This window comes from Pseudomonas sp. NFACC24-1 (assembly GCF_900115235.1).
GTDB lineage: Bacteria > Pseudomonadota > Gammaproteobacteria > Pseudomonadales > Pseudomonadaceae > Aquipseudomonas > Aquipseudomonas fluorescens_AA.
The window spans coordinates 1-56409 of record NZ_FOVS01000019.1; the positions used below are offsets into that span (position 1 = coordinate 1).

The window sequence follows — 56409 nt, forward strand, 5'->3', positions numbered from 1 at the left end:
TGAAGCATGGACGCCAGACGCAAATACAACAGATTGATCACAGGGTCATTTAGATGGGCGAGGTTGTTTTCCAACCATTGCTTTAGGAAAACCGCTTCGTTGGTGTTCACGACACCGTCCGCCGTAATCCCCGCGGCCAGTCCCACCAAGGCATCGGCGGCGCGTCGATCGATACGGGTGTGGTGGAAGAATTTGCTGTTTTCGAACTCGTTGTGTAGGTCCATTACGGAGTTCCTTAGGATGGGTATCGGTTCTGCACTGAAGCATTACCGGTTGGGGAAATGTTGTGTTCAAACCTAGCACTCCTGCGCACAGCCCCCCATTTTTTGATCGAGGAAATAAATCCGTCCCTTTTCCGAACTCAGAGCTATAGATCATCCATTGAAATTTTAATCCGTTGTGGAGCGGCAAGCCGCTCTCGCGCCTTAAGGATCAAGGCTACATCATCCTCATTCATCAGGACTGACTTCGAGGACAATTGGCCCTTGTACGCCACCACCTGCACGTTTTTTCCCGCTGTCATTTGATGTTCAGAGTCGAACACGTCCTGCTGAAGTTGATCGCATTCATCATCCATTGAAACCTCCTCCAAATATTTGTTTTCGCGCGCGCCGATAGCTAGCGATATCGACAACGACGTAAATTATTGCCTATCCATAAAATCACCTAAACCTCACCCGCCAGCATCGCGCCACGATTGCAGCCTCCCCATCTACCCGCTACCCTCCAACCGTCGCTGCCAATTCAGCGACCGGGCCTGAGAACCCGAGTAAGATGCAGGCGCTACAGCGCCCGAACCACGTTTTGCGGCGTTTTTTTATGTCCGCATTCCGTGCAATGGCGGCTGTGCGTGGGAGACCTTCGGGTCTGCCGGGTTCCTGTATCTCCGGTTTCTCAGCCTGCGCACAGCTGCCACCCATTCGCCTGAGAACGAACGTGGCAGCTCTCATCTGATATGGGAGTTTATCGATGCATGCCATGGATCTGCTGCAGTCTCGCTTTATCGCTTTGCTAGTCATCGTCCGCCGCCAATTGGCAAATGGAGGTGCGCAATGACCCATCCCAAAGACCTCAAAACCCCAGGCCTAACCCCCTTCTGCTACCACTCCGACCGCCCTTTATTCCGCGTCAACAGCGGCATACCCATCGGCGAAGCCCTGTCCCACGCTTCCGATCTGCTCCACGTTGCCAAGGTCCTGGCCGAGGACGCGGCGATGATTCGCGGTACGGATCGGTATGCCTGGGCGTCGTGTTATTTGCAGGATATGAGCAAGGCCGTCATCGACGACGTGGTGAAGGTGCTGGAGGCGCCGGGGAGTAATCCTGCTTAAGGGCCGCAGGCCCAATGCTGCCCGCTGGGTCGAGCAGCATTGGGTTTCTTCTGTATGACGGGAACGATTGAAGAAGGGCTGCTTCGCAGCCCAGCGGGAGCAAGCTCCCTCGCCACGGATCAGGGACAGAACACAATGACTGACTGCAATGAGTTTGTGGGATTTCTGAATGGGCTGTGTTCCCTCCACCCTGCCCCTGTCCAAACAGTTTGCAACATATTCATCTAATCAAATCCCCCGCCGATAGCCTCAGATAAGCGCCTGGAATACCGCAAGGCTCCGTTCGCGCTCGACTACACTTTTCCAGAATTCTCCCGCTCCAGGAGCAGTAAGCGATGAAGATCCGCACCAAGGTCATAGGCTCGGGGTTGGTCAGTCTTTCTTTTGCGTTGCTGCTCGGCGGTATCGGGTTGTGGGGCTATCACTCCATGACCGAGGCTCTGGTGCAGAACGAGACCAGCATTTCCGCCATGCGCAAGCACATGGAGGCGGACATGATGCACGACGCCATTCGTGCCGATGTGCTCGCCGCTCTGCTGGTCAAGCCGGGGGATGCCCAGGGGACTAAGGAGGTGCTGGAGGCGTTCGATGAGCATACGCAGCGGATGCGCAAGGTCATCGCCGAAAATGCCGAGGCGAAGTTGCCGGAGGATGTGGCCAAGGCAATTGGCGAGCTCAAGCCACAGGTGGAGACCTACATTGATAAAGCCAAGCAAATAATCAGCAAGGCACTGAGCGGCGCCCAGGATGGCCAGGCGTTGCGGGCGGAGTTCGACGGGGCGTTTTCGGCGTTGGAGGAGCGCAACGAGGCAGTGAGTGAGCTGATCGAAAACCAGGCGCAGTCATCGCGCGAGCATCAGGACGGCAGCATTCAGAGCTCGGAGCGTTGGCTGATCGTGACGTTGCTGGCTACCTGCGTGGCGCTGGCGCTGTTGTCGTGGAGCCTGCTCAAGGCGGTGCTTACACCGCTGAACAAGATCATCCTCAATACCCAGGCGATTTCCCAAGGGGATCTGCAGCGCTCCATGGGCACGCAAAGCAAGGATGAGCTGGGCCAGCTGCAAGGCGTGATCGAGCAGATGCAGACCAATCTGCGGCAGATGATCGCCACGATCCGCGGCCAGAGCGATGAGTTGCACGGCACGTCCCGGAACCTGGGCGATACGGCGCGGCAGATTGTCTCCAGTGCCGACCAGCAGGCCCAGAGCGCGACCAGCATGGCGGCGAGCATGGAGCAGATGATGGCGAACATCAGCCAGATCCATCAGCACGCCGATAGCGCCCGGACGATTTCGGCGCAGTCCGAACAATTGGCGAGCAGCGGCGGCCAGGTGATTCTCGGGGTGGTGGAAGGCATGAACCGGATCGCCGAGGTGGTCAACCAGTCCTCCAGCAAGATCACCGCGCTGGATGCCTCGTCCGAGGACATCCATTCCATCATTCAGGTGATCAAGAGCATCGCCGAACAGACCAATTTGCTGGCCCTCAACGCCGCCATCGAAGCCGCTCGGGCCGGTGAAGCGGGCCGTGGTTTTGCGGTGGTGGCCGACGAAGTGCGCAACCTGGCGGCGCGCACCACCCAGTCCACCCAGGAAATCACCGCGATGATCGAACGCATCCAGTCCAGTGCACGGGATGCGGTGGCGAACATGCAGGCGTGTGTCAGCCGCGTGGACGAAGGCGTCAACCTGGCCCAGCAGGCCGGGGTGTCCATCAGCGAGATCCGCACCGGTGCCCGGCATGCGGCCGAAGTGGTGGAGGAAATTTCCCAGACCATTGCCGAGCAATCCAAAGCCAGTGATGAAATGGCTCAGCGGGTGGAGTCGATTGCCGAGCAGTCCCGCGAGAACACCCGTTCGATTCACAACCTGACGCAAACGGCGGATCAATTGAACGATGCGGCGGGATCGATGCAGGCTTCGGTGCAGCAGTTCAAGATTTGATCGGATGCCCGTGGCGAGGGAGCTTGCTCCCGCTGGGCTGCCTAGCAGCCCTTTTCAAACCTCGCTCACCTCGAACACAAACGAAATCTCCCGCTTCTGGGCACTCCAGACGTAGCGAATATGCTTGCCTTGCACCGGAATCGAAACCGCCGGCGGGCGAAACGCGGCCACGCATTCGTGGCCGGGCAGGCGGACGCTGTTGTACAGCAGCCCCCAGGACAAGGTTTCACGCAGTTGCCGGGCGAACACCTGGGATGGGCCGTAGGCCGTAGGGTCCGGGTTGTGGAGGTGGGGGTAGTCGTGGCGAATGTCGTGCAGGGGTTTGACGACCTTGTTGACGTAGGTGCGCATGGTCAACTCCAGGTCCGGCTCATTGGTCGCCCCGAGGAATCGCGCCTGGTGGTAGCAGGTCTCGGCGATGGCGGCTTCCTGGCTGCTGGCGGCGTAGTAGACACCGAAGGTGCCGTCGCTGAAGCGGCTGCTTTTGCCAATGTGGGTAAACGCCGCCATCACCGGCGAGGAGCCGGGCCCGGAAACGCGATCCTCGGGGCGGACCCGGGACAGTACGCCGGCCTGTTCCATCAGCCGATCGTTGGTCAGCGCTTCCAGGGCGTAGGCCGTGGGCAGGTCTTCCGGGTCGAGTACGTCTTCAAACAGCGAAATCGGAGGGAAGCTGCTGTTGACGATCCGATAGGCCCGTTTCCATTGCGGGTCCGCCAGGGGTGGCATCATTAACCGCGCACTCCGTCCAGGTATCGCCGCACATCGGCGATGTCCACCACCCGCCCGGTCAACATGTAGGACAGCGCCGACTGGCCATTGAACGGTGCCGCGGTATTCGGGCTGCTGACCCACTGATAGGCACGGTCCCGGCTATTGCTGAAGATAATGCTCAGCGCCTTGTGGATACCCATGAGGTAGGAAATGCGCTCCAGCGTATCGCGAGGCAGCCTCACGTTCTCCGGCAACTGTTTGTATTTGTAGAAGGTTGTGTTTCCCACCTTGCCCAACAAGGTGCGCTGCTGCTCGACGCTGCAGCCCCAGAGCGCCATGAGGTTGAAGAAAAACTTCAACGCGACTCGACCCGCATCCGGGGAGTCCAATTGCTGCTGCGCGTTGAGGGTGATGGAGGAAGTCGCCATGGCTTTAGGCTCCTTTTTAGCGGGGTGGTGTTTAGAGGATAGTACACATATGGATTATTTTTAAGTTTTTATTCGCAAACGGACTCTAGCGACACTCTATTTGAACCCATTCGGCATGGCTTTCCAGGCCAACAAACGCAACCAGGTTCCCACTAATGGGTCTTGGCCAGCATCCACTGGGCAAAAGCCCCAAATCCCGCATAAGCTCCAACCATCGCCTCCCGGCGCTTTTCGGCACAAAATCGCGACAAGCGTGGCAAGGTGCATGATGATAGCCGGCATGGCCACCTGGCCGGCCCAGGTGCACAACAATAGCGAGCCCACTTAAGCAGAGGGCATTACCTCATGGATAGCAGAACCCTACGCAACCTCATGCGTATCGTGCAGACCGGCTCGTTGTCGGCAGCGGCCGAGCATTCGTGCCTCACGGTGCAGGCGTTGGCGGCGCAGTTGAACAAGGTCGAGGAACAGTTCGGTTTCCGCTTGTTCCGACGCTCGAACAAGGGCCTGACGTTGACGAGCCAGGGCTCGGAACTGACCCCCTTCATGGATCAGGTGCTGATTGCCACCCGGCAATTGGAAGAAAAAGTCGCGGCACTCAAGACTCCGCGACAGCGCACGCTCCGGGTGGCGCTCAATACCACCCTGCCGGCGGAGTTTAACCGGCGGATGATCGATCGATTGATCGCCGTGTTTCCTCAGTATCAATTGGAATTCAGCTACGCCGAGTCGATGGAGAACCTGAGCAAGCTCAGGAACGAAGATTTTGACCTGGCGATCCTGATTGGGCAGCAACAGAGCGGTTTTACCAGCATTGCCATGCCGGACGTGCAGGTGCGGGTGGTTGGCGCCCATTGTGGCGACGAAGACGACTCCCTTGGCCTGCTCGGTGACAAGTTTCAGGTGCGTCCGGCAGAAGAGTGTCCGTATTCCCGCAGCTTCCTGCGCTTTCTCGACGCAGGCCTGGGTGAATACGGGTCGAGCCAGCGCATGGTGTATTCCTGCAGTGAGACGCTGACATTGTCGTTGATCACGCAACTCGATGGCTTGGGGCTGGTATCCCGGGAGGCGGCGCTGCGCAACGGCCTGGCGATTTTCCCGGACTTCGAGGATTTCCTTGAGGTTCGCCTGGCGGTGAACAATCCGGAGTTGTCTGGCCAGGCGCTGCACGATGTGGTGGACCTGACGCTACAGGAACGAACCGAGCGCGATGTACGCCGCCGTGCCCAGCGCCACACTGAGAAACAGGTTACGGCTGAAATACGCACATAACAGCGTCGGAATCGCGGCATAAAACTCAGGGCGGTCGAGTTGTATCTGCTGGTCCTTGATCAATAACGGGGTCAGGCTGATGGCAGCGACGATCGCCACTGGCAGGTATTCCAGGGCACGGGCGACGAAGGGCGGCCAATGCTCGGTATTGACCTGCAACGGCAGGGCACGTGGCAGGAAGGTCACGGCCATCATCAGGACCACGACCAGGATCAGGAACGTTTGGTCAGGCATACGCCCACCCCGCAGCCAACGAACGTGGCAATGAAGACATTGAACGGCGAGCTGCCCAGCAGGCTCAGCCCGCCCATGCAGACGACGGCCGCCAGGGCCGCGATCAGTTTGTTGCGGGTGTCGCACAACGAAACCAGCACATAGAGCATCATCGCGGTCAGCGCATAGTCCAGCTGGTATTTGATGAGGTGCGCCGCGTATTGCGCGCACACCGCGCCCAGCAAGCCACCGAGCACCCAGGACGTATGGCAGAACAGGTTGAAACCGACCAGGTAGCGCACGCTCACCGGCGCCCCGCTGCCGAGCTTGACGCTGTGGAAAGCGAATGACTCGTCCGTCAACCCTGCCGCGTAGCACCAGCGTTCGAAACGACTGAGCCCCAGCGCACGCAGGGCCTTGGCCATGTAGACCGACATCAGCATGTGCCGGGCATTGATCAGGAACGTGGTGAGCACGATGGTGGTCAGTGACGCACCGCTGGAAATCAACGCCAGCGCCGCGAATTGCGAAGCACCCGCGTAGACGAACAGGCACATCGCCACCGGCAACCACAGGGGCAGCCCGGCGTTGACCGCCATCAGACCGAACACAAACGAAACCGTGAAATAACCCGCTACCACCGGACTGGCTTCAGCAAAGGTACGCGAGGCTTGTGGTTCGACCGCCAGCGGCTGGCTGGAAGTCTTGTTCATAAATCCCTCTCGAAGGTGATTTCACCCCGGGGTTCACAGAACCCCTGGGCGGCCCAGAAACGCTTGCCGGCCAGATTAGCATCGTCGACGAAAAGGAACATGCGCAGCACGCCTACCCGCTTCATGTCAGCCGATGCGGCCTCCACCAGGCGCTGGCCCAGGCCTTTGGTGCGATGCTGCGGGCTGACCGCCAAGTGATTGATCGTGCCACGGGTACCGAGCATGCCGCCGATCACCGCGCCCACCACGTCACCGCTCGCATCGATGGCCAGGTACGCGGTGGTGGTGTCCTGCAACAACACACCGCGCAAGAATCGGGCGTCCTGCCATTCACAGAACGACACTTCGTCGAAACCGCGAAAGAACCGCTCCAGTCGCTCGGCGTCCCGGACCATGGCCCGGCGCAACAGGACTTGCTGCACCGGGTCGTCCATGGGTTCGAGCCGTTCAGCGAACAATGTCGAAAGCGGTCCCGGGCCGCGAGAAGGAAATGGCCAGGATCTGCCGGTACGCCATGTCATGGCTATGGATATTGCGCGCCGGGGTCACGTAGTGGCGCATGTCGCGGTCCAGGAAGAACGTGGTGTCGAGGATGTCCTCGTAGGTCGTCGCCGCCAGTTGTTCTTCCTGGGCGCTGTACAAACGGCTCTCCGCACCCGCCACATTCTGGCGCCCCCAGAAGTGCACGCCGCTGAACGGATAGCCGTCGCAGTGAATCCCTTCGGGGGTGATTTCCAGTTGTTTGCCCGGCTTGATCTCGATGCGGATCTGATGGATCTGGCACTGCCAGATTTCATCGTGCAAGTCCTGGGGCAGGACGTTCTTGTACACCTCGAAGTCTGTATCGATCAGGCTGCGCATCACCGGCGAATTGATCACTTCGTTGGAGAAGTCCTGGAAATGACGCTCCAGTCCACCGACATAGCTGTTGTTGGCCTTGGACTGAACGTAGGCCCGGTGTTCGAGCTGCTTGAGCTCTCGGGTCGTAGGGTTGTATTCGAAGTCGCTGTAGCGGCGAAAACGCATGCCTGACTCGGCCTGGCCGTAGTAACTGTCAGGCTCCATGTTTTCCCAGCTTTTGGTCAGCCGGACGAAATCGCCGAAATGACCGTAGAGGTTGAAGTCCCCACCGCGAACGTTGACGTATTTGTCACGTCTCAGCGCTTCGCCCACTTCCCTGTTCAGAACGATCATTTTTCATAGGTCTCCACTGCATTGAGCGGCCTAATCTAGTAGGTGCAGGATTTACGTCCATGAGAAAGTATTTGAGGCATTTCAAGCGACGCTTGAAACGGGGGGCAACATTGCATTAGTACGACTTTTTCTCGGGAAAACAGGCTGTTTCAGTAGTTTTTCTTGCGCAAAAAGCCAAAAGAACCCGAGTTTGGCATCGCAACGCTATTCACTTCAGGCAGGTATGAATCAGTTGTGACGAGGGAGCTTGCTCCCGCTGGGCTGCGCCCTGTAGACGCTGTGTAGGAGCTGTCGAGTGCAACGAGGCTGCGATCCTTCCCCAGACACTTGAGTCCCAAGCGAAAGATCAAAAGATCGCAGCCTTCGGCAGCTCCTACGGCCAGCGGGAGCAACACTGCCCCTCGCCACGGTTTTACAAGCTCGTAACCCGTCCAGGCATCAGAAGACGCTGATCGGGTAATCCACGAACACCCGCAGTTCATTGCCGCTGACGTTGTATTCGCTGGACTTCTGCGACACCCGCAACACGGAGCTGCGCAACCTGACGCTCAAGTCCTTGGCCGGGCCGCCCTGGACCACGTACTTGAACTGGTTGAAGATCTCGCGCTCGGTACCGCCTTCGCTAGTGGACGTGGTGATGTTATCGCCCCGCACATAAGCGACGTTGTAGGTCAGGCCCGGAACGCCGAAGGTGGTGAAGTCCAGGCCGTAGCCCAGCTGCCAGCTGCGCTCATCCTCGGCGTTGAAGTCGGACCAGTAGGAGTTGGCCAGGTAGATCGTGTTGCCGCCGTCACCCACACGATTTTGCCCGCGCTGATAGCCGCCGTAGGCGTAGCCCAGGTTGCTGTCGCCGGTGCTGCGCTGGTGAGCGAGCGTGAAGCTGTGCGGGCCGGTGGCGAAGGTGGCGGCCAGGCTCCAGATCTTGTTGTCGTCGCCGGTGACGTTGTTTTCGCGAACGTAGCTGTTGTCCAGCTTGGTGCGATAACCGTTGAAGTCCAGGGTCAGGGACTGATCCTTGGCCAGCGGGAACACGTAGTTGGCGTTCACGTATTGCTTCTTCAATACGTCCTCGACATCCGAGGCGTAGAGCGAAGCCTTGAACTGCTCGGTGAACTGGTAGCTGCCGCCCAATACGTTGATCGACTTCAGGCCACCGCTGTCACGGCCTTCGGCGCTCTTGCGCGATTCGGCGGTGAAACGGCCGGCATTCAGTTCCAGGCCCTTGATCTCCTTGGAGGTGATCAGCGTGCCGGTGTAGCTTTCCGGCAGCAGGCGCGAGTTGTCATAGCTCAGCACCGGCAGGGCCGGCATCTGGTCACCGTAGGCCAGTACGGTATTGGAAACGCGGAACTTGACCGCGGCACCGAACTTGGACAAGTCATCGGCCGCGTTGCCGCTGTCGCCTTGCTTGAAGAAGTCGATGCCTTGCGCACCGCTACGACCTTTGCCGCCGTCCAGACGCAACGCGTACAGGCCGAAGGCATCTACACCCACGCCCACCGTGCCTTGGGTGAAACCGGACGAGAACGTACCGATGGCCGCCTGGCCCCATTCGGCCTTGTCCTCGTTGCCGTCTTTATAGTCGCGGTTGATATAAGCGTTGCGCAACAGCACTTTCAAGCTGCTGTCTTCAACGAACCCCTTTGACTCCGCCTGGTCGTTGGCCATGGCGTGTGTCGTGCTCAAGATCCCCAGTGCGATTAAACTAATGCGCTTGTTCAACATGATTATTTTCCTTGTACGGGTTGATACGCACCGCGGCGAGCAGCCGAAATGGCGCTTTCTGCGCTCTTTTTCGGACTCTTGCTCCTGAAAATAATGAAAAGGCCCGCCCACTTCTGATCGTGTCGGGCCTTTTTATTATTTAAGAGTCATGGCTGTCAGCCACAGGCGTAGGGCGAATCCTAGTCGCGCCCTCAACAGTGTGTCAATTTCGTGAATCGTCTGTAATCAGGCGAAAAACATCTAAGATTCGATCAAAACGAACAGCCGTCCAAACCGCAAGTCGCCGAGGGCGCGCAGGCCTGCTCCCACAGGGATTTTTGTGTGAATTCGAAAACCCGCGGGCACAAAAAAAGCGCTGCCATCCCGGCCAGCGCTTTTTATCAATCCGTCGAATTCTATCCTTGCATCACATCCCACAACGCTTCCAGCTCAGCCTCGCTGAACAGGCCCGCGGGGTAACGCTCAACGATCACCCGGCGCGGATCAGGTTCTCTGATCTGACGCGTTCCGTTGGACTTCAACCACTGCGCCAAGGCTTGAAGCGACTCACCATTAACGGCCAAGGGATGGCATGTGCGCTCGCTTGTCATATTCATTCCAGCGCCCTCTCCTGGTTGATGAGCGGCTAATTTATCCAAGGTTTATGACAAAACAACTCAGCTCCATTCCCCGGAACTGCTGCAGATCCGATACAAGAGCTATGCCAATGTATCCACGCCCACCCATGTACAGATACAAAAAAACCCGCGACCCAATCGGGCCGCGGGCTTGCCGGGATGGATCCAAAATCGCCGCCCCAGGGCCGGCGCAGGCGCTATCAGCCGGCTGTTACATCGCCACTCATTTTACGTACGGCGCGGGTTGCTGTTGGGTAAGGCAATGAATATTCCCGCCACCCAGTAACAGTTCGCGCCCGGGCACCATGACCACTTCGTGCTGCGGGAACAGGTTCTGGAGGATGTCCCTGGCCGGTGCATCCAGCGGATCGTCAAAGCTGGGTGCGATGATGCCGCCGTTGACGATCAGGAAGTTCACATAGGAACCGGCCAGTCGCACGGTTGGGTTGCGCTCCTGGGAGCCTTCCACCGCATCCACGCCCGCGCATTCCTCTTCAGTGGCATACATCGGCCCCGGAATCGGCATTTTGTGCACTGTGAACGGGCGCCCCTTGGCGTCAGTGCTGTTTTGCAGCACATCCATCGCCGCATGGCAGCGGGTGTAGTTCGGGTTTTGCGGGTCGTCGGTCCAGGCAAGCAGGACTTCCCCCGGACGCACGTAGCAGCAGAAGTTATCCACATGACCGTCGGTTTCGTCATTGAACAGACCGTCCGGCAGCCAGATGATCTTGTCCACCGCCAATTGCGCGCTGAGCACCGCCTCGATCTGCTCACGACTCATGTGTGGGTTGCGATTGCGGTTGAGCAGGCACTCCTCGGTGGTGATCACAGTCCCTTCGCCATCCACATGGATCGACCCGCCCTCGAGCACAAAACCTTCGGTGCGATAACGCGGGCTGCGTTCGATCTCGAGGATCTTGCTGGCCACTTGCGAATCACGGTTCCAGGGCGCGTACAGGCCGCCGTCAAAACCGCCCCAGGCGTTGAAATCCCAATCGACACCGCGCACTTCCCCGCTGTCATTGATTACGAACGTAGGGCCGGTATCGCGGACCCAGGCGTCGTCGCTGGACATTTCCACCAGGCGGATATTCGGCACGTCGAGGCGCGCCCGGGCATTTTCGTACTGGGCCGCGGACACCGCCACGGTCACCGGTTCAAAACGGGCGATGGCCTTGGCGACCGCCACGTGGGCGGCCTGTGCGGGCTTGCCACCCAGGCGCCAGTTGTCCGGGCGCTCGGGCCAGATCATCCAGACCTGGCTCTGGGTCGCCCATTCGGCCGGCATGTGGAAACCATCCGCGCGCGGAGTGCTGTGCAACGTTGTCATGGGTCATCTCCTGGGCGATGGGCAGTGGCAACTTTATAAACGATAAATATCGACCAATAAAGTCACAAAAATTAAAACCCAACAAAAAATAGCGGGAAACACCGACAAAAATCGATTTAAAAAGTAACGCCAGCCCCTGTGGGAGCGAGCTTGCTCGCGATAGCGGTCGTTCAGCCACATTAATGCTGGCTTGGACACCGTCATCGCGAGCAAGCTCGCTCCCACAGGGGAACAGCTTGACGTTCCAGATCGATTACAGCCCCTCGTCCAATACCTTCGCCAGCATATCGACAAAGAAATCCACACTCTGACGCGTGGTCACCATCGGCGGTTTGATCTTGAGGATGTTCAGATAATCGCCAGTCGGTTGCATGAAGATCCCTAACTCCCGCAGACGATTGCACAGCACCATGGTTTCTTCAGTGGCCGGTTCCAGGGTCTCGCGATCACGGATCAGTTCCACGCCCAGGTAGAACCCGGAACCATGCACCGCACCGACCAATGGATACTGGTCGATCAAGGCCTCCAGTCGAGCCTTGAAGTGCCCGCCAACCACCCGTGCGTTTTCCCAGAGATCGTCTTCTTCCATGACATCCAGCACCGCCATGCCGATCTGGCAACTGACCGGGCTGCCACCGGCCGAGGAGAAGAAGTACCCCTCGGCTTCCAGTGCCTCGGCGATCTCCCGGCGGGTGATGACCGCACCCAGCGGCTGGCCGTTGCCCATGCCCTTGGCCATGGTAATGATGTCCGGCACCACGCCTTGCTCTTCGAAGCCCCAGAAAAACTCGCCCATGCGTCCGTAACCGACCTGCACCTCGTCGGCGATACAGACCCCACCGCGCTCACGCACCATCGCGTAGACCTGCTTCAGGTAACCGGGCGGCAGTGCGATCCCACCGGCGTTGCCGTAAACCGGCTCACAGATGAAACCGGCGAGCTGACGCTTGCTCTCGGCAATTTTCGCCAGGTTGTGCTCGACGCTGCGCACGTAGTCCGGCGCACTGCCGGGACCACGGAACTCGCCACGGTAGGTGTTCGGGGCGGTCACCGGGTGCACCCAGTCCGGGCGGCTGCTCAGGGCCTGGGGGTTATCGGCGATGGACGTCGACACTGCATCGGCGGCCACCGACCAGCCGTGATAGGCCTCCAGCACACTGAGCATGTCCCGTCCGCCGCTGTAGGCCCAGGCCAGGCGGATCGCCAGGTCATTGGCCTCGGTGCCGCTGTTGACCAGGAACACCCGGTCCATGTTGGACGGCGACAGCGCCAGCAGACGCTCGGAGAATTCGGCGATCGCCGCGTAGTGGAAACGTGAGTTGGTGTTGAGCAGCGACCATTGCCGGGCAGCCACCGCCGCCATGCGTGGATGGCCGTGGCCCAGCACGGCGACGTTGTTGAGCATGTCCAGATACGAGCGGCCCTGCATATCGATCAGGTGGTTGCGCCAGCCACGCTCGATGCGCGGCGGATCGACGTAATAGTGTTTCTGCGAACGGGCGAAGCTCGCATCACGGCGGGCCAGCAGTGCCTCGGGATCGACCTCCGGCTCGGCATCGCACGCCAGCCCCAACAGCACCGCCGGCGAAGGGCAAAGCGCCTGCCAGGCCGGGGCCCTGGAGGGCGTGCAGAACAGCGGCGGATTCACCTGGGCGCCCCGGCACAACTGGACCTGCAACGGCCCTGTCACTTCACCCAGCACCTGCCCCTTGACCAGCGCCGCCCCGGAATGCAACGGCGACGTCACGCCCCACAAGCGCACGCTCAACTGCGCGCTGTCCAGTTGCAACATACCGTCGGCGGCCTTGTGCACGACCCCGGCGAACGGCGATTCGAGCGGCGTGCCCTGGGGCACACTCAACGCCACGTGCAATGGATAAGTATCGGGTTCCACGGCGCTGTCCGGCCGGGTGCGAGACAAACGGTACTGCCCGTAGCGGCTGGCGGCCAGGCCGTGAAGCCCGGCGGCTTCGTCCAGCAGACGCTGGTCGATCCCGGGCTGCTCCCAATTGCCGGCCTCGAAATGCGGGCTCAACACACCCAGGTCGATCAGGGCGAACTCACGCCCCACCAGGGTCGGCAACAGCGGCGCAAAGCCCTCGCTGGCAATGGCCGGCAGGCTGTGGCCGACGGCGGTGAGTATCGCCGCTTCCATCAGTTCGAAGGGCACCGAGTGAGCCACTCGGAAAATCTCCCACTCATGGGCCAGGTTGTCGCGGCTGTATTGGTTGTCCGGGTCGATGGAAACCTGCTGTTCACCGCTGAGCACCAGCACCGCGGCGCGCGCCACGATCAGTGGCCACAGCGCCAACAGCTCCTGATGTTGCAAGGGATTGACCGCGTGGTAGGCCTTGATCGCCGGCAAGATGAAGAACGGATCGCCATCGGCGTGATGCAGCAGGGCCGCGCACGTCACCGACAAGTCAGTGATGCGCCAGGTACGGACCAGGTCGCCGAAATCGATGACGCCCTGCAATTGCCACTGGCGCTGGGCGTCGCGCTGCCAGACCACGTTGTCATCGGTGATGTCCATGTGGATCGCCTGCACCGGCAAGCTCGCCTTGAGCGGTTGTAAGCGCCGCTCGGCCTGTTGCGCGACCTCGGCGACCAGATGGCGCCGCTGTTCATCCGCGATGACAGGCAACAGGTACTCGACCAGGGCCGGGGCATGGCGCGCATCCCATTGCAGGGTGCGCTCCAGGCCCGGGTGGTCGAATGTCGCCAGGGCCAGGTCCATTTCCGCGCACAGGCGGCCCAGGCCCGTTACAAGCTCGGGGGGCAGGTGCTTGAGTTGCGTAAGGGACTGGCCGTCGATGTACTCCAGCAGGCGCATGTGAATCGCTTGGCCGTCGACGTCCAACGTCAACAGGTCCAGCCCGTTGCTGGCGCAAATCACCCGCGGGACTTTCACCGTGTCGTGTCCGGCCAACTGCTTGAGGGCTGCGTGTTGGGCCTGTATTTCCGGGACAGCGTAGTCGCCGTGGCAAATTTTCAACACAAAGCGCCCGCGTTCGCTGTCGACGCGGTAGTTGAGGTCCTGGTTGCTGCCAAGGGGTCGCAGGTCGCCGCTGAGTCCGTAATTCAAGCGCAACAGCACCAGCGCTTGCTCGGCGCTGATCTGTGGGCTTGGCAAACTGGCACGGTGAACCAACGTAGCGAATGGCATACAAGGACCCCTGAGGTGGTTTTGTTCGGATGCCTATCTCGCCACTGAGTCTGAGGATAAGCAACCCCTCTGTTCAAAAATATGCACAGCCCTCCTGAGACGCCGTGTGGGGAGGATGTGTCCGGGGGATATTCGCTTGCGCCACTCCCGCCATGTCGACAAGCTATGCTCCTATGCTTTGTCGTCCCACGGAAAAAGGCTTAACCGGATGCGCATTCTCATCACAGGCGGTGCTGGCTTCATCGGCTCGGCGCTCATACGGCACTTGATTCTCGATACCGAGCACCAGGTCCTGAACCTCGACAAGCTGACGTACGCCGGCAATCTCGAATCGCTGAGCAGCATCGATCACGACAGCCGCTACGAATTCGTCCAGGCCGACATTGTCGATCAAGCGACCGTCAGTGCGGTGCTCGCGCAATTCAAGCCTGAAGCCATCATGCACCTGGCGGCCGAGTCCCATGTAGACCGCTCCATCGATGGCCCGGCAGACTTCATCCAGACCAACATCGTCGGCACCTACAGCCTGCTGGAAGCCACCCGCGCTTATTGGCAGGCCCTGGCCGAGCCGCAGAAACGCGCGTTTCGCTTCCACCACATCTCCACCGACGAAGTGTATGGCGACTTGCACGGCGTGGATGACCTGTTCACCGAAACCACCGCCTATGCCCCAAGCTCACCGTATTCGGCGAGCAAGGCGGCGTCCGACCACCTGGTCCGCGCCTGGCAACGCACCTACGGCTTGCCCGTGCTGTTGACCAACTGCTCGAACAACTACGGGCCGTTTCACTTCCCCGAGAAGTTGATCCCCCTGGTGATTCTCAATGCGTTGGCCGGTAAACCGCTGCCGGTCTACGGTAATGGCCAGCAAGTGCGCGACTGGCTGTTCGTCGAAGACCATGCCCGGGCGCTGCTCAAGGTCGTCACCCAGGGCGCGGTCGGCGAGACATACAACATTGGCGGGCACAACGAGCAGAAAAACATCGACGTGGTGCGCAGCATCTGCGCGCTGCTCGAAGAGCTGGCGCCACGCAAACCCGAAGGCGTCGAGCACTATGCCGACCTGATCAGCTTCGTCCAGGATCGCCCCGGCCACGATCTGCGCTACGCCATCGACGCCAGCAAGATCGAACGAGAACTGGGCTGGACACCTCGGGAAACCTTCGAGACCGGGTTGCGCAAGACCGTGCAGTGGTACCTCGAGAACCTGCTGTGGTGCCAACGTGTCCAGGACGGCAGCTATCAAGGCGAGCGCCTGGGCTCGCTCGACAACAAGGATGCAATTGCATGATGAAAGGCATTGTCCTGGCCGGCGGTTCCGGCACCCGCCTGCACCCGATTACCCTCGGGGTTTCCAAGCAGCTCTTGCCGATTTATGACAAACCGATGATTTATTACCCGATCTCGGTGCTGATGCTCGCGGGCATCAAGGACATTCTGATCATTTCCACCCCCCAGGATCTGCCGCAATACCGCAACCTGTTGGGCGACGGCCAGCAGTTTGGCGTGCACTTCAGCTATGCCGAGCAGCCATCGCCCGATGGCTTGGCCCAGGCGTTCCTGATCGGCGAACAGTTCATTGGCAGCGACTCGGTGTGCCTGATCCTGGGCGACAACATTTTCCACGGTCAGTATTTCGGCGAGCAATTGCAGACGGCTATCAACCGGCCAAGTGGCGCGACGGTGTTCGGCTACTGGGTCAAGGACCCCGAGCGATTTGGCGTGATCGACTTCGACTCGGAAGGGCGGGCGATGTCCATCGAAGAAAAACCCACCGCGCCTAAATCCAGCTACGCGGTGACCGGCCTGTACTTCTACGACAACGACGTGATCGAGATCGCCAAGAGCATCAAGCCCTCCAAACGCGGCGAACTGGAAATCACCGACGTCAACAACGCCTACCTGCAACGCGGCGACCTGCACGTCGAGCGCTTCGGCCGCGGTTTCGCCTGGCTGGACACCGGCACCCACGACAGCCTGCTGGAAGCCTCGCAGTACGTGCAGACCATCGAACATCGCCAAGGCTTGAAAGTGGCGTGCCTGGAAGAAATTGCCTACCAGCAAGGTTGGGTCAGCCGCGAACACATCCTTGAGCGCGCCCAGTATTTTGGCAAGACCGGCTACGGCCAGTACCTGTTCAAGATTGCCGGAGAAACACGTTGAACGTCATCGCCACCCGCTTGCCAGACGTCCTGATCATCGAACCGAAAGTCTTCGGTGACGATCGGGGTTTTTTCTACGAAAGCTTCAATGCCCGGGCGTTTGCCGAGGCGACCGGCTGCACCCTGCCGTTCGTCCAGGACAACCACTCACGCTCCACCCGGGGCGTGTTGCGGGGCCTGCACTATCAGATCGAACAGGCCCAGGGGAAACTCGTGCGCGTCACTGCCGGGGAGGTGCTGGATATCGCGGTGGACATTCGCCGCAGCTCGCCGACCTTCGGCCAATGGGTCAGCGTTCGCCTGACGGCGCAGAACCATCGACAACTGTGGGTGCCACCAGGGTTTGCCCACGGCTTCGTCGTGCTGAGCGAATCGGCAGACTTCCTCTACAAGACCACCGATTACTACGCCCCCTCGGCCGAGCGCTGCATTCGCTGGGACGACCCGCAACTGGCCATCGATTGGGAGCTGGAAGGTGCGCCGATCCTCTCGGCCAAGGACCAGAACGGCAAGGCCTTGCACGAGGCAGACCTGTTCCCATGAATACCCCCCTGCGCATCCTGATCGTCGGCCGCAACGGCCAGGTTTCCCGGGCACTCCAGTCGCGCCTGAGCGGCATGGGCGAGTTGCTCGTACGCGGCAGCGACCAGCTCGATCTGGCGCAACCGGACGCCCTGCGCGCGCCCATCGAAGCCCTGAACCCCGGCCTGATCATCAATGCCGCCGCCCACACGGCCGTCGACCAGGCCGAGAGCGAACCGGAACGGGCATTTGCCATCAATGCCACGGCACCGGGCATCCTGGCCCAGGCAGCGCTCGACCTGGGCGTCCCGTTGATTCACTACTCCACCGACTACGTCTTCGATGGCCTCAAGCCCGTCCCCTACACCGAGGACGACACGCCCAACCCGCTGAGTGTCTACGGGCGCAGCAAATTGGCCGGCGAACATGCCATCGGCCAGGCAGGCGGCCAGCACCTGATCCTGCGTACCAGTTGGGTGTACTCCACCGAGGGCCGCAATTTCCTGCTGACCATGCAACGCCTGTTGCAGGAAAAACCGCAGCTGCGGGTGGTGGCCGATCAGATTGGCGCACCGACCTGGGCGGGCACCATTGCCGACAGCACCGCCCAACTGATCGAACGCTGGCAGGCCGGTCAACCCGGAGCCTGGGGCACCTATCACCTGACGGCCCGGGGCGAGACCTCCTGGTTCGGTTTCGCCCAGGCCATCGGCGAAAACCTGCTTGAGCGACACAAGCCGTGTGCACTGCTGGAGCCCATTGCGTCCAGCGCTTACCCGACGCCGGCCCCTCGACCGCTGAACTCGCGCCTGGACTGCGACCGCCTGCTCAAGGAATGGGCGGTGAGCCAACCCGACTGGCGAGACGCGTTGCAGCAGTGTCTTGCCGGACAAGCCTGGTAAGGCCTTACAAATAGTATTTGCGAGGCAACTAGGCATAATACGCCTGTCACCACAGGCGCCCGATGCTCATGAATTCCACCCTTCCCCGCAGACCCCGTTGGCGCAGCCTGGCCTTGCTCGCGCTGTGCCTGGCGCCGTTGCTGTGGCCGTTGGAGCATCTGGCCGAACGTTATTACCGCAGTGAACTGGCTGGACAGAACCGCCAGACCCTGGACCTTTACGTCGCCAACCTGTTGGGCACGCTGCACCGCTATGAGGTGCTGCCACAGATTCTCGGCGACCTGCCGGCCTTGCGCGCCGCCTTGTCGGCCCCGGACGACGGTGTGACCCAAGGCAATGCCAACCGGCTGTTGAAAAACATCAGCGCCCAGACCGGCGCGGAAGTCATGTACCTGATGGACCCCACCGGCAAGACCCTGGCGGCGTCGAACTGGGACAAGCACGACAGTTTCGTCGGACGCAACTTCGCCTTCCGTCCGTACTTCATCGAAGCCATGGCCGGGCGCCTGGGGCGCTTCTTCGGCTTGGGTACCACGTCGGCCAAGCGTGGTTACTTCTTCGCCGCCGCCGTGCGCGACCGCGAGAAAGTCATCGGCGTGCTGGTGGTCAAGGTCGACCTCGACCACACCGAAAGCCTGTGGGGCAAGACCCCGGAACAGTTGCTGGTGACTGACCACAATGGCGTGGTCATCCTCACGTCGCGCCAGGAATGGCGATTTCGCGCGACCCGGCCGTTGGGTGACGACGAGCGCAAGGCCATCAGCGCGGTACAGCCTTATCCGACCCGCGACCCCAAGCCGCTGAACCTGGATGCCAACGCCTGGCTGACCCAGACACAATCCATCGAAGAAACCGGCTGGAGCGTGAGCATTCTCGCCCCGCGCACGCTGATCGACCGTCCGGTGCGCACTGTGGTCGCCATCGGCGGCGCGGCTTTGCTGGTCTTGATGCTGTTGCTCGGGTTGATGATGCAGCGCCGGCGCCATTATCTGGATCGGATCGCCTTCGAAGCCAAGGCCCGTCACGAGCTGGAGGGGCGGGTGGCCGAACGGACCAGCGACCTGGAAGGCCTGAACCGGCGACTGCGCCAGGAGGTGCTGGAGCGCGAGCAGGCCCAGCAGGAGTTGGTCCGTGCCCAGGATGACCTGGTGCAAGCCGGCAAGCTGTCGGCCCTGGGCACCATGTCGGCGAGCATCAGCCACGAACTCAACCAGCCGCTGGCGGCGATTCGCAGCTACGCGGAAAACGCCGAGATATTGCTCGACCACCAACGCACCGAGGATGCCCGGGGCAACCTCAAGCTGATCAGCGAACTGACCGGGCGCATGGCCTCGATCATTGCCCACTTGCGCGCCTTTGCCCGCCGCGATCGCCATGCCCCGGAAAGCGTCGCCCTGCAACCGGCGCTGGACGACGCCCTGGCGCTGCTCGCCAAACGCCGGCGCAGCATGGAAGTGGAACTGATCCGCGACTTGCCGGCCGCCACGCTGTGGGTCGAGGCCGGCGAAACCCGCCTGCGCCAGGTACTCGGCAACCTGTTGGCCAACGCCCTCGATGCGCTCACCGAGAAAGGCCCGCCACGCAGACTCTGGCTCAGCGCCCAGGCCACCGACACCGGCGTCAACCTGTACATCCGCGATAACGGCCCGGGGTTTTGCATGGAAGCCCTGGGCCGCGCCGGTGAGCCCTTCTACACCACCAAGACGCGCACCCAAGGCCTTGGCCTGGGGCTGGCGATCTGCGACACCCTGATGCGCGCCTTCGGCGGCGAACTGTCGTTCGCCAACCACAAGGAAGGCGGCGCCCTGATCACCCTGAAGCTGCGCGCCGGCGCGCCCGGGGTGAGCCTGCAACCGTCCGAGGACCGAAGTGTATGACCATCGACAACCGGATTGAGGTGGTGCTGATCGATGACGATCCCCATCTACGTCAGGCCTTGAGCCAGACCCTCGACCTGGCCGGCCTGAAGATCCTGCCCCTGGCCGAAGCCAAGGGCGTGGCCGGGCAACTGCCCCGTGACTGGCCGGGGGTGGTGGTCAGTGATATTCGCATGCCGGGCATGGATGGCCTCGAACTGCTGGGCGAACTCCACGCCCAGGACCCGGAACTGCCGGTGCTGCTGATCACCGGCCACGGCGACGTGCCGCTGGCGGTGCAAGCGATGCGCGCCGGGGCCTACGACTTCCTGGAAAAACCTTTTGCCAGCGATCATCTGCTCGACAGCGTACGCCGCGCCCTGGCCTTGCGCCGCCTGGTGCTGGACAACCGCAGCCTGCGCCTGGCCCTGAGCGATCGCCACGAACTCAGCGCCCGCCTGGTCGGCCAATCGACTCCGATGCTGCGCTTGCGCGAGCAGATCGGGGCACTGGCCGCCACCCGCGCCGACGTGTTGATCCTCGGTGAAACCGGCGCAGGCAAGGAGGTGGTTGCCCGTGCCTTGCACGACCTCTCAAGCCGACGCAATGGCCCCTTCGTGGCGATCAACGCCGGAGCCCTGGCCGAGTCGGTGGTGGAAAGCGAGCTGTTCGGCCACGAGCCCGGTGCTTTTACCGGCGCGCAGAAACGCCGTATCGGCAAATTCGAGTTCGCCAATGGTGGCACGCTGTTTCTGGATGAAATCGAAAGCATGAGCCTGGATGTCCAGGTCAAGCTGCTGCGCCTGCTGCAAGAGCGCATGGTGGAGCGACTGGGGGGCAATCAACAGATCCCGCTGGATATCCGCGTTATCGCCGCGACCAAGGAAGACCTGCGCCAGGCCGCCGATCAGGGGCGTTTCCGCGCCGACCTGTATTACCGCCTGAACGTCGCGCCGCTGCGCATACCGCCGTTGCGCGAACGGGGCGAGGATGCGCTTATGCTGTTCCAGCATTTCGCCAACGAAGCCAGTACTCGCCATGGCCTGCCGCCCCACGAATTGCAGCCGGCGCAACGGGCGTTGCTGCTGCGCCATAGCTGGCCGGGCAACGTCCGTGAACTGCAGAACGCCGCCGAACGTTTTGCCCTGGGACTGGAACTGGCCCTGGACAACAGCGCGCCAGACGGCAGCCCCGGCGCACCGGTGGAACTGGTCAGTGGCGGCTTGAGCGAGCAGGTGGAAAATTTCGAGAAAACCCTGATCGCCGCCGAACTGGCGCGCCCCCACAGCTCGGTGCGCAGCCTGGCCGAAGCCCTGGGCATTCCCCGCAAGACCCTGCACGACAAGTTGCGCAAGCATGGCCTGACCTTCGGCGACAGCAGCCAGGGTTCGGCCGATGAGTCCGATTGAATAATCGTCATTTCCCCGTCAAGCAAGAGGCCCCGCAATGAACCGCGACAGCCGTTACCTGGAATCGATCCTGCACCACGACATCCCCTTGACCCGGGACATGGGCCTCAAGGTGCTCGATTGGCAGGCTCGGCAACTGCGCCTGTTCTTGCCGCTGGCGGCCAACGTCAACCACAAGAGCACCATGTTCGGCGGCAGCCTGTATTGCGGCGCCGTACTGGGTGGCTGGGGCTGGCTGCACCTGGCCCTGCGTGAGGAAGGCATCGAAGACGGACATATCGTGATTCAGGAAGGGCAGATCAGCTATCCACTGCCAGTGACCCGCGATGCGACTGTCGTCTGCGATGCGCCCGAGGAAAAGCTGTGGAAACGCTTCCTGGCCACGTATCGGCGCTATGGCCGGGCGCGGCTGGCGTTGCAGACGCAAGTGTTGAACAGCGGGAGCGAGGACGTGGCAGTGCAGTTTGAGGGGCAGTACGTGTTGCACCGCTGACTTTGGAAAACACCGCAAAACCTGTGGCGAGGGGATTTATCCCCGTTGGGGCGCGAAGCGGCCCTGTTTTTTGGGGCTGCTGCGCAGCCCAACGGGGATAAATCCCCTCGCCACAGATAAATCCCCTCGCCACAGAGGATCGGAGGCGGCTTAAGAGCTGGCCAGTTCCAGTAACTTGCCCCGCCACGGCGCTTTGGCCGGCAACGCCAGGAATGACGTATTCAACAGCGACTCCCGCGGTGGATAGCAGAACGTTTCACCGCTCAAGTCCAACACCTCGCCACCCGCGCCTTCCAGCACACCCTGGGCGGCGGCGGTGTCCCACTGGGAGGTCGGCGCCAGCCGGGGATAACAATCCGCCGCGCCTTCGGCCACCAGGCAAAACTTCAACGAACTGCCAATACTGGTCAGTTGCAGCTCGCCCAGGCTCTCGCTCAAGCCCTCCAGCAAGCGTTCCTGCGCCGGGCTGGTATGCCGGCGACTGGCGACCACGGTGAACGTTTCGCCCGGCGCCAATGCATCACGAACCGCGATAGGCAAAGGCACACCGCCCTTGTCGCCACGCCAGGCACCCAACCCGGCGCCGCCGACGTAAAAGCGTCCATTGGTCGGCATCGACACCACACCGAACACCACGCGGCCCTGTTCCACCAAGGCGATATTGACGGTGAACTCCTCGCTGCCGGAGATGAACTCCTTGGTGCCGTCCAACGGGTCCACCAGCCACCAGCGTTGCCAGCCGGCACGTACGCTTTGGGCGATATCGGCATCCTCTTCGGAGAGAATCGGAATATCCGGGGCCAGCGCCGTCAACCCGGCCACGATCACATCATGAGCCGCCATGTCCGCGGCAGTCACCGGCGACTCGTCGGCCTTGTGGTTGACCTGTACGTTGGCGCGCCAGAACGGCAGGATCGCTTCACCGGCCCGGAGCGCCAGTTCGACTACCGGAGCCATCAACGGATGAGGGAAAGTCATGACAGGAACGCTCCACGCTGGGCCAGCAGGTCACGGGCCAGGTACAGCGCCGCCAAGGCCCGGCCCTCGGTGAATTGCGGGTTCTGCGCCAGGGCCGAGAGCTCACGCAGGTTGACCTTGTCCACACCCATCGGCTCGGGTTCGTCGCCCTCCAGCCTTTCCTCATACAGATCGGTAGCCAGCACCACCTGGATCTTCTGGCTCATGTAGCCAGGGGACAGCGATAACTCGGTCAGGTGTTCCAACTGTCGCGCGCCGAAGCCGGCTTCTTCCTTGAGCTCCCGCTCGGCCGCCGCCAGCACATCTTCCCCTGGCTCGATCAAGCCCTTGGGCAGGGACAGTTCGTAGGCATCGGTGCCACCGCAATACTCTTCCACCAGCACCGCGTGGTCGGCGTCGAGCATCGCCACGATCATCACCGCGCCGTAGCCCGCACCGTTACTCGCCAGTCGTTCATAGGTACGCTCCACACCGTTGGAAAACCGCAATTTCAGTTCTTCCACACAGAACAGGCGGCTGGTAGCGACGATCCGGCGATCGAGTATGGTGGGTTTCTGGCGCATAAACGGCTCCCTGGGCGATAGCGGGCTACTATACCCGGCCTATTCTGATTGTTTGTGTCGGATATCCGATTACCGCTGGAGAAGTTTTATGGCCTTGCTGCCCTGGCATGAGATCGATACGGTCCTACTGGACATGGACGGCACCCTGCTGGACCTGCATTACGACAACCATTTCTGGCTCGAACACCTGCCCCAGCGCTACGCCGAACTGCATGGCGTGAGCCGGGCGATGGCCGAGATGGAACTGCAACCCCTGTTCGAGCGCAACGCCGGCCAATTGCAGTGGTATTGCCTGGATTTCTGGAGCACTGAACTGAAGTTGCCGGTGCGCGAACTGAAGTTGGAAACCGCCCACCTGATCGCCTTGCGCCCGGACGCCGATACGTTCCTGGGGGCAATCCAACGGGCCGGCAAACGCGTGGTGATGATCACCAATGCCCACCGCGATTCGTTGTCCTTGAAGCTGGAACGCATCGAACTGGCCCCCTACTTCGAGCGTTTGATCAGTTCCCACGACTACGGTTTCCCCAAGGAAAATCCGCAATTCTGGGACGCGCTGCAAGCCGACCTGAATTTCGACCCGGCCCGCAGCCTGTTCATCGACGACACCCTGCCAGTGCTGCGCAGCGCCCGGGACTTCGGCGTGGCGCACCTGCTGGCCGTGAGCGAGCCGGACAGCCGCAAAGGGCCAAAGGACACGGGGGAGTTTGACGCGTTGGGGGATTATAGGGACTTGATTGCCGGGCTTTGAGGCTGTTGTGGCGAGGGGATTTATCCCCGCTGGGCGCGAAGCGACCCTGTTTTTTGGGGCTGCTACGCAGCCCAGCGGGGATAAATCCCCTCGCCACAGGTAAGGCTACTCAGGAATACGCAGCACCTGCCCCGGGTAGATCTTGTCCGGATGCGACAACATCGGCTTGTTGGCCTCGAAGATCTTGTTGTACTTGTTCGCGTCGCCGTATTCGGCCTTGGAGATGGCGCTGAGGGTGTCGCCCTTCTTCACCGTCACGAAACGCGCCGCCTTGGCCACCGGGCCCGTCACGGTGATCTGGTCGTCGACACTGCCAACGCCAGCGATATTGCCCACCGCCAACAGGATCTTTTCCTTCTCTTCCTGGCTCCCGACTTCACCGGTCACGATGACTTTGTCGCCTTCGACGGTGGCCTGAACGTTCGGATTGCCCAGGCCGACCTTTTCAATATGCTCTTTCAGTTGCTCGCTGGCATTGGCATTGCCGGGGGTCAGCAGGTCGATCAGCTTTTCACCGGCTTCCTTCACAAAGCTAAAAATACTCATGGCACGCGCTCCCTGATTTAAGTGTCCAGACGCAAAGACTAGACCAGGCGAGACGAACCCGGTTCCCAGCCGACCAATGACCCCGCCACGCGCAAGCGCTAGAATCCGGATCTTCCCGCGCCCTGGAGCGAAGATGGACATCAAGCAGCTGAAATTTCTCATCGCGCTGGACGAAACCCGTCACTTCGGCCAGGCCGCCGCACGCTGCCATATCACCCAGCCGACGCTGTCGATGCGCCTGCGCAGCCTTGAAGAAGAACTCGACCTGCCGCTGGTCAACCGCGGCCAGCGCTTTGAAGGTTTCACCGCGCCGGGGGAACGGGTGCTGGCCTGGGCGCGCACGGTGCTGGCGGCCTATGACGGGCTGCAGGCCGAAGCGGCGGCCTGTCGGGGCAACCTGGTGGGTACGCTGCGCCTGGGCGTGGTGCCGTTGTCGGACTTCGACCCGCTGGCGATGATGCAGCGCTTGCACACCGAGCACCCCAGCCTGCGTTTCGAATTGTCGTCCCTGAGCTCCGAACGCATCCTCGAACAGTTGGCGAACAACCGCATCGACCTGGGCGTTTCCTACCTGGAACGCCTGGACAACGAACGTTTCGAGGCCCTGCCCTTCAGCCCCACCCGCATGGGCCTGCTTTACGACCAGCGTTATTTCTTTTTCGGTGAACAACCGCTGAGTTGGGAAGCCCTGATCGAACTGCCCCTGGGCATGCTCACCAGCGGCATGCATTTTCGCCAGTCCATCGACCACAACTTCCACAGCCGGGGCCTGACGCCCCAACCGCTGTTGCAAACCGACGCGGTGCACCAATTGTTACAAGCTGTGCACGGCGGGCTGTGTTGCGCGGTGATGCCCCTGGACAGCGGCCTGGACGTCCTGACCGAGGACTTGCGCATCCAACCCATTGAAAACGCCCAGACGCTAGTCCCGCTGGGCCTGATCATGCGGCGCGGTGCCCCCCGCTCGGCGTTGGCAGAGGCCTGTTTTGCCCTCTACCAGAAATCAGCGACGACTTCTTGATCGACGTCATCTATTGGAAGATCAGTAATAGCGATTAGACGTGGCAGATTGCCGCATTTAGTCTTAACACTATTCCTACTTTCAGTGATGCCCATGAACGACAAGCCTCCGGTCAGTCCAGCGCCAGCGATGGAAACATCCACGCCGGTCGCCAGCCAGAGCTATCGCTACTGCAATCTGGACCACTCTCAATCGGACAGCACCGCGCTGGCCGAGGAAGTGGCGCTGGCGATTGCCTATAACGGCATCAGCCAGGCAGTCATGCTGGTCACCCCCACCGACCTGGAAGACTTCATCGTCGGTTTCAGCCTCGGCAGCGGCATCATCGAAGATTCATCGGACATCTATGACCTGCAACTGAGCGGCACGGGTGCTGCGCACTATGCCCAGGTGACCATCGCCAACCGCGCCTTCTGGAACCTCAAGCAGCAACGCCGGCAGTTGGCGGGCACCAGTGGCTGCGGATTGTGCGGCGTGGAAGCGGTGGAACAGGCCTTGCCAAACCTCAAGGTGCTGCCCGGCGCCCCCCTGCCCGCGGCGCAATGGCTCGATGGCCTGCGTGACCGTATCAGCCAGTTCCAGCCCCTGGGCCGACATTGCGGCGCCGTACATGCGGCGTTGTTCATGAACGCCCAGGGTGAATTGCTGCTGGGCCGCGAAGACATTGGCCGGCACAACGCCCTCGACAAGCTGATCGGCGCGTTGATCCGGCAACAGGTTCCGGTGGCCGGTGGCGTGGCGATCGTCACCAGCCGTTGCAGCCTCGAACTGATCCAGAAAGTACTGCGCGCCGGCATCCAGACCCTGGTCAGCCTGTCGTCGCCCACGGGCCTCGCCGTGCAGTGGGCCCGCCAACACAACCTCAACCTCATCCACCTGCCGCAAAAAAGTGCGCCGCGGGTCTACAGCCCTGCGATGGAGAAACAAGCGTGAGCAATCATCAACAAGCCGACCAGAAACCCGTACCGCGCTACAAGCCCTACAAGGGCCCGGCCGGTGGTTGGGGTGCGCTGATCAGTGTCGCTCAGGCCTGGTTGACCAGCGACAACGCGCTGAAAAACATCCGCATGATGCTCAAGACCAACCAGAATGGCGGTTTTGACTGCCCTGGCTGCGCCTGGGGCGACTCTCCCGAAAGCGGTATGGTCAAGTTCTGCGAGAACGGCGCCAAGGCCGTGAACTGGGAAGCCACCAAGCGCCGCGTCGACGGTGCTTTTTTCGCCAAGCACAGCGTGACTTCACTGCTGGAGCAGAGCGACTACTGGCTCGAATACCAGGGTCGCCTGACCGAGCCGATGCGCTACGACGCCGAAACCGACCGCTACAAGCCCATCAGTTGGGAAGCGGCGTTCGCCCTGATCGGCAAGCACCTGCAAGGGCTGTCCAGCCCCAACCAGGCCGAATTCTATACGTCGGGCCGGGCCAGCAACGAAGCGGCCTACCTGTATCAGCTGTTCGTGCGCGCCTACGGCACCAACAACTTCCCCGACTGCTCGAACATGTGCCACGAAGCCAGCGGCGTAGCCCTGTCCCAGAGCGTAGGCGTGGGCAAGGGTACGGTGACGTTCGACGACTTCGAGCACGCCGACGCGATTTTCGTCTGGGGACAGAACCCTGGCACCAATCACCCGCGGATGCTCGAGCCACTGCGCGAGGCGGTGAAACGCGGTGCCCAAGTGATCTGCATCAACCCGCTCAAAGAGCGTGGCCTGGAGCGCTTCCAGCACCCGCAGAGCCCGATCGAAATGCTCACTAACGGCAATAAGCCGACCAACACCGCGTATTTCCGCCCGGCCCTGGGCGGCGACATGGCGATCTTGCGCGGCATGGCCAAGTTCCTGCTGCAATGGGAGCGTGAGGCGCAGAACAGTGGCGCGGCGTCGGTCTTCGACCATGCATTCATCAATGAACACAGCACCAACGTGCTGGATTACCTGGCGGCGGTCGACGATACGCCGTGGGAACAGATCGTCGAGCAATCGGGCTTGACCCTGGTCGAAATCGAGCAGGCGGCGCGCATGTACGCCAAAAGCGAGAACGTGGTCATGTGCTGGGCGATGGGCATCACCCAGCACCGTCACTCGGTGGCGACCATCCAGGAAATCGCCAACGTGATGATGCTGCGCGGCAACATTGGCCGGCCAGGCGCAGGCCTGTGCCCGGTTCGCGGCCACAGCAACGTGCAGGGCGACCGGACCATGGGCATCAACGAACGTCCACCGGCGGCATTCCTCGACGCCCTGGAGCGGCGCTTCCAATTCAAGGTACCGCGGGAAAATGGCCACAACGTGGTCGAGGCGATCCACGCCATGGCCGACGGCCAGGCGAAGGTGTTCATCGCCTTGGGCGGCAACTTCGCCCAAGCCACGCCGGACAGCCATCGGACCTTCCAGGCCTTGGCCAATTGCGACCTGACGGTACAGATCAGCACCAAGCTCAACCGCAGCCACCTGGCTCACGGCAAGGACGCGCTGATCCTGCCGTGCCTGGGCCGCACCGACATCGACCTGCAAACCGAAGGCGCACAAGCGGTGACCGTGGAAGATTCCTTCAGCATGGTGCATGCCTCATTCGGCCAGTTGCAGCCGCTGTCGAACCAGATGCGCTCCGAACCGTGGATCATCGCCGGCATTGCCGCCGCCACGCTGGGTAGCCGTCCGGTGGACTGGAATTGGCTGGTGGCCGACTACAGCCGCATCCGCGACCTGATCGCCGATACCATACCCGGCTTCAAGGACTTCAACGAAAAGCTGAAAAACCCTGGCGGATTCTATCTGGGCAACAGCGCTGGTGCGCGTCGCTGGAACACCCCGTCGGGCCGCGCCAACTTCAAGCCCAACCTGTTGCCGAGCGACCTGGTGCATGAACGCACCCGCGCCACCGGCCAGTTGCCCGACCTGATCATGCAGTCCATGCGGTCCCACGATCAGTACAACACCACCATCTATGGCCTCGATGACCGCTATCGCGGCGTCAAGGGCCAGCGTGATGTGTTGTTTGTCAACGAAGCGGACATCATTCGCCTGGGCTTCAAGCCGGGTCAGAAAGCCGACATTGTCTCACTCTGGGAAGATGGTCGCGAGCGTCGGGTCAAGGGCTTTACCTTGCTGGCGTTCGACATTCCGGCCGGGCAGGCCGCTGCTTACTACCCAGAAGTGAACCCGCTGGTGCCCCTGGAAAGCACGGGCGATGGCAGCCACACGCCGACCTCGAAATTCGTCGCGATCCGCTTGGAAGCGGCGAGCGAAAATGGATTGATCCTGGCCAAGTCGGCCTGACACAGTTCTTTGGCGAGGCAATTGGATTGTGTGGGAGCAAGCTTTGCTCCCACACCGTTTTGCTCCCATGAGCGTACTTTTCGAGCGCCCACAAAAAAGGCCGTTTTCCCTAGAAAACGGCCTGTCCGAAGTAGCTAAAGACCGGTCAATTCGCGTTAAGTTCCGACCGTAAAACAATAACTTAGAGAATTGTGCACAAGTCGTGCTACTCGTCGGATTTCGATTGTAAGCAAGCGAAGCGAGCCTCAGGATCGCGCCGTCATCCCTTTGAGGCTCCTCTATGAAGTTCTCCTCCATTCTCTTGTTGTCCCTTAGCCTGGCCAGTGGCATCGCTTGCGCCGGTGGTACTGCCGAAGCAGGTGTGGGCGGCGCATTGGGCGGGGTTTTGGGTTCGGTCGTCGGCCAGTCCCTGGGCGGCAACACCGGTTCCACTATCGGCGCGGCGCTGGGCGGTGCGGGCGGTAGTGCGGTCGGAGCAGATAAACACAGCCGTGGCGAAGCGGCGATCGGCGGCGCGCTGGGCGCGGCCGGCGGTAACGTGGTCGGCCGTAGCGTCGGTGGCAGCACCGGCAGCCTGATCGGTGCGGCGGCGGGTGGTGGCGCGGGTGGCGCCCTGGGTAACTACATGGGCAAGGACGATGACGATGACCGTCGTTATGACGATCGCCGTGGTGATCGTCGCTACTACCGTGACGGCCACCCAGGTCGCGGCCATGCCTACGGGCACCGCAAAAAACATCATCGCCACTACCGCGACTAACGGCTGATCGATACTAGCCGTTGAAGATCGCAGCCTCCGACAGCGCCCAGCGCTGGCAGGAGGCTGCGATTTTTTGTTTCAGACCACCAACCGCTCCAACGCCCCACGTAACCGATCCGCAATTGCTACCGGCCGATTCGACGCCCGATCCACGAATACGTGAACAAAACGCCCCGCCGCACAAGCCTCCTCCTCGCCCGCCTTGAACACCGCCAGCTCATACTGCACCGAACTGCTGCCCAACTTGCCAACCCGCAGGCCGATTTCAATCCGGTCTGGAAAGGCGATCGAGGCGAAGTAGTCGCAGGCCGAACTCACCACGAATCCCACCACGTCTCCATCATGGATATCCAGGCCGCCGACTTCGATCAGGTAGGTATTCACAGCGGTATCGAAAAAGCTGTAGTAGGTGACGTTGTTGACGTGACCGTACACATCGTTGTCGTGCCAGCGCGTGGTGATGGGCTGCAAGTGTGGGTATTCGTTGCGTTGGGGCATCAGCTGTCCTTTACGGTTGTTCAATGGTCTTGACGTGGCACGGGGCTCAGGCCTGCGCGAATCCCTTGCCTTGCGCCGCCAGATCGCCAATCACACGCGCGGGCTTCCACTGGTCGCCCTGCTTCGTTTCGAGTTCCAGCAGGCGTGCGTGGATGGCTTCCAGCCCCTGCCCGTCAGCCCAGGCCATCGGCCCGCCCTTGTCCGCAGGGAAGCCGTAGCCGTTGAGGTAGACCAGGTCGATAGCGTGGGCCGACTCGGCAATGCCTTCCTGCAGGATCTTCGCCCCCTCGTTGACCAGCGCCAGCAAGCAACGCTCGAGGATTTCCTCCGGCCCGATCTCGCGACGCTGGAACCCCAGCGCCTCACTGACTTGCAACACCAACGCATCGACCTCGACATCATGCTCGGCCTGTCGACTGCCCGGCTCGTAGTGATAATACCCATTGCCGCTTTTCTGGCCGAACCGTCCCAGCTCGCACAGACGATTGTCCACTTGCACCTCGGGCGCATCCTGGCCCTTGCCCGCCAGCTCACGGGCGCGCCACTCCAGGTCGATGCCAACGACGTCGTACATGCGAAACGGTCCCATGGCGAAACCGAAGCCTTGCAACGCCGCATCCACCTGATGGGGGAACGCCCCCTCCAGCAACATCTTGCGCGCTTCCAGCACATACGGATGAAGCATCCGGTTGCCGATGAAGCCATGGCAGTTGCCCGATATCACGCTGACCTTGCCCATGCGCTGGCCCAGCACCAGGGCCGCATCCAGCACTGCTTTGGAGGTTTGTGCGCCGCGAACGATCTCCAGCAGCTTCATGATGTGCGCCGGACTGAAGAAATGCAGGCCCAGGACCTGGGTTGGCCTAAGGGTGACGGCGGCGATGGCATCGATGTCCAGCGCCGACGTGTTGCTCGCCAGGATGGCCGAGGGCTTGAGCAGACCGTCCAGCTCGCGAAAGATGGTCTGCTTGAGCTCCAGGTTTTCGTAGACCGCTTCGATCACCAGGTCCACCTCACGGATCGCCGCGTAATCATCCGCTCGTGTCACCCGGGCGATCCGCGCATCGGCCTCATCCTGGTCGATACGGCCCTGGCGCACACCATGGGCATAGGTCTCGGCCACGGCAACCAGTGCCTGCTCGAGCATCTGCGGATTGTTGTCGACCCACTGCACCGCCACGCCGGCGTTGGCCAGGCACATCACGATGCCTCGCCCCATGGTGCCTGCACCGACCACCGCGGCGCGCTGAATATCGAAAGGTGTCTGGCTCATGCTGGCTCTCTTGTTGGCGATCCGAAGACAGCCTTCACCTTAGTCAGCCGCCGAATGTTTTTGAAATTTATTCGTGTGATGAAGGGCATTCAGCGGATGGATGCAGCTCACAGGTGCGCCTGGGTCCACTGGCGAACTTCGGCGTATGGATATGCTTCCAGTGCGGCATACCCAGGGATCTTCCGCGCCTTCAATCGGGTGAACAGCGGCACGCTGATCCCGCACAGGAAGCGGGTGAGGCGCTCGGCAGACGGCACGCTGCCGCTGTGCTGCTCATGCTTGTGGATAAAATCGCCACACAGCGCCTCGAAGCTTTTATCCACAAGCGCCGGCAGCGCAGGCGGCTCCGGCAGGCGAGCGATCTGCCCATGGCACACCGAACAATGACCACACGGGTGGGGTGCACTGTCGTCGCCGAAATACTGCGCCAAGCGATGACCCAGGCAACGGTCGGTGGCGAACAATTCGAGCATGGCGTGGATCCGTGCGATCTCACCGTGTTCGTGCCGGGTGAAATAGGCATGCAGCTCGGCACTCAAGGCCTGCACATCCAGGTCCGCTTCCAGCACGCTGTACACCTCCGTCATCTGCTTGCTTTCCAACTCGATCCAGCCCTTTTCCTGGAAATAATCCAGCGCCTTGACCACCCGATTACGCTCAGCGTGGTACTGCTGGTACATCCCGTCGAAATCCACCGTGGCCCAGCTCCGGGCGCGCCTGGAGGTCTGGATGATGGCCGCGACGAAGTCCCTGCGCTCACCTTCGAAGCGCTCCAGCAGCTCCTGGGGCTCGGTCAGGAACTTGAAGCGATACTCCGCGAAATAGGCATAGCGTGGCGCGATCAGCCGGCGCAGCTCCAACTGGACCAACAACGTCTTGAGCGGCAGTTGGCGGATGTTGCTCTGGTCCGCCAGCGGGCCCAGCAAGAACTCCCATTGCCCATCGGGGGCAGCGGCCTTCAGTTCGTCGAGCACGCAACGAATGCCTGTGAGCTCCGGCGTATCGCCGTACACAAAGTTCTCCAGCACGTTGAGGCTGTCGCGGTTGGCCAGCACCAGGCAATCCGATGGCTGCCCGTCGCGCCCGGCCCGGCCGATTTCCTGGCTGTAGTTCTCGATGGACTTGGGCAGGTCGAAATGCACCACGTTGCGGATATCGCTCTTGTCGATGCCCATGCCGAAAGCGATGGTGGCGACAATGCAATTGGATTGCCCGCCCATGAATCGCCGCTGGATGGCTTCCCGTTGCTCATGGGGCAAACCGGCGTGATAGGCCTCGGCCTCGATACCCTGCTGGCTCAGGTGCTCGGCGATCTGCTCGGCGGTTCGCTGCAAGGTGACATAGACGATACTCGGCTGCCCGGCGCGCGTGCCCAACCACTGCACCAGCCGTGCGCGCTTGTCGGCACCCGGCACGGGCTCGACCAACAGATTGAGGTTCGGTCGGTAGAAACCGGTCGTCACCACATCGGCGGCGGCAATGGCGAATTTCGCCTGCATGTCGGCGATGACCTTGGGTGTGGCGGTGGCCGTCAGCAGCAATACCTGGGGAATATTGAACTGGTGCTGGTAATCGGGAAGCTTGAGGTAGTCAGGTCGGAAGTTATGCCCCCACTCCGAAATACAGTGGGCCTCGTCCACCACCAGCAACGAAATCGGCACCTGCTGCAGGAAATTGCGAAAGCGCTCGTTCTTCAGGCGCTCCGCGGAAATCATCAGGATCTTCAACTCGCCCGAACGGGCCCGCGCCATGGCGTCGTTGGCTTCGTCACGGCTCTGGGCCGAATCGATACTGGCCGCCGCGATGCCGTGGCGCTTGAGGAACACCAACTGGTCCTGCATCAATGCCAGCAGTGGCGAAACCACCAGGGTCAGGTGCGGCAAGAGCAGGGCCGGCAATTGATAACACAGGGACTTGCCCGAGCCAGTGGGGAAGATGGCCGCCGCCGACCGACCGGCCAGTACGGCGCCGATGGCCGCCTCCTGACCGGGGCGAAACTGCGGATAACCGAAAACCTGTTCCAGGGTGCTGTGCATGCGCGGTCGCTCCTTTGACTGCTGCGATGCCCAAAGCCTAGCGGGACAACGCAGCGCGTCGAGAAAAGGTCGGGGGTAAAAACGATACCGGATGATACAGCGTCGAATGCCTTTGCCTTGCCACGAGCAGATACAAATCCGGGCAATTTGATGTCTCGTCCCGACTTCGCCACCACGGTAAGGTGCGCCGAAAACTCATGCTGTACGTCAAGGCCAGGAAGGCTGACGCTCGATTTCAATTCTTCAAGGAACGAACCATGCCACACCCATTTTCCGCTCTACGCGCACTGACGATCACGTCGGCCTCATTGCTCGCCGGTTGCTTGACCGTCCCCGATCCACCCGCCGTGGATCCTGCCCAGTTCGAAACCCCGGAGTATCACGCTCAACAAGGCTTGGCCGTCGTCAAGGCATCAGCGCTCTATGCTCGTGGCGGGACTGGCCGGGATGTTGTCGTGGCGTTGATCGACTCGGGGCTCAACGCCAGCCTCGAGGAGTTCGAGGGCAGACTGGGTGATCCTGGATTCGACCATGTCGAAGACCGTCCAGGCACCGTTGACCGCATCGGTCATGGCACGCAGATGGCCGGTATTCTCGCCGCCAACAAGGACGACCAGGGCATGCATGGCATCGCGTTCAATGCGCGGATGATCCCCTTTCGCTTTGGCGACGACAACGAGCCGTTTTTCTTCGACAGCGAAATCGCCCGGTCCTGGCAAAGTGGTTTTGACAAGGGTGCCCGGCTGTTCAACAACTCGTGGGCCAACGCCATTCCAGCCACCGAGATCAATGAGGCGCGCTACAACCAGGTGATGCCCGACTCCCTGGCCGTCGCTCGAAAACTGGTCGCGGACGGCGCCGTGCTGGTCTTCCCCACCGGTAACGAACTCAAGCGCGAGCCCCTGGCCGAGCCAGGACTGCCAGCCGCATTGCCAGAGCTGGAAAAAGGCTGGATCGCAGTGGTGGCGTTGAAGAACGACGGTAGCGCCATCAATGGCAAATCCAACTATTGCGGCGTCGCAGCTGCCTGGTGCATCGCCGTTCCCGGCGGAGACGCCGGTGCACAGGCCGGCCTGCTCACCGTTGGCAAGGACGGCCGCTACGTGCAGACCGCTGGCACATCTCCCGCCGCCGCGTTGGTCAGTGGCGCACTGGCGGCGCTACAAAGCCTTCACCCGCAACTCAGCCCGCAGCAGATACGCGAACATCTGCTGGCGACAGCCAACCGCACAGGTATCTACGCCAACAGCGAAGCCTATGGCAGAGGATTGATGGACCTCGAGGCCGCCGCACTACGCATGCCTGAACAGATGGCTGACTGAACCCAAACCCTTATCGCTCGCGAGCCTGGCAGCAATCGACTCGCGATACCCATGAACACTTTGCGCTTGACCCACCAACGGCAGGACGCCCGCGGTTCGCTACTTGAAAAAGGAAATAACCATGACGCACAAACTGAACCTACCTACCGTCCTGATGCTGTCCCTACTACTGGGCGGATGCATGAAATTCCCCGACGACCCGCCAATCCTCGCGACGGTCAAAACCACAATCGCAACGCCTGCGATTTCTTGATTGCAGCGTTCTTCTTTTTCCAACGGGCAACGATTTCCCCCTAAACTTTCCACCGGTACAGACGCACCTCTTTTATTCTGGACATTTCATCATGCACCTTGCGCCAGACTTCCCCGATGACCATGCCATGCGCCAGCTCATGGAGTTGCTCCACGAAGAAATCGGCTTGCCTGAACGCAAGACGATTCGCCTGGGCACTGCGATCAATCTCGACTTGGGTTGCGATGGCGCGGACGCCCGGCACCTGATGGAGGCACTGGAGGAGCGGTTCGCCATCGAACTCATCGACTACGACGCCTACCGCTATTTTCAGCCTGAAGGGTTCGATGTGTTTCAAAAGCGCAGGGCCAAGGGTCGGGGGAACAAGCTGCCATTGACCATCGGCATGCTTTACAAGGCGATCAAGGCACAGCGATGGGATACGCGGGAAGTGGAAGAGGCCTAGCTGATCGGCGCACCTCAAATAGCCGCCCATGAAAAAACCGCCCATGAAGGGCGGTTTTTTCATTCACCAAGCAAGCCTTACAGCTGCGGACCTGCAGCCTTGATCGCGTCGCTCACGTCGAACTTCTTGAAGTTCTCGGTGAACAGACCGGCCAATGCCTTGGCTGCTTCGTCGTAGGCGGCTTTGTCGGCCCAGGTGTTGCGTGGGTTCAACAGGCCAGTCTCGACACCTGGAACAGCCAGCGGCACGTCCAGGTTGATGATGTCCAGGTGTTCGGTTTCAGCACCGATCAGCGCGCCGCTCTGGATCGCCGCGATCACCGCACGGGTGGTCGGGATATTGAAGCGCTTGCCGACGCCGTAGCCGCCACCGGTCCAGCCGGTGTTGACCAGGTAGACCTTGGAGCCGAAACCACGGATGCGCTTGATCAGCAGCTCAGCGTACTCACCGGCCGGACGCGGGAAGAACGGGGCGCCGAAGCAGGTGGAGAAGGTCGACTTGATGCCACTGCCCGAGCCCATTTCAGTCGAGCCCACCAGTGCGGTGTAGCCGGACAGGAAGTGGTAGGCGGCTTGTTCTTCGCTGAGGATCGACACCGGCGGCAGTACGCCGGTCAGGTCGCAGGTCAGGAAGATCACGGCGTTGGGCTCGCCACCGAGGTTTTTCGGTGCGCGTTTTTCGATCAGCTCACGGGGGTACGCAGCGCGGCTGTTCTGGGTCAGGCTGTCGTCGGCGTAGTCGGCTTTCTTGGTGACCGGGTCCAGGACGACGTTTTCCAGTACGGCGCCGTGCTGGATGGCTTTCCAGATCACCGGCTCGTTCTTCTCGGACAGGTCGATGCACTTGGCGTAGCAGCCACCTTCGATGTTGAAGACCACGCCCACGCCCCAACCGTGTTCGTCGTCACCGATCAGGTAACGGCTTTCATCGGCGGACAGGGTGGTCTTGCCGGTGCCCGACAGGCCGAAGAACAGGGTCACATCGCCCTCTTCGCCCATGTTCGCGGCGCAGTGCATCGGCAGCACGTCAACGGCTGGCAGCAGGAAGTTCTGCACGGAGAACAGGGCTTTCTTCATTTCGCCGGCGTAGCGCATGCCGGCGATCAGCACTTTCTTGGCCGCGAAATTGATGATCACGGTGCCGTCGGAGTTGGTGCCGTCGCGCTCAGGCTCGCAGACGAAGTTCGGCGCGTTGAGGATCTGCCACTCGTCCTTGCCGCCGGCGTTGTACTGCTCGGGGTTGATGAACAGGCAACGACCGAACAGGTTGTGCCACGCAGTCTCAGTGGTCATCTTTACCGGCAGGTAGTGCGCAGGATCGGAACCTACATGCACATGGGAGACAAAACGCTCGCGCTCACCCAGGTAGGCTTCGACGCGGTTCCACAGGGCATCGAACTTGTCGGCCGGGAACTTGCGGTTGATCGGGCCCCAGGCGATGGCGTCCTGGGTGGTTGGCTCTTCCACAATGAAACGGTCGACTGGCGAGCGACCGGTACGATGACCGGTACGGACAACCAGCGCGCCAGTATCGGCAAGCTCGCCTTCACCGCGATTCAGGGCTTCTTTGACCAGATCATCGACACTCAGATCGGTGTACACGGCGTTATTGGCTTGCGTCATGAGATTCCCCGTCGGCCCGTGGCCGAGTGCTCCAAACGTTTTGTAGTAGGAAGTCGCGCACTACTACCCGAAAAAAGTGGGCCGGATTATGCCAGAAAAGCCCAAAAAAAGTAGGGCCCTCCCGTCAGTACGGCGTAAATCCGGCGTTTGCCAGGAGATTTACCTGCGCTGAACCGTTTTAGTGTCGAGTATCTGACGGTGTGTCGACACCCGCACCGGCGAACAATTGAGCGATGTCCGCCGCGTCGAAGAGGTAGCGCTCGTTGCAGAACTGGCAGTCGATCTCGATGGCGCCGCCATGCTCGATCACCAGTTGCTGCGCATCTTCCAGACCCAGACTGACCAGCGCATTGCCGGAACGTTCACGAGAGCAGCTGCATTGGAAACGCAACGGCTGGCCGTCGAACAAGCGTACCTGCTCCTCGTGATAGAGGCGATGCAGTACGGTTTCGTTGTCCAGGCTCAGCAACTCATCGGCGCTCAGGGTGCTGGCCAGAGCGGTGATGTGCTGCCAACTGGCGTCGCGTTCCTCGGTGTCGCGAAGGCGATCGGCGGGCAGTTGTTGCAGCAGCAAACCGCGCGCGCGCCGCCCGTCGGCGTAGAGCCAGAACCGGGTATTGGTCTGCTGGGACATGACGAAGTAGTTGGTGAAGCACTCGGCCAGGGTCGCGCCGTCGAGATCGACGATGCCCTGGTAGCGCTTGCCGTGGGTGGGGTCCACCGTCAGGGCCAGCACGCCGTCGGGCATCATGTCGGCCAGGGTCGCATCGGGCGCGATCTGCTCGGCGTGATAACGGGCCAGGCCGCGGATCTCGCGTTCGCTGGAGCACTCGATCATCAGCAGCGGGACCGGCCCTTCGGAGCGCGCCTGGAGAATCAGCAAGCCATCGAACTTCAAGGTGCCCACCAACAACGCCGCAGCCGCCATCAGCTCGCCGAGCAGTTGTGCGACCGGCTCCGGATAGGGGTGCTTGGCGAGGACTTCGGCGTAGCTACGCTCCAACGCCACCAGCTCGCCACGGGCGTCGCTGTCATCGAAGATGAAACGTTGGGTGTAGTCGGTATCCGGTAAATCAGTCATAGGATCTGGTATCTGAGGTGATGACAAATGATGGCGGGCATTTTATGGGCATTCAGGGTGGGTTCCAAGCAAGGCTTGGGTTTGCCTGACGGGAAGATCCGCATGGCGTAACCCCATGGACTGATCCCACAGGAACCTGTGGCGAGGGGATTTATCCCCGCTGGCTGCGCAGCAGCCCTTTGAACGTGCACCCTCGCACCTGTGAGCCACATGTTTGGTTGGGGCTGCTACGCAGCCCAGCGGGGATAAATCCCCTCGCCACAATCGCCTGACTGACAGGCAGCCAGGCCTGCGCGCCTACTCGCTGTTGCTGCCATGAAACTTGAACAGGTCCCGGCGCTGTTTCTTGCTCGGCTTGCCATCGGTGCTGACCCCCAATGCGCCGGCCTTGCGTTGCGCGGCGGCGGCTTCGCGCTTGGCGATGCTGGCTTCGGTTTCACGATACAGCGCCTGCGCTTCAGGTGCGCCGCGCCGAACGATCGACAGGGCCTCGACCACCACGGTCTTTTCATCGAACCCGGTGCGGATGACAAACTCATCGCCGATGCGGGGCTCCTTGCCCGGCTTGCAGCGCTCTCCCCGGTGATGGACCTTGCCGCTTTCGATGGCGGTCTTGGCCAGGGCCCGCGTCTTGTAGAAGCGCGCCGCCCACAACCATTTATCGAGACGGACCTTGTCGTCTTCTTCCTTTTTTTGTGCCACTGCAATTCCTCTTTCTGCCAATAGCCGGAACTGTACTACCGTTTTTGTCGAGCGCACGAATCAGGCCCGACGGATAGAATGCCCGCCAAACCAACGCCACACCCATCGCTTCGGCCGGAATCGGTTACAAGCACACACAAGTGCGTAGATAACTGTCGCCATTTTGTGATTATTCTGCGTGAATACCGCGATTCGCGGAGTCCACGATCCGATGCACTGATCGCAGGTTTTTTTAATTGAAGACTTTTGACCATTTGACCGTCGTCGGTTTGCGCGAGTGGGTGGCGCTCCCGGATCTGGGAGTCGTGGGCCTGCGGGCAAAAATCGACACCGGGGCCAGCACCTCCAGCCTGCATGCCACCGACATCGAGCCGTTCGAGCGCGATGGCGAAAAGTGGGTGCGCTTCACCGCGCACCTCGGCACGGTGGTGCAATTGCGCCATCGCCGCTGCGAAGCCCCGCTGGTGGCGCGCAAGACCATAAAGAGTTCCAACGGCCACGCTCAGGTCCGCTACGTGATCAGCACCACGTTGGCGCTGGGTGACCGGGTCTGGCGGGTCGAGTTCACCCTCGCCTGCCGCAAATCCATGCGATATCGCCTGTTACTGGGTTCCAAAGCCTTGATCGACGGCCAACTGGTAGTCAATCCGGGCAGCAAATATGTTCAAGAAAAGCCGGCATTCCCGGTGTCCACTACCTCTGCCACAGGTGTTGCATGAAGATCGCTGTGCTGTCGCGTAATCCGCGTCTGTATTCCACTCGTCGCCTGGTTGAAGCCGGGACCGAACGTGGCCATGAAATGGTGGTGATCGATACCCTGCGCGCCTACATGAACATCGCCAGCCACAAGCCTCAGATCCACTACCGTGGCAAGCCGCTGGAAGGGTTCGACGCGGTGATCCCGCGCATCGGCGCATCGGTGACGTTCTATGGCTGCGCCGTGTTGCGCCAGTTTGAAATGATGGGGGTGTTTCCCCTCAACGAGTCGGTGGCCATCGCGCGTTCCCGGGACAAGCTGCGCTCGCTGCAACTGCTGTCACGGCGCGGGATCGGCCTGCCGGTCACCGGTTTTGCCCACTCCCCCGACGACATTCCCGACCTGATCGCGATGGTCAACGGCGCACCGCTGGTGATCAAGGTGCTGGAAGGCACCCAGGGCATCGGCGTGGTCCTGTGTGAAACCGCGACGGCAGCGGAATCGGTGATCGAGGCATTCATGGGCCTGAAGCAGAACATCATGGTCCAGGAATACATCAAGGAAGCCGGTGGCGCCGACATCCGCTGCTTCGTGGTTGGCGACAAAGTGATTGCCTCGATGAAACGCCAGGCCAAGCCCGGCGAGTTCCGCTCCAACCTGCATCGCGGTGGTAGCGCCAGCCTGATCAAAATCACCCCGGAAGAGCGCATGACCGCCCTGCGGGCCGCAAAGGTCATGGGCCTGGCCGTGGCGGGCGTGGACATCCTGCGCTCCAACCACGGGCCACTGGTGATGGAGGTCAACTCCTCGCCGGGCCTGGAAGGCATCGAGACCACCACCAGCAAGAACGTGGCGGGAATCATCATCGAGCACCTGGAAAAGAATGGCGGGCCGAACATGACCCGAACCAAAGGAAAGGGCTAGAAGAGCAGCTTCAAGCTTCAAGCTTTAAGCCAAGCCGGTTCAACTTGCAGCTTGAAGCTCGCGGCTTGCAGCTGCCCCTATACCGCATCCCTTGGCAGCATCAGGCCCAACGGCAACCGCACCCGAGCTTCCAGCCCACCACCGGCGCGGTTGCGCAACTCGACGTTGCCGCCGTGCATCGAGGCGATACGCTTGACGATGGCCAAGCCCAGCCCCGTGCCTTTCCCACCCCGGGCGCGATCGCCCCGGGTGAAGGGGTTGAAAATGGCTTCCAGCTCCGAAGGATCGATGCCGGCGCCACGGTCCATGACGCTCAGCACCACGTAAGGCGCGCTGGTGTCGCCAGAGACATAGGCCGCGACTTCGACGCCGGCGCCGGCATGGTTCAGGGCATTGCCGATCAGGTTGTTCAACAAACGCTTCATCGACACCCGGCGCAACGGGAACGGCTGAATCGGCTCCAGGCGCAGGTGCACTTTCTCGTCGTTCTGGTTATAGGGCGCGACCACCTCCCGCACCAACTCGCTGAGGTCCACTTCTTCCACGGACTCATCACGACCGTCGCGTATGAACGCCAGGAACTGATCGAGAATCGCGTCCATGTCCTCGATGTCGCGGACCATCTCGTCGGTCAGGTCGGTGTGCTCGCCCATCAATTCCAGCGACAACCGCAGCCGGGTCAAGGGCGTGCGCAGGTCGTGGGAGACGCCCGCCAGCATCAGCTCGCGTTCGCGCCCGGCCTGTTCCACATCCTCGGCCATCTGGTTGAAGGCGCGGTAGACCTCGGTCATCTCGCTGGGCGTATCGCTGATGGGCAGCCGCACACTGCGCCCCTGGCCCAGTTGGCGGGCGGCGTAGACCAGGCGTTTCAACGGTTGGTTGAGCTGGCTGACGAAGATCCACGCCGATGCCGTCGACAGCAGGCCGATGGCCAGGAACCAGCCGAGTACGTTCCAGATTTTCTGGCCGCGCAACGGATGCGGGTACAACGGCACTTTCAGCCAGCCATCCCCCAGGCTCGGAGCCCGCACCCAAAGCGCCGGAGGCGAGTGCATGCGCAAGCGCACCTCGGTATCGGCGCCCAGTTCGGCTTGCATCTGGCGTTGATAGATCTCGCTGTAGGGCCAATGCTGCTCGCCCTCCGGCACGCCGGCACCGACGACACGGATCAGCGTCGCCGCCTCGGCAATTTTCGCCCGGTTGGTTTCGTCCGCCGCCCAATAGGCCCGCAGGGTCAAGGCAACGCCGTGGCTGTACTGCCGGTCCACGAGCACGTCTTCGTTCATCAGCAGGTACACCAACGTCAGCGCCTTGGAAAAGAGCACGACGATCAGCACCAGCCAGAGGGTGCGGGAGAAGAAACTCTGGGGGAACCAAACGGGGGTTTTCATGAATAACCGCTACACACTTGCAGGAGCGAGCGATGCTCGCACAATGACAGACCGCGAGTCGCCTGGAAGAAGACATTTCAACCGGCCAGGCCACCCGCTCCTACAAATCGCCGATCACTTGCTGGCGGCGCCATCCGGCACGAACACGTAACCCACGCCCCAGACGGTCTGGATATACCGCGGCTTGGAAGGATCAGGCTCGATCATCCGGCGCAGGCGGGAAATCTGCACGTCGATGGAGCGCTCCAGCGCATCCCATTCACGACCACGGGCCAGGTTCATCAGCTTGTCGCGGGTCAGCGGCTGTCGGGCGTTCATCACCAGGGCCTTGAGCACGGCGAACTCACCGGTGGTGAGCATGTGGACCTCATCGCCGCGCTTGAGCTCACGGGTGGCCAGGGACAGTTCATAGTCGCCGAAGGTCACGCTTTCATCTTCGCTGCCCGGCGCGCCAGGCACCGGCGCCGACTGGCGACGCAGCACCGCCTTGACGCGGGCCATCAACTCGTCGGGATTGAACGGCTTGGCCAGGTAATCGTCGGCGCCCAGTTCCAGGCCCTTGATACGGCTCAGCTCGTCGCCCTTGGCGGTGAGCATGATGATCGGGATCTGGTTGTTGGCGCCGCGCAGGCGGCGGCAGGCGGTCAGGCCGTCTTCACCGGGTAGCATCAGGTCGAGTACGACCAGGTTGAACACTTCACGGGCCAGCAACCGATCCATTTGCTCGGTGTTCGGTACGGTGCGGGCACGGTAGCCCTTGCTGACGAAAAAGCGTTCCAGCAGGCTGCTCAGCCCTGGATCGTCGTCAACAATAAGAATTTTTTCGCCTTCAGCAGTTTGTGCAGTGCTGCTCATAGGAAGCTCCTTTGATCTCGGCGCGCATTATGGCCTAGCTGCCGTTATACGCACCGTGTGCATTGTTAGCAGATTTTTCCTCTATCTCCACCAATCCAGGTATCAAGCCTACAGACCCTGTCCCCCCCTCAGGACGGAACGCTGGTTATAATGCGCGGCCTTTTGTGCCAGGGAATGCCGGATCGTGATCCCGGCGTGCCATTTTTTCAGCCTTGGCAAGGCAACTTTTTGAATTTCGCGGGTCAACAGGCAGCCTTTTGACCCAGGCAGCGGCGCATGCCAGGCCGCTCAACCAGTCTCGCCGAGCCCGGTTTCTGTGGTGGCGAGCCTGATTTCACAATTTGTCAGGTGGTTTTATGGACAGCATCAACAGCCGCATCGCCGAGGAACTCGGTGTACGCCCACAGCAGGTCGAAGCGGCCGTCGCGCTACTCGATGAAGGTTCCACGGTGCCTTTCATCGCCCGTTACCGGAAAGAAGTGACCGGCAGCCTCGATGACACCCAGCTGCGGCATCTGGAAGAGCGCCTGCGCTACCTGCGAGAACTCGACGAACGGCGCATCAGCATCCTGGCCAGCATCCAGGAGCAGGGCAAGCTGACCCCGCAACTTGAGCGCGACATCAAGCTGGCCGACACCAAGACTCGTCTCGAAGACTTGTACCTGCCCTACAAGCAAAAGCGCCGCACCAAGGGCCAGATCGCCCTGGAAGCCGGCCTCGGCGAGCTGGCCGACGGCCTGTTCAACGACCCGACCCTGGCCCCGGAAACCGAAGCGGCGCGCTTCGTCGATGCCGAAAAAGGCGTGGCGGACGTGAAAGCGGCGCTGGAGGGAGCCAAGTATATCCTCATGGAGCGTTTCGCCGAAGACGCCAACCTGTTGGAAAAACTGCGCAACTTCCTTAAACAGGAAGCCATCCTCAGCGCCCGGGTGATCGCCGGCAAGGAAGAGGAAGGCGCGAAGTTCCGCGACTACTTCGAACACGACGAACCGCTCAAAAGCATGCCGTCCCATCGCGCCCTGGCGATTTTCCGGGGTCGCAACGAAGGCATCCTCAGCTCCGCCCTGAAGGTCGGTGAAGAATTGCCGGGCACCATGCACCCGTGCGAAGGCATGATCGGCCAGCAGTTCGGCATCCAGAACCAGAACCGCGCCGCCGACAAATGGCTGGCCGAAGTGGTGCGCTGGACCTGGAAGGTCAAGCTCTACACCCACCTGGAAACCGATCTGCTGGGCGAGTTGCGCGACAACGCCGAGACCGAGGCGATCAACGTGTTCGCCCACAACCTGCACGACCTGCTGCTGGCCGCGCCGGCCGGCCCTCGCGCCACCCTGGGCCTGGACCCGGGCCTGCGCACCGGCTGCAAGGTGGCGGTGGTGGACGCCACCGGCAAGCTGCTGGATCACGCCACGGTCTACCCGCACGTGCCACACAACAAGTGGGACCAGACCCTCGCCGTGCTCGCCGCCCTATGCGCCAAGCATTCGGTGGACCTGATCGCCATCGGCAACGGCACCGCCAGCCGCGAGACCGACAAACTGGCCGCCGAGCTGATCAAGAAATACCCAGCCATGAAAATGACCAAGGTCATGGTCTCCGAGGCCGGCGCTTCGGTTTACTCGGCGTCGGAACTGGCTTCCAAGGAATTCCCCGACCTGGATGTGTCGATCCGTGGCGCGGTGTCCATCGCCCGTCGCCTGCAGGATCCACTGGCGGAGTTGGTGAAGATCGACCCCAAATCCATCGGTGTCGGCCAGTATCAGCACGACGTTTCCCAACTGAAACTGGCGCGCGGCCTGGACGCCGTGGTGGAAGACTGCGTGAACGCCGTGGGTGTGGACGTGAACACCGCTTCGGTGGCGCTGCTGGCGCGGATCTCCGGCCTGAACGCCACGCTGGCGCAGAACATCGTCACCCACCGTGACGAACATGGCGCGTTCAAGACCCGCGCCGCGTTGAAGAAAGTCCCACGCCTGGGTGAAAAAACCTTCGAACAGGCCGCCGGCTTCCTGCGGGTCATGAACGGTGACAACCCGCTGGATTCGTCGGCCGTCCACCCCGAAGCCTACCCGCTGGTGCAGCGCATCGCCGCCCAGACCGACCGTGACATCCGCTCGCTGATCGGTGATGCGGCGTTTCTCAAGCGCCTGGACCCGAAGAAATTCACCGACGAAACCTTCGGCCTGCCCACCGTCACCGACATCCTCCAGGAACTGGAAAAACCGGGCCGAGACCCGCGTCCCGAGTTCAAGACCGCCGAGTTCCAGGACGGTGTCGAGGACCTCAAGGACCTGCAACCGGGCATGATCCTCGAAGGCGTGGTGACCAACGTCACCAACTTCGGTGCTTTCGTCGACATCGGCGTGCACCAGGACGGCCTGGTGCACATCTCCGCACTGTCGGAGAAGTTCATCAAGGACCCGCGCGAAGCGGTGAAGGCTGGCGATGTGGTGAAAGTGAAGGTCATGGAAGTCGACATCCCGCGCAAACGCGTCGGCCTGTCGATGCGCATGAGCGACACGCCGGGTGAGAAAGTCGACGGTGCCCGTGGTGCTCGTCCTGGCTCGACGCCGCGTCAGTCGCAGAACACCGCGCCGCGCAAGGAAACCGCCACCGCGGCACCGACGAACAACGCCATGGCTTCGTTGTTCGCCAACGCCAAGCAGTTGAAGAAACGCTGATGGACGTGCCGGCCGGCTTGGTGGAGAGCGCGTTTTTCAAGCTGCTCGGCTGCCGTCTGCACAGCCTGGGGGACGGGGTGGCGCAAGTCGCCCTGGGCCTCGAGCCGCCGTTGCGCAACCGCGGCGGCAAGCTGCACGGCGGCGCACTGTTCAGCCTGGTGGACATCGCCATGGGTCTGGCCTGTTCCAGTGTCCATGGCTTTGATCAGCAGAGCGCGACCATCGAATGCAAGATCAACTACATTCGCGCCGTGTCCGACGGCGACGTGTTGTGCACCGCCCGGGTCATCCACCCGGGCCGGCGCACGCTGGTGGTCGAGGCCGAGGTGATGCAAGGCGACAAACTGGTCGCAAAAGCGCAAGGCACGTTCGCTGTCCTATAGCTCCCTGTCATCGATTTGGGTTAATTTCGACGCCATGAATGCAGTGTCGGGCTTTCCTGTGGGAGCGGGCTTGCTCGCGAAAGCGGCGTGTCAGGCGACTTCAATGTTGGCTGATAAGACCTCTTCGCGAGCAAGCCCGCTCCCACAGGGAGTGCGGCGATCAGTCTTTACCCGCATAAAACCAGGCGAAAACGCCAGTTTTAACTTCACCCTTGTAGACCGTCTTGCCCACCCCCATATTGGGGCGACTGACGCGTGAAGGAATTCAACTTGAGCGACCTTTTAAACCGCCGCCTGGCCCTGCTCGGCGAGCGCGCCAACCTCTCCCTGCTCGAACAGTGCCTGCACGGCATCGAGCGTGAATGCCTGCGTGTCACGGACGATGGGCGCCTGGCGCAGACTCCGCACCCCAAGGCCCTGGGTTCGGCGCTGACCAACGAACAGATCACTACCGACTATTCCGAGTCGCTTCTGGAGTTCATCACGCCGGCCCTGGCCAATCCGGCCGATACCTTGCGCAGCCTCGACAAGATCCACCGGTTTGCCTACAGCAAACTGGGTGACGAGTATCTGTGGAGCCCGTCGATGCCGTGCCCACTGCCGACCGAAGAAGCCATTCCGATCGCCTACTACGGCACCTCGAATATCGGTCGGCTCAAGTACGTCTATCGCAAGGGCCTGGCCCTGCGCTACGGCAAGACCATGCAGTGCATCGCAGGTATCCACTACAACTTTTCCTTGCCGGAAAAGCTCTGGCCGCTGTTGCGCCAGGACGAAGCCGCCGAGGTGAGCGACCGGGACTTCCAGTCGTCGGCCTACATCGCGCTGATCCGTAATTTCCGCCGCTACAGCTGGCTGCTGATGTACCTGTTCGGTGCCTCGCCGGCCCTGGACGTCGGTTTCCTGCGGGGCCGTCCGCACCAGTTGGAACAACTGGATCCGGACACCTTGTACCTGCCCTATGCCACCAGCCTGCGCATGAGCGACCTGGGTTACCAGAGCAACGCCCAGGCCGGCCTCACGCCCTGCTACAACGACCTGGCGAGCTACACCGACAGCCTGCGCAAAGCGGTGGCGACGCCCTACGCGCCGTACGTCGAAGTCGGCACTCACCAGAACGGCGAGTGGGTGCAGCTCAATACCAACATCTTGCAGATCGAAAACGAGTACTACTCCAACATCCGTCCCAAGCGCGTGACCTACACCGGCGAGCGGCCGATCCAGGCCTTGATGGCCCGGGGGATCCAGTACGTCGAAGTGCGTTGCCTGGACATCAACCCGTTCCTGCCGATGGGTATCGACCTCACCGAAGCGCGGTTCCTCGATGCGTTCCTGCTGTATTGCGGCCTCAATGACAGCCCGCAGCTGGAAAACAACGAATGCGGCAACGCCACGAGCAACTTCCTGACCGTGGTCAAGGAAGGTCGCAAGCCAGGCCTGCAATTGCAGCGCCAGGGCCAAGCGGTGGACATGCAGGCCTGGGCCGTGGAATTGCTGGAAAAAATCGCCCCGCTGGCCGCGCTGCTCGACCAGAGCCAGGGTGGCGATGCCCATCGCCAGGCACTGGACGCGCAATTGGCGAAAGTCCGCGATCCGTCCCTGACGCCTTCCGCCCAGGTGCTGGCCGCCATGGCCGAACACCAGGAAAGCTTCGCCCAGTTCTCCCTGCGCCAAAGCAAGGCCCACGCCGAATTCTTCCGCGCCGAGCCGTTGCCTGCCCAGGAACAAGCGACATTCGAAGAGACCGCACGCGAGTCGCTGGTCCAGCAAGCCGAGCTGGAACAGAACGAGGTGGGGGATTTCGATGTGTTCGTGGGTTCGTACCAGGCGAGTATTTTGGCGATCAGTAACTGATCCCCTCATGAATCATTCCCATGTCTTACATGGGAATGATTTTGTGGCGAGGGGATTTATCCCCGCTGGCTGCAAAGCAGCCCTCGACGGTTCACCTCGGTGTCTAAGTCAGCTCTCATTCGACTGATTTGGGGTCGCTTCGCAACCCAGCGGGGATAAATCCCCTCGCCACAAAAGCTGATGCACGCATAGATTTTTTCGCTGATAAGCTCATTCGAAAAAGTTATTTATTTTTGAATTCTTAGATCATTTAGTCTCCTCAAACGCCGAACGTCCGACGGCCTGTTGAGGAGATTTTCCATGTCTTTGCGTTTCCCCCTTCGCCTTCTCGCGGCCGCCTCCCTGGCAGCAACGAGTCTTTTTGCCCAGGCAGCCGACCTGACCGTCGCTTACCAGACCACCGTCGACCCGGCCAAAGTCGCCCAGGCCGATGGCGCCTACGAAAAAGCCACCCAAGCCAAGATCGACTGGCGCAAGTTCGACAACGGTGCCGACGTCATCACCGCCATCGCTTCGGGTGATGTACAAATCGGCTACCTCGGTTCCAGCCCGCTGACCGCGGCCATCACCCGCAAGGTCCCGGTGGAAACCTTCCTCATCGCCACCCAGATCGGCGCCGCCGAGGCCTTGGTGGTTCGTGACGGCTCCGGTATCAATTCCCCGCAAGACCTGATCGGCAAGAAGATCGCCGTGCCGTTCGTGTCCACCGGTCACTACAGCCTGCTCGCCGCGTTGAAGCACTGGAACATCGACCCATCGAAAGTCACCGTGCTCAACCTGGCGCCACCGGCCATCATCGCCGCCTGGAAACGTGGCGACATCGACGCCACCTACGTCTGGGACCCGGCCCTGGGTGTGGCCAAGGAAAACGGCAAGGTGCTGATCACCTCCGCGGAGTTGGCCAAGTTCGGCGCACCGACATTCGACGCCTGGATCGTGCGCAAGGACTTCGCCCAGAAGCACCCTGAAATCGTCACCGCCTTCGCCAAAGTGACCCTGGACGCCTACGCCCAGTACCGCAAGGACCCACAAGCCTGGCTGGCCGATGCGTCCAACGTCGACAAACTGGTGAAGCTCTCCGGTGCCAAGGCCAGCGATATCCCGTTGTTGCTGCAAGGCAACGTCTTTCCCCTGGCGGCCGATCAGGTCGTGAGCCTCGGCGCACCGACCACCCAAGCCATCACCGATACCGCGGCGTTCCTCAAGGAGCAAGGCAAAGTCGAAGCCGTGCTGCCGGACTACGCGCCTTACGTCAGCGCCAAATACATCACTCGCTGATCAAAAAAAGGAGACATGCGATGGCCTTGCTTCAGCTGGAGCGCATCAGCGCACAGTACCCCGGCGCGGCGGAACCGGTGCTGGCGGAGATTTCCCTGACCCTGGGGCCGAAGCAGTTGCTGGTTGCCCTCGGTCCGTCCGGCAGTGGCAAGACATCGCTGTTGAACCTGATTGCCGGGTTCGTCGAGCCCAGCGCCGGGCAGATCACCCTCGACGGCACGCCGGTCAAGGGCCCGAGCGCCGAACGCGGCGTGGTGTTCCAGGATGATGCGCTGCTGCCGTGGCAGGACGTACTGGCAAACGTCGGGTTCGGCCTGGAACTGGCCGGCATTCCCAAGGAAAAACGCGAGGCTCGCGCTCGGGAAATGCTTGCCCTGGTGGACCTGGCCGGTTTCGAGCAACGCCGCGTCTGGCAGCTCTCCGGCGGTCAGAAACAACGCGTCGGCCTGGCCCGGGCGTTGGCGGCCGACCCGCGTGTGCTGTTGATGGACGAACCGTTCGGTGCGCTGGACGCCTTCACCCGCGAGCAGATGCAGGAACTGTTGCTACAGGTCTGGCAGCGCACCGCCAAGCCGGTGTTCCTGATCACCCATGACATTGAAGAAGCCGTCTTCCTCGCCACTGACTTGATTCTGCTGGCACCGAACCCGGGGCAGATCGTCGAACGCCTGAGCCTGGATTTCGGCCAGCGCTACGGGGCCGGGGAGTCGGCACGGTCGATCAAGTCCGACCCACGCTTCATCGAAACCCGCGAGCATGTGCTCGCCAAAGTGTTTTCCCAACGCAGCGCCACTCGACCCCAGGAGCGCGCATGAGCACCTACGAAATTCCCGCCGGGGTCCGTGACACGACGACCCGGCCCACGACCAGCGGTTCGAGACCCCACCTGAGTACGCGTTGGATCAGCGGCTTGACCCTGATCGCGTTGCTGGCAGCCTGGTGGGCCGTCACCGCCAGCGGCCTGATCGAACCGCTGTTCCTGCCCCCGCCCTCGGCCGTGCTGCAAAAAGGCTGGCTGCTGGCGACCCACGGCTACATGGACGCCACCCTCTGGCAACACTTGGCCGCCAGCCTTGAACGCATCGGCCTGGGCCTGCTGTTCGCGGTGCTGACGGCGGTGCCGGTGGGCATCGCCATCGGCGCCAACCGCATCGCGCGCGGCGTGCTCGATCCGTTGATCGAGTTCTACCGGCCGATCCCACCGTTGGCGTACCTGCCATTGATCGTGATCTGGTGCGGCATCGGCGAGTTGTCGAAGGTGCTGCTGATCTACCTGGCGATCTTCGCCCCGATTGCCATTGCCACCGCCACCGGCGTGCGCACCGTCGACCGGGCCAAGCTGCGCGCGGCGCAATCGTTGGGCGCCACGCGGGCCCAGTTGATTCGCCATGTAATCGTGCCCAGCGCCCTGCCGGACATTCTCACCGGCATCCGCATCGGCCTGGGCGTGGGCTGGTCGACACTGGTGGCCGCCGAACTGATCGCCGCCACCAGCGGCCTGGGGTTCATGGTGCAGTCAGCGGCGCAGTTCCTGGTCACCGATGTGGTGGTGCTGGGAATCCTGGTGATCGCATTGATCGCCTTCGCCATGGAAATGGGCCTGCGCGCCCTGCAACGCAAACTGGTGCCGTGGCACGGCCAGACCCATTGATACCCAATGACCACGCCGACCATTCGGCGCCCAGACCGAGAACACTGCGATGAACCGCCCGATCATTACGCCTTTGAGCACCGCCCTCGGCGCGCAGATCGAAGGAATCGATATCCGCCAGCCGCTGAGCCTGGCCGACCGCGACACCCTCGAGCAGGCGCTGCTCGAACACCAGGTGCTGTTTTTCCGCGACCAGCCGATCGAACCGCCACAGCAGGCACGCTTCGCCGGGTATTTTGGCGACCTGCACATTCATCCGATCTACCCCAACGTGCCGGAGCAGCCCGAAGTATTGGTGCTCGACACCGCCGTCACCGATGTCCGCGATAACGCCGTGTGGCACACCGACGTGACCTTTCTGCCAACGCCAGCCCTCGGCGCGGTGCTCAGCGCCAAGCTGTTGCCGGCGGTGGGTGGCGATACGTTGTGGGCCAGTGGCATCGCCGCCTACGAAGCCTTGTCGACACCGTTGAAACGCTTGCTGGAAGGGCTGACGGCGACCCACGACTTCACCCGATCCTTTCCCTTGGAGCGCTTTGGCAACACCGCTGAAGACCTGGCGCGCTGGGAAGAGGCACGGCGGAAAAACCCGCCGCTGTCCCATCCGGTGATCCGCACCCATCCGGTGAGCGGGCGTCGTTCACTGTTCGTCAATGAAGGCTTCACGACACGGATCAACGAACTGTCGGAAAGCGAAAGCGAGGCGATCCTGAAACTGCTGTTCGTCCACGCCACCCGCCCGGAGTTCACCCTGCGCTGGCGCTGGCAGGTCAACGACGTGGCGTTTTGGGATAACCGTGTGACCCAGCATTTCGCCGTGGACGACTACCGCCCGGCCCGGCGGGTGATGCACCGGGCGACGGTGTTGGGGGATGTGCCGTTTTTTCGCTGAATAGCGATGGAATCGCCTTTGTGCCGAGGGGATTTATCCCCGCTGGGCTGCGTAGCGTCCCTAAAACCTGCACGCACGATCTGAAAGACAGATCGTGCTGAGCTGTTCCTGGGGCTGCGTCGCAGCCAGCGGGGATAAATCCCCTCGCCACAGGGGGGGTTGTGTTATTCCGCCGACGAAGGCTTTTCCCAAAGATTGATCCCGCCTTCCTGGGCAAACCGGTCGATCTCGGCCAGTTCTTCGGCGCTGAAGTTCAGGTTCTGCAAGGCTCCGACGTTCTCGATGATCTGCTCCGGCCGGCTGGCGCCGATCAGGGCGGAGGTGACCCGGGGATCGCGCAAGGTCCAGGCCAGGGCCATTTGCGCCAGGCTCTGGCCACGACGCTGGGCGATCTCATTGAGGGCGCGCACGTGGGCGAGGTTCTCCTGCGACAAGTGCGAAGCCTGCAACGAACCGCCCCCCGGCCGATTCACCCGCGCATCGGCCGGAACGCCCTTGAGGTACTTGTCGGTCAGCAGCCCTTGGGCCAGCGGGGTGAAGGCAATCACACCGGTCCCCAATTCGTCGGTGGCGTCCAGCAGGTCTTTTTCCACCCAGCGGTTGAGCAGATTGTAGGCCGGCTGGTGGATCAGCAGCGGGACTTTCCATTCCTTGAGCAGCGCCGCCATTTCCCGGGTCTTCACCCCGGAATACGAGGAAATGCCGATGTACAACGCCTTGCCCTGCTGCACCGCAGTGGCCAGTGCACTGGCGGTTTCTTCCAGTGGCGTATCGGGGTCGAAGCGGTGGGAATAGAAGATGTCCACATAGTCCAGCCCCAAGCGTTGCAGGCTCTGGTCGAGGCTGGCCAGCACGTATTTGCGCGAGCCACCGCCCTGGCCGTAAGGCCCCGGCCACATGTCCCAACCGGCCTTGCTGGAGATGATCAACTCATCGCGATACTGCTGGAAATCTTCGCGCAGCAACCGGCCGAAATTGATCTCGGCGCTGCCATAGGGCGGGCCGTAGTTGTTGGCCAGGTCGAAGTGGTTGATACCCAGGTCGAACGCCGTGCGCAGCAAGGCGCGCTGGGTGTCGATGGGCGTACTGTCGCCGAAGTTGTGCCACAACCCCAGCGACAACGCCGGCAGCACCAGCCCGCTGCGACCGACGCGGCGGTAAGGAATGGACTCGTAGCGGTTTTGCGCAGCGGTGTAGGTCATCGAAAAGGCTCTCTGTTCGGACGGCGGGTGGCAGAAGCTAACATTTCACAGACGCCTCGGTCAGGCTGAAAGTTCGCGCAAGGCCGCCGCTGCCAGAAAACCGGAACGCGAGCTATAACGCTGGTCCCGTCGCACGGTTTGGTCGATGCGCTCAAGCAATTGCTCGGGCAACGTGGCGTTGAACCGCACTGACTTTCCGAAATAGGGCGTGACATCAAACTCAACCACCCCCCATATCCCCCCGGCGTATTGCGGATCGTCGAGATGATCGTCAATTTCATGGATCTGCGGCAGCGGTTCGCCGTCGGCTATCAAGCCTTCATAGTGCAACGAGAGCGCCTCTTTCACATTTTCGAATGCCTGGCTCACAGTACTGCCTGCGGAGAAACAACCCGGTACATCCGGGACCGTCACTCCGTAGTCGGAATCGGCATCCTTGTGCAGAACGACCGGAAATTTCATGTGGACGAATCCTTCCTTCAGATCCGGCAACCGCAGCAACCGGCCTGATAACAATGCATCCCCATCGGGGATTTCGTAATCGGTCATGGGCTTCATTTCAGGCCCGCCTGTTTCAATATGCTATTGATCGTGCCTCTGGGCAGATCGGTGTCAGGGTGCTCGATCGTCACCCTCCCAGCCTTGATGGAATGCTTGTACTGATGATGGCTACCCTTGACTGCCACCAGGTACCAACCGTCCTCTTCGATCTTCCTGATCATTTCCCGACTTCGCATCACCTTTGCCTTATTCGACAACTCTGCCGGAAAACTCTAGCTGCGAAAAAGCCCTCTGATACACACAATACACACTCAGAAAAATATTAGTTCAACTCTCCAACCAATGCACCGTCATCACCACTCGTCATCGCGCCTGCGCAAACACCTCCGTCACCCAATCCACGAATACGCGAACCCGTGGCGACATGTGTCGGTTGTGGGGATAGAGCACCGACACCGGCATGGAGGGCGGCGGGTAGGCGGTGAGGACTTCCTGGATCATTCCCTGCCGGATCGGTTCTTCCATTCGGTAATGCGGGCATTGGATCAGGCCCAGGCCGGCGATGGCCGAGGCGGCGTAGATCTCGGCGCCGGATACCGACAACGAGCCTCCGATCGGCACTTCCTTGAGTTCGCCATCGACCATGAATTCGAACGGATAGAGTTTGCCGGTGGTCCGCGAGACGTAATTCACCGCCCTGTGATGCTTCAAGTCATCGAGGCTCGATGGCTCGCCATACTGGCGCAGGTAACCGGGGCTGGCACAGGTGATCTGCCGAAGGTTGGCGACACGCCGGCCGATCAATGACGAATCCGCCAACGTACCGGAACGCAGCACGCAATCGACACCCTCGGCAATCAGGTCGACGAAACGATCGGCCTCGCTGATGAACAGTTCTATTTCGGGGTAGCGGGCCATGAATTGCGGCAACGCCGGAATCACGAAGTACCGGGCCTGGGTGCCATGCAGGTCTACTCTGAGTTTGCCTTTGGGCGCAACGCCGCGAAACGCCAGTTCGGCCTCTTCAAGCTCCGCCAGCAATTGCACGCAGCGCGGGTAGTAGGCTTCGCCGTCGAGGGTCGGGCGTACCTTGCGGGTGCTGCGCTCCAGCAAACGAATGCCCAGCCAGGCTTCGAATTGATTGAGCGTATGGGTCAGCGTGGCCCGGGGCATATTCAAGTCTTCAGCGGCCAGGGTGAAGCTGCTGCGCTCGTATATGCGGACAAATACCCTCATCGCCTTGACTTGGTCCATCTGAATCCCGTGCGCTTATTGTTGGAAAATATTGAACAGTCAAGGCAACTCTCGGGCATTTATCGCCAAGAGTAAACATGTGAATCTGACTTCAACGAATCACAACACTTCAACCTCAAAGGAACCTCACATGACTGTTCAAAACTCGAAAGTTGCCATCGTGACCGGCGCGTCCCGCGGCATCGGAGCAGAGATTGCCAAGCAATTGGCCAGCGAAGGTTTTGCCGTCGTCATCAATTACGCCAACAGCGCCACCGAAGCCTCGAAACTGGTGGTTCAACTGCGCCAGGCCGGCCACCAAGCCATAGCGATCAAGGCGGACGTGTCCTCTTCAGCCGATGTGCGGCGGATGTTCGACGAAACCGAAGCCCAACTGGGCAAGGTCGATGTGTTGATCAATAACGCCGGCATCCTTCAAGTAATGCCCCTGGCGCAGCACAGCGACGAGCTGTTCGAGCAGACGTTCGCCATCAACACCCGTGGCACCTTCAACACCTTGCGCGAAGCCGCGACCCGCTTGAACGACGGTGGCCGGATCGTGAATTTTTCCAGCAGCACCGTAGGCCTGAACCTGCCCGGCTACTCGGTGTACATCGCCAGCAAGGCGGCGGTGGAATCCCTGACCCAGGTGTTCGCCAAGGAGCTGCGCGGGCGCCAGATCACGGTCAACGCCGTGGCCCCCGGCCCGGTCGCCACCGAATTGTTCATGCACGGCAAGAGTGAAGAACAGGTGCAGCACTACGCCAAGATGCCGCCCCTGGAGCGCCTCGGCCAGCCGCAGGATATTGCCAGCATCATCGCGTTCCTGGTGAGCCCGGCCGCTGATTGGGTGAACGGGCAGGTCCTGCGGGCCAATGGCGGACTGGTCTGAAGCTTCGCCGGGCGGCGTCCGCCAAATCGCTATCGCGAGCAGGCTCGCTCCCACAAGGGAATCGGCAGCCCTCCAAGAAGGACTCACTGCCCCTGTGGGAGCGAGCTTGCTCGCGATGAGGCCGGTAAAGATGGAAAACCTACGGCCTCGCTCAGCGCACCAAATGCAGGAACTGCAGGTGCCGCTCGTACTGGTCGAGGATGTCGTTGATGATTTGCTCCTTGGTGTAGCCCACCAGGTCGTAATCCTGGCTGCCTTCGCTCAAGTGCACCTCGGCACGGTAGTAGCGCCGGTTGTTGAGCTCCTTCGAACCCATGCCGCCGCGGGCGAAGGACGGCGTGAAGTAGCCACGCATCTGCACCTGGTAAATGAACGGATGCTGCTCGCCGTGACCGATCTCCAGGCTGACGCTGTCGTTGGCCGGGTCGGGCTGGGTCACCACCGTCAGCCCCTTCTCGACGAACACCGCGGTCACTTCTTCAATGGCCGGGCGCACCGTGGTGTCGAGGAAACGGTACACCTCATCACGGGACGGGAAATGCACCGCCTGGCTCAAGCGCTGACGCCAGCCGCCCGTGCCCCGGCGCGATCCCGACACCGGCGCCAGGGAATGCAATTGCGCGATCTGCTTCTGGGACTCCAGGTAAAACGCCTTGTGCAGGCCCCACATCATCAACAGCAAAATCAGTGAGAACGGCAAGGACGTCAGCACCACCGCCGACTTCAAGGCATCGATGCTGCCGGAGAACAACAACGCACTGGTCACCAGGGCCGTCATCGCGCCCCAGAACACCCTCAACCATTTCGGCCCATCCTCATCGGGATTGCCGCCCTTGGCCGACAGCGTCGAAAGCAC

Annotated in this window: 55 protein-coding genes and 1 pseudogene (1 of these 56 only partly in view); 28 read left to right on the forward strand and 28 right to left on the reverse strand. The window is 61.4% G+C overall.

From position 1 onward, the window contains the following. Together BM317_RS18015 and BM317_RS18020 are read right to left on the reverse strand one after the other, a co-directional pair. A pseudogene (locus BM317_RS18015) lies at positions 1-224 on the reverse strand (NAD-dependent DNA ligase); the annotation flags it as partial. A gap of 143 nt (positions 225-367) precedes the next feature. Further along, positions 368-577, reverse strand: coding sequence for a hypothetical protein (locus BM317_RS18020; RefSeq protein ID WP_092253248.1), 210 nt, complete (start codon positions 575-577; stop codon positions 368-370). Positions 578-1052: 475 nt separating this feature from the next. Between BM317_RS18020 and BM317_RS18025 the strand changes: the two genes are divergently transcribed. Beyond that, positions 1053-1331 (forward strand): DUF3077 domain-containing protein, encoded by a 279-nt coding sequence (locus tag BM317_RS18025; protein WP_060739638.1) that lies wholly within the window; start codon positions 1053-1055, stop codon positions 1329-1331. Positions 1332-1666: 335 nt separating this feature from the next. Continuing rightward, the gene (locus BM317_RS18030) at positions 1667-3274 is read left to right on the forward strand and encodes a methyl-accepting chemotaxis protein (protein ID WP_092169137.1); all 1608 of its coding nucleotides are present in this window, start codon (positions 1667-1669) and stop codon (positions 3272-3274) included. 54 nt (positions 3275-3328) lie between these two features. Here BM317_RS18030 and BM317_RS18035 read toward each other — a convergent pair whose 3' ends face one another. Beyond that, complete coding sequence (locus tag BM317_RS18035) at positions 3329-4006, reverse strand: RES family NAD+ phosphorylase (RefSeq protein WP_060739640.1); 678 nt, start codon at positions 4004-4006, stop codon at positions 3329-3331. Continuing rightward, the gene (locus BM317_RS18040; RefSeq protein ID WP_060739641.1) at positions 4006-4416 is read right to left on the reverse strand and encodes an MbcA/ParS/Xre antitoxin family protein; all 411 of its coding nucleotides are present in this window, start codon (positions 4414-4416) and stop codon (positions 4006-4008) included. The genes BM317_RS18035 and BM317_RS18040 overlap by 1 nt, the downstream gene beginning before the upstream one ends. A 345-nt stretch (positions 4417-4761) precedes the next feature. On the opposite strand from BM317_RS18040, the gene BM317_RS18045 reads away from it, so the two are divergent. Continuing rightward, positions 4762-5688: a LysR family transcriptional regulator gene (locus tag BM317_RS18045; protein WP_092169140.1), complete on the forward strand. Its 927-nt coding sequence runs from the start codon at positions 4762-4764 to the stop codon at positions 5686-5688. Here BM317_RS18045 and BM317_RS18050 read toward each other — a convergent pair. The 8 genes from BM317_RS18050 to BM317_RS18085 form a co-directional block, all read right to left on the reverse strand. Next, complete coding sequence (locus BM317_RS18050; RefSeq protein WP_072409143.1) at positions 5605-5922, reverse strand: AzlD domain-containing protein; 318 nt, start codon at positions 5920-5922, stop codon at positions 5605-5607. The genes BM317_RS18045 and BM317_RS18050 overlap by 84 nt on opposite strands. Beyond that, entirely contained in the window at positions 5901-6614 is a 714-nt protein-coding gene (locus BM317_RS18055) for an AzlC family ABC transporter permease (RefSeq protein ID WP_053117411.1), read from the reverse strand. The genes BM317_RS18050 and BM317_RS18055 overlap by 22 nt, the downstream gene beginning before the upstream one ends. Further along, the gene (locus BM317_RS18060) at positions 6611-7048 is read right to left on the reverse strand and encodes a GNAT family N-acetyltransferase (RefSeq protein WP_170842317.1); all 438 of its coding nucleotides are present in this window, start codon (positions 7046-7048) and stop codon (positions 6611-6613) included. The genes BM317_RS18055 and BM317_RS18060 overlap by 4 nt, the downstream gene beginning before the upstream one ends. 13 nt (positions 7049-7061) lie before the next feature. Then, positions 7062-7808 carry a 2OG-Fe dioxygenase family protein gene (locus BM317_RS18065; RefSeq protein WP_092169142.1) on the reverse strand — a complete coding sequence of 249 codons (747 nt, stop codon included), beginning with the start codon at positions 7806-7808 and terminating at the stop codon, positions 7062-7064. 438 nt (positions 7809-8246) lie between these two features. Further along, positions 8247-9533, reverse strand: a complete 1287-nt coding sequence (locus tag BM317_RS18070) for an OprD family porin (protein ID WP_092169145.1) — start codon at positions 9531-9533, stop codon at positions 8247-8249. Positions 9534-9928: 395 nt separating this feature from the next. Continuing rightward, entirely contained in the window at positions 9929-10129 is a 201-nt protein-coding gene (locus BM317_RS18075; RefSeq protein WP_092169148.1) for a hypothetical protein, read from the reverse strand. A 244-nt stretch (positions 10130-10373) separates the two neighbouring features. Beyond that, positions 10374-11480: an agmatine deiminase gene (gene aguA / locus BM317_RS18080; protein WP_092169151.1), complete on the reverse strand. Its 1107-nt coding sequence runs from the start codon at positions 11478-11480 to the stop codon at positions 10374-10376. A gap of 253 nt (positions 11481-11733) precedes the next feature. Beyond that, a complete protein-coding gene (locus BM317_RS18085; protein ID WP_092475504.1) occupies positions 11734-14646 on the reverse strand; it encodes an aminotransferase in 2913 nt (970 codons plus the stop codon). A gap of 208 nt (positions 14647-14854) precedes the next feature. On the opposite strand from BM317_RS18085, the gene rfbB reads away from it, so the two are divergent. The 7 genes from rfbB (at position 14855) to BM317_RS18120 (ending at position 21990) form a co-directional block, all read left to right on the forward strand. Continuing rightward, positions 14855-15937 carry a dTDP-glucose 4,6-dehydratase gene (rfbB, locus tag BM317_RS18090; protein WP_092169157.1) on the forward strand — a complete coding sequence of 361 codons (1083 nt, stop codon included), beginning with the start codon at positions 14855-14857 and terminating at the stop codon, positions 15935-15937. Continuing rightward, the gene (gene rfbA / locus BM317_RS18095) at positions 15934-16809 is read left to right on the forward strand and encodes a glucose-1-phosphate thymidylyltransferase RfbA (protein ID WP_092475507.1); all 876 of its coding nucleotides are present in this window, start codon (positions 15934-15936) and stop codon (positions 16807-16809) included. Before rfbB ends, rfbA begins: the two co-directional genes overlap by 4 nt. Beyond that, a complete protein-coding gene (rfbC, locus tag BM317_RS18100; RefSeq protein ID WP_092169160.1) occupies positions 16806-17351 on the forward strand; it encodes a dTDP-4-dehydrorhamnose 3,5-epimerase in 546 nt (181 codons plus the stop codon). Before rfbA ends, rfbC begins: the two co-directional genes overlap by 4 nt. Further along, positions 17348-18232 (forward strand): dTDP-4-dehydrorhamnose reductase, encoded by an 885-nt coding sequence (gene rfbD, locus BM317_RS18105; RefSeq protein WP_092169163.1) that lies wholly within the window; start codon positions 17348-17350, stop codon positions 18230-18232. Before rfbC ends, rfbD begins: the two co-directional genes overlap by 4 nt. Positions 18233-18300: 68 nt before the next feature. After that, the gene (locus BM317_RS18110; protein WP_092169409.1) at positions 18301-20109 is read left to right on the forward strand and encodes a sensor histidine kinase; all 1809 of its coding nucleotides are present in this window, start codon (positions 18301-18303) and stop codon (positions 20107-20109) included. After that, positions 20106-21497: a sigma-54-dependent transcriptional regulator gene (locus BM317_RS18115; RefSeq protein WP_092169166.1), complete on the forward strand. Its 1392-nt coding sequence runs from the start codon at positions 20106-20108 to the stop codon at positions 21495-21497. Before BM317_RS18110 ends, BM317_RS18115 begins: the two co-directional genes overlap by 4 nt. A 37-nt stretch (positions 21498-21534) precedes the next feature. After that, the gene (locus BM317_RS18120; protein ID WP_092475511.1) at positions 21535-21990 is read left to right on the forward strand and encodes a YiiD C-terminal domain-containing protein; all 456 of its coding nucleotides are present in this window, start codon (positions 21535-21537) and stop codon (positions 21988-21990) included. A gap of 150 nt (positions 21991-22140) precedes the next feature. Here the strand turns inward: BM317_RS18120 and cysQ are convergent, their stop codons facing one another. Beyond that, positions 22141-22968: a 3'(2'),5'-bisphosphate nucleotidase CysQ gene (cysQ, locus tag BM317_RS18125; protein ID WP_092169172.1), complete on the reverse strand. Its 828-nt coding sequence runs from the start codon at positions 22966-22968 to the stop codon at positions 22141-22143. Continuing rightward, positions 22965-23531: an ADP compounds hydrolase NudE gene (gene nudE, locus BM317_RS18130; protein WP_060739656.1), complete on the reverse strand. Its 567-nt coding sequence runs from the start codon at positions 23529-23531 to the stop codon at positions 22965-22967. Before nudE ends, cysQ begins: the two co-directional genes overlap by 4 nt. Before the next feature lie 88 nt (positions 23532-23619). On the opposite strand from nudE, the gene yrfG reads away from it, so the two are divergent. Continuing rightward, complete coding sequence (gene yrfG, locus BM317_RS18135) at positions 23620-24282, forward strand: GMP/IMP nucleotidase (RefSeq protein WP_092169175.1); 663 nt, start codon at positions 23620-23622, stop codon at positions 24280-24282. 105 nt (positions 24283-24387) lie between these two features. On the opposite strand, the gene lysM is transcribed toward yrfG, so the two are convergent. Beyond that, positions 24388-24828, reverse strand: coding sequence for a peptidoglycan-binding protein LysM (gene lysM / locus BM317_RS18140; RefSeq protein WP_060739658.1), 441 nt, complete (start codon positions 24826-24828; stop codon positions 24388-24390). 133 nt (positions 24829-24961) lie between these two features. On the opposite strand from lysM, the gene BM317_RS18145 reads away from it, so the two are divergent. The 4 genes from BM317_RS18145 (at position 24962) to BM317_RS18160 (ending at position 29887) form a co-directional block, all read left to right on the forward strand. Beyond that, on the forward strand, positions 24962-25849 hold the full coding sequence (locus BM317_RS18145; protein ID WP_060739659.1) for a LysR family transcriptional regulator: 888 nt from the start codon (positions 24962-24964) through the stop codon (positions 25847-25849). Between the two features lie 93 nt (positions 25850-25942). Further along, complete coding sequence (gene fdhD, locus BM317_RS18150) at positions 25943-26782, forward strand: formate dehydrogenase accessory sulfurtransferase FdhD (RefSeq protein WP_092169181.1); 840 nt, start codon at positions 25943-25945, stop codon at positions 26780-26782. Next, a complete protein-coding gene (locus tag BM317_RS18155) occupies positions 26779-29127 on the forward strand; it encodes an FdhF/YdeP family oxidoreductase (RefSeq protein WP_092169184.1) in 2349 nt (782 codons plus the stop codon). Before fdhD ends, BM317_RS18155 begins: the two co-directional genes overlap by 4 nt. Before the next feature lie 280 nt (positions 29128-29407). After that, the gene (locus BM317_RS18160) at positions 29408-29887 is read left to right on the forward strand and encodes a glycine zipper domain-containing protein (RefSeq protein WP_072409178.1); all 480 of its coding nucleotides are present in this window, start codon (positions 29408-29410) and stop codon (positions 29885-29887) included. Between the two features lie 78 nt (positions 29888-29965). Here the strand turns inward: BM317_RS18160 and BM317_RS18165 are convergent, their stop codons facing one another. From BM317_RS18165 to BM317_RS18175, 3 genes are all read right to left on the reverse strand, one after another. Beyond that, entirely contained in the window at positions 29966-30385 is a 420-nt protein-coding gene (locus tag BM317_RS18165; protein WP_092475515.1) for an acyl-CoA thioesterase, read from the reverse strand. A gap of 46 nt (positions 30386-30431) precedes the next feature. Beyond that, positions 30432-31658, reverse strand: a complete 1227-nt coding sequence (locus tag BM317_RS18170) for a 3-hydroxyacyl-CoA dehydrogenase (RefSeq protein WP_092169190.1) — start codon at positions 31656-31658, stop codon at positions 30432-30434. A 107-nt stretch (positions 31659-31765) separates the two neighbouring features. Continuing rightward, the gene (locus BM317_RS18175) at positions 31766-33694 is read right to left on the reverse strand and encodes a RecQ family ATP-dependent DNA helicase (protein WP_092475518.1); all 1929 of its coding nucleotides are present in this window, start codon (positions 33692-33694) and stop codon (positions 31766-31768) included. A gap of 257 nt (positions 33695-33951) precedes the next feature. Between BM317_RS18175 and BM317_RS18180 the strand changes: the two genes are divergently transcribed. The 3 genes from BM317_RS18180 (at position 33952) to BM317_RS18185 (ending at position 35714) form a co-directional block, all read left to right on the forward strand. Beyond that, positions 33952-35016: a S8 family peptidase gene (locus BM317_RS18180; RefSeq protein WP_092169197.1), complete on the forward strand. Its 1065-nt coding sequence runs from the start codon at positions 33952-33954 to the stop codon at positions 35014-35016. Between the two features lie 121 nt (positions 35017-35137). After that, positions 35138-35269, forward strand: a complete 132-nt coding sequence (locus tag BM317_RS31195) for a hypothetical protein (RefSeq protein ID WP_256574169.1) — start codon at positions 35138-35140, stop codon at positions 35267-35269. Positions 35270-35360: 91 nt separating this feature from the next. Beyond that, positions 35361-35714 carry a DUF1493 family protein gene (locus BM317_RS18185; protein WP_060739667.1) on the forward strand — a complete coding sequence of 118 codons (354 nt, stop codon included), beginning with the start codon at positions 35361-35363 and terminating at the stop codon, positions 35712-35714. Positions 35715-35791: 77 nt separating this feature from the next. Here BM317_RS18185 and BM317_RS18190 read toward each other — a convergent pair whose 3' ends face one another. From BM317_RS18190 to BM317_RS18205, 3 genes are all read right to left on the reverse strand, one after another. Further along, positions 35792-37336, reverse strand: coding sequence for a phosphoenolpyruvate carboxykinase (locus tag BM317_RS18190; RefSeq protein ID WP_060739668.1), 1545 nt, complete (start codon positions 37334-37336; stop codon positions 35792-35794). Between the two features lie 178 nt (positions 37337-37514). Further along, positions 37515-38417 carry an Hsp33 family molecular chaperone HslO gene (gene hslO, locus BM317_RS18200; protein ID WP_060739669.1) on the reverse strand — a complete coding sequence of 301 codons (903 nt, stop codon included), beginning with the start codon at positions 38415-38417 and terminating at the stop codon, positions 37515-37517. A 297-nt stretch (positions 38418-38714) separates the two neighbouring features. Continuing rightward, entirely contained in the window at positions 38715-39119 is a 405-nt protein-coding gene (locus BM317_RS18205) for an RNA-binding S4 domain-containing protein (protein ID WP_092169204.1), read from the reverse strand. A gap of 254 nt (positions 39120-39373) precedes the next feature. Between BM317_RS18205 and BM317_RS18210 the strand changes: the two genes are divergently transcribed. Together BM317_RS18210 and rimK are read left to right on the forward strand one after the other, a co-directional pair. Continuing rightward, positions 39374-39838: a retropepsin-like aspartic endopeptidase RimB gene (locus BM317_RS18210; RefSeq protein ID WP_170842319.1), complete on the forward strand. Its 465-nt coding sequence runs from the start codon at positions 39374-39376 to the stop codon at positions 39836-39838. Next, the gene (gene rimK, locus BM317_RS18215; protein WP_003196697.1) at positions 39835-40740 is read left to right on the forward strand and encodes a 30S ribosomal protein S6--L-glutamate ligase; all 906 of its coding nucleotides are present in this window, start codon (positions 39835-39837) and stop codon (positions 40738-40740) included. Before BM317_RS18210 ends, rimK begins: the two co-directional genes overlap by 4 nt. A 77-nt stretch (positions 40741-40817) precedes the next feature. Here rimK and BM317_RS18220 read toward each other — a convergent pair whose 3' ends face one another. Next, on the reverse strand, positions 40818-42131 hold the full coding sequence (locus tag BM317_RS18220; RefSeq protein WP_060739672.1) for an ATP-binding protein: 1314 nt from the start codon (positions 42129-42131) through the stop codon (positions 40818-40820). Between the two features lie 114 nt (positions 42132-42245). Next, positions 42246-42986, reverse strand: a complete 741-nt coding sequence (gene ompR / locus BM317_RS18225) for an osmolarity response regulator transcription factor OmpR (protein WP_003196691.1) — start codon at positions 42984-42986, stop codon at positions 42246-42248. Positions 42987-43342: 356 nt separating this feature from the next. On the opposite strand from ompR, the gene BM317_RS18230 reads away from it, so the two are divergent. From BM317_RS18230 to tauD, 7 genes are all read left to right on the forward strand, one after another. Continuing rightward, the gene (locus tag BM317_RS18230; RefSeq protein ID WP_092169210.1) at positions 43343-45667 is read left to right on the forward strand and encodes a Tex family protein; all 2325 of its coding nucleotides are present in this window, start codon (positions 43343-43345) and stop codon (positions 45665-45667) included. Next, positions 45667-46050 carry a PaaI family thioesterase gene (locus tag BM317_RS18235; protein WP_092169213.1) on the forward strand — a complete coding sequence of 128 codons (384 nt, stop codon included), beginning with the start codon at positions 45667-45669 and terminating at the stop codon, positions 46048-46050. Before BM317_RS18230 ends, BM317_RS18235 begins: the two co-directional genes overlap by 1 nt. Before the next feature lie 270 nt (positions 46051-46320). Next, positions 46321-47904, forward strand: coding sequence for a glutamate--cysteine ligase (gene gshA / locus BM317_RS18245; RefSeq protein ID WP_092169219.1), 1584 nt, complete (start codon positions 46321-46323; stop codon positions 47902-47904). Positions 47905-48204: 300 nt separating this feature from the next. After that, positions 48205-49182 (forward strand): taurine ABC transporter substrate-binding protein, encoded by a 978-nt coding sequence (tauA, locus tag BM317_RS18250; protein ID WP_092475524.1) that lies wholly within the window; start codon positions 48205-48207, stop codon positions 49180-49182. 20 nt (positions 49183-49202) lie between these two features. Then, positions 49203-49997, forward strand: coding sequence for a taurine ABC transporter ATP-binding subunit (tauB, locus tag BM317_RS18255; RefSeq protein ID WP_092169225.1), 795 nt, complete (start codon positions 49203-49205; stop codon positions 49995-49997). Further along, positions 49994-50833 (forward strand): taurine ABC transporter permease TauC, encoded by an 840-nt coding sequence (gene tauC, locus BM317_RS18260; RefSeq protein WP_092475527.1) that lies wholly within the window; start codon positions 49994-49996, stop codon positions 50831-50833. The genes tauB and tauC overlap by 4 nt, the downstream gene beginning before the upstream one ends. 49 nt (positions 50834-50882) lie before the next feature. Next, positions 50883-51725: a taurine dioxygenase gene (gene tauD / locus BM317_RS18265; RefSeq protein ID WP_092475529.1), complete on the forward strand. Its 843-nt coding sequence runs from the start codon at positions 50883-50885 to the stop codon at positions 51723-51725. Positions 51726-51889: 164 nt separating this feature from the next. Here the strand turns inward: tauD and mgrA are convergent, their stop codons facing one another. From mgrA to BM317_RS18285, 4 genes are all read right to left on the reverse strand, one after another. Further along, positions 51890-52927: an L-glyceraldehyde 3-phosphate reductase gene (gene mgrA, locus BM317_RS18270; RefSeq protein ID WP_092169235.1), complete on the reverse strand. Its 1038-nt coding sequence runs from the start codon at positions 52925-52927 to the stop codon at positions 51890-51892. 60 nt (positions 52928-52987) lie between these two features. Further along, complete coding sequence (locus BM317_RS18275) at positions 52988-53389, reverse strand: type II toxin-antitoxin system HicB family antitoxin (protein WP_063325186.1); 402 nt, start codon at positions 53387-53389, stop codon at positions 52988-52990. Between the two features lie 92 nt (positions 53390-53481). Beyond that, entirely contained in the window at positions 53482-53664 is a 183-nt protein-coding gene (locus tag BM317_RS18280; RefSeq protein ID WP_092169238.1) for a type II toxin-antitoxin system HicA family toxin, read from the reverse strand. A gap of 127 nt (positions 53665-53791) precedes the next feature. Beyond that, a complete protein-coding gene (locus tag BM317_RS18285) occupies positions 53792-54682 on the reverse strand; it encodes a LysR family transcriptional regulator (RefSeq protein WP_092475532.1) in 891 nt (296 codons plus the stop codon). 130 nt (positions 54683-54812) lie between these two features. Between BM317_RS18285 and BM317_RS18290 the strand changes: the two genes are divergently transcribed. After that, positions 54813-55553 carry an SDR family oxidoreductase gene (locus tag BM317_RS18290; RefSeq protein WP_092475535.1) on the forward strand — a complete coding sequence of 247 codons (741 nt, stop codon included), beginning with the start codon at positions 54813-54815 and terminating at the stop codon, positions 55551-55553. Positions 55554-55704: 151 nt separating this feature from the next. Here the strand turns inward: BM317_RS18290 and betT are convergent, their stop codons facing one another. Next, positions 55705-56409: the final stretch of a choline transporter BetT gene (gene betT, locus BM317_RS18295; RefSeq protein ID WP_170842320.1), read on the reverse strand. It continues 1257 nt past the right edge of the window; only the last 705 of its 1962 coding nucleotides appear in the window; its start codon lies beyond the right edge, outside the window — the gene reads right to left on this strand; it ends in the stop codon at positions 55705-55707.

Bases quoted from the DNA above. Each gene is read 5' to 3' on its own strand.
- BM317_RS18020 (WP_092253248.1), bottom strand. From the start codon at position 577: ATGGATGATGAATGCGATCAACTTCAGCAGGACGTGTTCGACTCTGAA.
- BM317_RS18025 (WP_060739638.1), top strand. From the start codon at position 1,053: ATGACCCATCCCAAAGACCTCAAAACCCCAGGCCTAACCCCCTTCTGC.
- BM317_RS18030 (WP_092169137.1), top strand. From the start codon at position 1,667: ATGAAGATCCGCACCAAGGTCATAGGCTCGGGGTTGGTCAGTCTTTCT.
- BM317_RS18035 (WP_060739640.1), bottom strand. From the start codon at position 4,006: ATGATGCCACCCCTGGCGGACCCGCAATGGAAACGGGCCTATCGGATC.
- BM317_RS18040 (WP_060739641.1), bottom strand. From the start codon at position 4,416: ATGGCGACTTCCTCCATCACCCTCAACGCGCAGCAGCAATTGGACTCC.
- BM317_RS18045 (WP_092169140.1), top strand. From the start codon at position 4,762: ATGGATAGCAGAACCCTACGCAACCTCATGCGTATCGTGCAGACCGGC.
- BM317_RS18050 (WP_072409143.1), bottom strand. From the start codon at position 5,922: ATGCCTGACCAAACGTTCCTGATCCTGGTCGTGGTCCTGATGATGGCC.
- BM317_RS18055 (WP_053117411.1), bottom strand. From the start codon at position 6,614: ATGAACAAGACTTCCAGCCAGCCGCTGGCGGTCGAACCACAAGCCTCG.
- BM317_RS18060 (WP_170842317.1), bottom strand. From the start codon at position 7,048: ATGGACGACCCGGTGCAGCAAGTCCTGTTGCGCCGGGCCATGGTCCGG.
- BM317_RS18065 (WP_092169142.1), bottom strand. From the start codon at position 7,808: ATGATCGTTCTGAACAGGGAAGTGGGCGAAGCGCTGAGACGTGACAAA.
- BM317_RS18070 (WP_092169145.1), bottom strand. From the start codon at position 9,533: ATGTTGAACAAGCGCATTAGTTTAATCGCACTGGGGATCTTGAGCACG.
- BM317_RS18075 (WP_092169148.1), bottom strand. From the start codon at position 10,129: ATGAATATGACAAGCGAGCGCACATGCCATCCCTTGGCCGTTAATGGT.
- aguA (WP_092169151.1), bottom strand. From the start codon at position 11,480: ATGACAACGTTGCACAGCACTCCGCGCGCGGATGGTTTCCACATGCCG.
- BM317_RS18085 (WP_092475504.1), bottom strand. From the start codon at position 14,646: ATGCCATTCGCTACGTTGGTTCACCGTGCCAGTTTGCCAAGCCCACAG.
- rfbB (WP_092169157.1), top strand. From the start codon at position 14,855: ATGCGCATTCTCATCACAGGCGGTGCTGGCTTCATCGGCTCGGCGCTC.
- rfbA (WP_092475507.1), top strand. From the start codon at position 15,934: ATGATGAAAGGCATTGTCCTGGCCGGCGGTTCCGGCACCCGCCTGCAC.
- rfbD (WP_092169163.1), top strand. From the start codon at position 17,348: ATGAATACCCCCCTGCGCATCCTGATCGTCGGCCGCAACGGCCAGGTT.
- BM317_RS18110 (WP_092169409.1), top strand. From the start codon at position 18,301: ATGAATTCCACCCTTCCCCGCAGACCCCGTTGGCGCAGCCTGGCCTTG.
- BM317_RS18115 (WP_092169166.1), top strand. From the start codon at position 20,106: ATGACCATCGACAACCGGATTGAGGTGGTGCTGATCGATGACGATCCC.
- BM317_RS18120 (WP_092475511.1), top strand. From the start codon at position 21,535: ATGAACCGCGACAGCCGTTACCTGGAATCGATCCTGCACCACGACATC.
- cysQ (WP_092169172.1), bottom strand. From the start codon at position 22,968: ATGACTTTCCCTCATCCGTTGATGGCTCCGGTAGTCGAACTGGCGCTC.
- nudE (WP_060739656.1), bottom strand. From the start codon at position 23,531: ATGCGCCAGAAACCCACCATACTCGATCGCCGGATCGTCGCTACCAGC.
- yrfG (WP_092169175.1), top strand. From the start codon at position 23,620: ATGGCCTTGCTGCCCTGGCATGAGATCGATACGGTCCTACTGGACATG.
- lysM (WP_060739658.1), bottom strand. From the start codon at position 24,828: ATGAGTATTTTTAGCTTTGTGAAGGAAGCCGGTGAAAAGCTGATCGAC.
- BM317_RS18145 (WP_060739659.1), top strand. From the start codon at position 24,962: ATGGACATCAAGCAGCTGAAATTTCTCATCGCGCTGGACGAAACCCGT.
- fdhD (WP_092169181.1), top strand. From the start codon at position 25,943: ATGAACGACAAGCCTCCGGTCAGTCCAGCGCCAGCGATGGAAACATCC.
- BM317_RS18160 (WP_072409178.1), top strand. From the start codon at position 29,408: ATGAAGTTCTCCTCCATTCTCTTGTTGTCCCTTAGCCTGGCCAGTGGC.
- BM317_RS18165 (WP_092475515.1), bottom strand. From the start codon at position 30,385: ATGCCCCAACGCAACGAATACCCACACTTGCAGCCCATCACCACGCGC.
- BM317_RS18170 (WP_092169190.1), bottom strand. From the start codon at position 31,658: ATGAGCCAGACACCTTTCGATATTCAGCGCGCCGCGGTGGTCGGTGCA.
- BM317_RS18175 (WP_092475518.1), bottom strand. From the start codon at position 33,694: ATGCACAGCACCCTGGAACAGGTTTTCGGTTATCCGCAGTTTCGCCCC.
- BM317_RS18180 (WP_092169197.1), top strand. From the start codon at position 33,952: ATGCCACACCCATTTTCCGCTCTACGCGCACTGACGATCACGTCGGCC.
- BM317_RS31195 (WP_256574169.1), top strand. From the start codon at position 35,138: ATGACGCACAAACTGAACCTACCTACCGTCCTGATGCTGTCCCTACTA.
- BM317_RS18185 (WP_060739667.1), top strand. From the start codon at position 35,361: ATGCACCTTGCGCCAGACTTCCCCGATGACCATGCCATGCGCCAGCTC.
- BM317_RS18190 (WP_060739668.1), bottom strand. From the start codon at position 37,336: ATGACGCAAGCCAATAACGCCGTGTACACCGATCTGAGTGTCGATGAT.
- hslO (WP_060739669.1), bottom strand. From the start codon at position 38,417: ATGACTGATTTACCGGATACCGACTACACCCAACGTTTCATCTTCGAT.
- rimK (WP_003196697.1), top strand. From the start codon at position 39,835: ATGAAGATCGCTGTGCTGTCGCGTAATCCGCGTCTGTATTCCACTCGT.
- BM317_RS18220 (WP_060739672.1), bottom strand. From the start codon at position 42,131: ATGAAAACCCCCGTTTGGTTCCCCCAGAGTTTCTTCTCCCGCACCCTC.
- ompR (WP_003196691.1), bottom strand. From the start codon at position 42,986: ATGAGCAGCACTGCACAAACTGCTGAAGGCGAAAAAATTCTTATTGTT.
- BM317_RS18230 (WP_092169210.1), top strand. From the start codon at position 43,343: ATGGACAGCATCAACAGCCGCATCGCCGAGGAACTCGGTGTACGCCCA.
- BM317_RS18235 (WP_092169213.1), top strand. From the start codon at position 45,667: ATGGACGTGCCGGCCGGCTTGGTGGAGAGCGCGTTTTTCAAGCTGCTC.
- tauA (WP_092475524.1), top strand. From the start codon at position 48,205: ATGTCTTTGCGTTTCCCCCTTCGCCTTCTCGCGGCCGCCTCCCTGGCA.
- tauB (WP_092169225.1), top strand. From the start codon at position 49,203: ATGGCCTTGCTTCAGCTGGAGCGCATCAGCGCACAGTACCCCGGCGCG.
- tauC (WP_092475527.1), top strand. From the start codon at position 49,994: ATGAGCACCTACGAAATTCCCGCCGGGGTCCGTGACACGACGACCCGG.
- tauD (WP_092475529.1), top strand. From the start codon at position 50,883: ATGAACCGCCCGATCATTACGCCTTTGAGCACCGCCCTCGGCGCGCAG.
- mgrA (WP_092169235.1), bottom strand. From the start codon at position 52,927: ATGACCTACACCGCTGCGCAAAACCGCTACGAGTCCATTCCTTACCGC.
- BM317_RS18275 (WP_063325186.1), bottom strand. From the start codon at position 53,389: ATGAAATTTCCGGTCGTTCTGCACAAGGATGCCGATTCCGACTACGGA.
- BM317_RS18280 (WP_092169238.1), bottom strand. From the start codon at position 53,664: ATGCGAAGTCGGGAAATGATCAGGAAGATCGAAGAGGACGGTTGGTAC.
- BM317_RS18285 (WP_092475532.1), bottom strand. From the start codon at position 54,682: ATGGACCAAGTCAAGGCGATGAGGGTATTTGTCCGCATATACGAGCGC.
- BM317_RS18290 (WP_092475535.1), top strand. From the start codon at position 54,813: ATGACTGTTCAAAACTCGAAAGTTGCCATCGTGACCGGCGCGTCCCGC.